Source organism: Streptomyces sp. NPDC001549 (assembly GCF_042894025.1).
Classification (GTDB): Bacteria; Actinomycetota; Actinomycetes; order Streptomycetales; family Streptomycetaceae; genus Streptomyces; species Streptomyces kutzneri.
In genome coordinates, this window is the sequence record NZ_JBIAVJ010000006.1 from 113588 (window position 1) to 169933 (window position 56346).

Annotated in this window: 50 protein-coding genes (2 of these 50 only partly in view); 24 read left to right on the plus strand and 26 right to left on the minus strand. The window is 72.9% G+C overall.

Translation table 11 applies throughout. From position 1 onward, the window contains the following. The 6 genes from ACFY04_RS12745 to ACFY04_RS12770 all read right to left on the minus strand — a co-directional run. Positions 1-746, minus strand: the 5' portion of a protein-coding gene (locus ACFY04_RS12745) for a PP2C family protein-serine/threonine phosphatase (protein WP_389116191.1). The gene continues 415 nt to the left of window position 1, outside the view; only the first 746 of its 1161 coding nucleotides appear in the window; its start codon is at positions 744-746; its stop codon lies beyond the left edge, outside the window. 110 nt (positions 747-856) lie between these two features. Further along, positions 857-1654 (minus strand): VOC family protein, encoded by a 798-nt coding sequence (locus ACFY04_RS12750; RefSeq protein WP_389116192.1) that lies wholly within the window; start codon positions 1652-1654, stop codon positions 857-859. A gap of 79 nt (positions 1655-1733) precedes the next feature. Then, positions 1734-2921 carry a D-alanyl-D-alanine carboxypeptidase family protein gene (locus ACFY04_RS12755; protein WP_389116193.1) on the minus strand — a complete coding sequence of 396 codons (1188 nt, stop codon included), beginning with the start codon at positions 2919-2921 and terminating at the stop codon, positions 1734-1736. 87 nt (positions 2922-3008) lie between these two features. Continuing rightward, complete coding sequence (locus ACFY04_RS12760; RefSeq protein WP_389116194.1) at positions 3009-3845, minus strand: alpha/beta fold hydrolase; 837 nt, start codon at positions 3843-3845, stop codon at positions 3009-3011. Beyond that, complete coding sequence (locus ACFY04_RS12765; protein ID WP_389116195.1) at positions 3842-4435, minus strand: TetR/AcrR family transcriptional regulator; 594 nt, start codon at positions 4433-4435, stop codon at positions 3842-3844. The genes ACFY04_RS12760 and ACFY04_RS12765 overlap by 4 nt, the downstream gene beginning before the upstream one ends. 415 nt (positions 4436-4850) lie before the next feature. Further along, entirely contained in the window at positions 4851-6467 is a 1617-nt protein-coding gene (locus ACFY04_RS12770) for an ADP-ribosyltransferase domain-containing protein (RefSeq protein ID WP_389116197.1), read from the minus strand. Positions 6468-6843: 376 nt separating this feature from the next. Between ACFY04_RS12770 and ACFY04_RS12775 the strand changes: the two genes are divergently transcribed. Next, complete coding sequence (locus ACFY04_RS12775) at positions 6844-7524, plus strand: macro domain-containing protein (RefSeq protein WP_389116200.1); 681 nt, start codon at positions 6844-6846, stop codon at positions 7522-7524. A gap of 47 nt (positions 7525-7571) precedes the next feature. On the opposite strand, the gene ACFY04_RS12780 is transcribed toward ACFY04_RS12775, so the two are convergent. Both ACFY04_RS12780 and ACFY04_RS12785 read right to left on the minus strand, forming a co-directional pair. Continuing rightward, complete coding sequence (locus ACFY04_RS12780) at positions 7572-8996, minus strand: amino acid permease (RefSeq protein WP_389116534.1); 1425 nt, start codon at positions 8994-8996, stop codon at positions 7572-7574. Between the two features lie 230 nt (positions 8997-9226). Continuing rightward, entirely contained in the window at positions 9227-10207 is a 981-nt protein-coding gene (locus tag ACFY04_RS12785; RefSeq protein ID WP_389116202.1) for a hypothetical protein, read from the minus strand. Positions 10208-10610: 403 nt separating this feature from the next. Between ACFY04_RS12785 and ACFY04_RS12790 the strand changes: the two genes are divergently transcribed. The 12 genes from ACFY04_RS12790 (at position 10611) to ACFY04_RS12845 (ending at position 25284) form a co-directional block, all read left to right on the plus strand. Next, complete coding sequence (locus ACFY04_RS12790) at positions 10611-12050, plus strand: FGGY family carbohydrate kinase (RefSeq protein ID WP_389116203.1); 1440 nt, start codon at positions 10611-10613, stop codon at positions 12048-12050. Further along, positions 12047-13480, plus strand: a complete 1434-nt coding sequence (locus ACFY04_RS12795; protein WP_389116204.1) for an FAD-dependent oxidoreductase — start codon at positions 12047-12049, stop codon at positions 13478-13480. The genes ACFY04_RS12790 and ACFY04_RS12795 overlap by 4 nt, the downstream gene beginning before the upstream one ends. After that, positions 13477-14673 (plus strand): NAD(P)/FAD-dependent oxidoreductase, encoded by a 1197-nt coding sequence (locus ACFY04_RS12800; RefSeq protein ID WP_389116205.1) that lies wholly within the window; start codon positions 13477-13479, stop codon positions 14671-14673. Before ACFY04_RS12795 ends, ACFY04_RS12800 begins: the two co-directional genes overlap by 4 nt. A 140-nt stretch (positions 14674-14813) precedes the next feature. Then, entirely contained in the window at positions 14814-16070 is a 1257-nt protein-coding gene (locus tag ACFY04_RS12805; protein WP_389116206.1) for a hypothetical protein, read from the plus strand. Further along, the gene (locus ACFY04_RS12810) at positions 16067-17296 is read left to right on the plus strand and encodes a Dyp-type peroxidase (protein WP_389116208.1); all 1230 of its coding nucleotides are present in this window, start codon (positions 16067-16069) and stop codon (positions 17294-17296) included. Before ACFY04_RS12805 ends, ACFY04_RS12810 begins: the two co-directional genes overlap by 4 nt. Before the next feature lie 83 nt (positions 17297-17379). Beyond that, positions 17380-18792: a hypothetical protein gene (locus ACFY04_RS12815; protein WP_389116210.1), complete on the plus strand. Its 1413-nt coding sequence runs from the start codon at positions 17380-17382 to the stop codon at positions 18790-18792. Next, entirely contained in the window at positions 18789-20249 is a 1461-nt protein-coding gene (locus ACFY04_RS12820) for a radical SAM protein (RefSeq protein ID WP_389116212.1), read from the plus strand. The genes ACFY04_RS12815 and ACFY04_RS12820 overlap by 4 nt, the downstream gene beginning before the upstream one ends. Positions 20250-20285: 36 nt before the next feature. Next, entirely contained in the window at positions 20286-22304 is a 2019-nt protein-coding gene (locus ACFY04_RS12825; protein WP_389116213.1) for a ferritin-like domain-containing protein, read from the plus strand. Continuing rightward, entirely contained in the window at positions 22301-23284 is a 984-nt protein-coding gene (locus tag ACFY04_RS12830) for a hypothetical protein (RefSeq protein ID WP_389116215.1), read from the plus strand. Before ACFY04_RS12825 ends, ACFY04_RS12830 begins: the two co-directional genes overlap by 4 nt. Before the next feature lie 289 nt (positions 23285-23573). Next, complete coding sequence (locus ACFY04_RS12835) at positions 23574-23726, plus strand: hypothetical protein (RefSeq protein ID WP_389116216.1); 153 nt, start codon at positions 23574-23576, stop codon at positions 23724-23726. Between the two features lie 141 nt (positions 23727-23867). Beyond that, positions 23868-24377, plus strand: a complete 510-nt coding sequence (locus tag ACFY04_RS12840; RefSeq protein WP_389116217.1) for a nucleoside deaminase — start codon at positions 23868-23870, stop codon at positions 24375-24377. A 160-nt stretch (positions 24378-24537) separates the two neighbouring features. After that, positions 24538-25284 (plus strand): CPBP family intramembrane glutamic endopeptidase, encoded by a 747-nt coding sequence (locus ACFY04_RS12845; RefSeq protein WP_389116219.1) that lies wholly within the window; start codon positions 24538-24540, stop codon positions 25282-25284. A gap of 17 nt (positions 25285-25301) precedes the next feature. On the opposite strand, the gene ACFY04_RS12850 is transcribed toward ACFY04_RS12845, so the two are convergent. The 6 genes from ACFY04_RS12850 to ACFY04_RS12875 all read right to left on the minus strand — a co-directional run bounded on the left by ACFY04_RS12850 (position 25302) and on the right by ACFY04_RS12875 (position 33672). Beyond that, positions 25302-26993 carry an alpha/beta hydrolase gene (locus ACFY04_RS12850; RefSeq protein ID WP_389116220.1) on the minus strand — a complete coding sequence of 564 codons (1692 nt, stop codon included), beginning with the start codon at positions 26991-26993 and terminating at the stop codon, positions 25302-25304. A 61-nt stretch (positions 26994-27054) separates the two neighbouring features. After that, on the minus strand, positions 27055-28830 hold the full coding sequence (locus ACFY04_RS12855; protein ID WP_389116221.1) for a SulP family inorganic anion transporter: 1776 nt from the start codon (positions 28828-28830) through the stop codon (positions 27055-27057). Between the two features lie 13 nt (positions 28831-28843). Then, complete coding sequence (locus tag ACFY04_RS12860) at positions 28844-31588, minus strand: cation-translocating P-type ATPase (protein ID WP_389116222.1); 2745 nt, start codon at positions 31586-31588, stop codon at positions 28844-28846. A gap of 63 nt (positions 31589-31651) precedes the next feature. Next, positions 31652-32623, minus strand: coding sequence for a polyphosphate kinase 2 family protein (locus tag ACFY04_RS12865; protein ID WP_389116223.1), 972 nt, complete (start codon positions 32621-32623; stop codon positions 31652-31654). Positions 32624-32654: 31 nt separating this feature from the next. Further along, positions 32655-32969, minus strand: a complete 315-nt coding sequence (locus tag ACFY04_RS12870) for a three-helix bundle dimerization domain-containing protein (RefSeq protein ID WP_389116225.1) — start codon at positions 32967-32969, stop codon at positions 32655-32657. 160 nt (positions 32970-33129) lie between these two features. Beyond that, positions 33130-33672 (minus strand): MarR family winged helix-turn-helix transcriptional regulator, encoded by a 543-nt coding sequence (locus ACFY04_RS12875; protein WP_389116226.1) that lies wholly within the window; start codon positions 33670-33672, stop codon positions 33130-33132. A gap of 155 nt (positions 33673-33827) precedes the next feature. On the opposite strand from ACFY04_RS12875, the gene ACFY04_RS12880 reads away from it, so the two are divergent. From ACFY04_RS12880 to ACFY04_RS12895, 4 genes are all read left to right on the plus strand, one after another. After that, a complete protein-coding gene (locus ACFY04_RS12880) occupies positions 33828-34892 on the plus strand; it encodes an alkene reductase (RefSeq protein ID WP_389116227.1) in 1065 nt (354 codons plus the stop codon). A 60-nt stretch (positions 34893-34952) separates the two neighbouring features. After that, on the plus strand, positions 34953-35390 hold the full coding sequence (locus ACFY04_RS12885; protein ID WP_389116229.1) for a DUF2809 domain-containing protein: 438 nt from the start codon (positions 34953-34955) through the stop codon (positions 35388-35390). Beyond that, the gene (locus tag ACFY04_RS12890) at positions 35390-36238 is read left to right on the plus strand and encodes an alpha/beta fold hydrolase (protein ID WP_389116230.1); all 849 of its coding nucleotides are present in this window, start codon (positions 35390-35392) and stop codon (positions 36236-36238) included. The genes ACFY04_RS12885 and ACFY04_RS12890 overlap by 1 nt, the downstream gene beginning before the upstream one ends. A 114-nt stretch (positions 36239-36352) precedes the next feature. Then, complete coding sequence (locus tag ACFY04_RS12895) at positions 36353-36571, plus strand: hypothetical protein (RefSeq protein ID WP_389116231.1); 219 nt, start codon at positions 36353-36355, stop codon at positions 36569-36571. Between the two features lie 51 nt (positions 36572-36622). Here the strand turns inward: ACFY04_RS12895 and ACFY04_RS12900 are convergent, their stop codons facing one another. Both ACFY04_RS12900 and ACFY04_RS12905 read right to left on the minus strand, forming a co-directional pair. Then, complete coding sequence (locus ACFY04_RS12900; protein ID WP_389116536.1) at positions 36623-37771, minus strand: RNA polymerase sigma factor; 1149 nt, start codon at positions 37769-37771, stop codon at positions 36623-36625. Between the two features lie 8 nt (positions 37772-37779). Then, positions 37780-38187 carry a YciI family protein gene (locus ACFY04_RS12905; protein ID WP_389116233.1) on the minus strand — a complete coding sequence of 136 codons (408 nt, stop codon included), beginning with the start codon at positions 38185-38187 and terminating at the stop codon, positions 37780-37782. A 378-nt stretch (positions 38188-38565) separates the two neighbouring features. Here ACFY04_RS12905 and ACFY04_RS12910 point away from each other — a divergent pair, with 378 nt between their 5' ends. Beyond that, complete coding sequence (locus tag ACFY04_RS12910; RefSeq protein WP_389116234.1) at positions 38566-39180, plus strand: response regulator transcription factor; 615 nt, start codon at positions 38566-38568, stop codon at positions 39178-39180. Positions 39181-39211: 31 nt separating this feature from the next. On the opposite strand, the gene ACFY04_RS12915 is transcribed toward ACFY04_RS12910, so the two are convergent. From ACFY04_RS12915 to ACFY04_RS12935, 5 genes are all read right to left on the minus strand, one after another. Then, entirely contained in the window at positions 39212-40996 is a 1785-nt protein-coding gene (locus ACFY04_RS12915) for an ATP-binding cassette domain-containing protein (protein WP_389116235.1), read from the minus strand. After that, positions 40993-42807, minus strand: a complete 1815-nt coding sequence (locus ACFY04_RS12920; protein WP_389116236.1) for an ATP-binding cassette domain-containing protein — start codon at positions 42805-42807, stop codon at positions 40993-40995. Before ACFY04_RS12920 ends, ACFY04_RS12915 begins: the two co-directional genes overlap by 4 nt. A gap of 73 nt (positions 42808-42880) precedes the next feature. Further along, on the minus strand, positions 42881-43018 hold the full coding sequence (locus ACFY04_RS12925) for a SapB/AmfS family lanthipeptide (protein ID WP_301364230.1): 138 nt from the start codon (positions 43016-43018) through the stop codon (positions 42881-42883). Continuing rightward, the gene (gene lanKC / locus ACFY04_RS12930) at positions 43015-45732 is read right to left on the minus strand and encodes a class III lanthionine synthetase LanKC (protein WP_389116238.1); all 2718 of its coding nucleotides are present in this window, start codon (positions 45730-45732) and stop codon (positions 43015-43017) included. The genes ACFY04_RS12925 and lanKC overlap by 4 nt, the downstream gene beginning before the upstream one ends. 126 nt (positions 45733-45858) lie before the next feature. Further along, positions 45859-47118: a TerD family protein gene (locus ACFY04_RS12935; RefSeq protein ID WP_389116240.1), complete on the minus strand. Its 1260-nt coding sequence runs from the start codon at positions 47116-47118 to the stop codon at positions 45859-45861. Between the two features lie 126 nt (positions 47119-47244). On the opposite strand from ACFY04_RS12935, the gene ACFY04_RS12940 reads away from it, so the two are divergent. Then, positions 47245-47559, plus strand: a complete 315-nt coding sequence (locus ACFY04_RS12940; RefSeq protein WP_314245039.1) for an NIPSNAP family protein — start codon at positions 47245-47247, stop codon at positions 47557-47559. A 67-nt stretch (positions 47560-47626) separates the two neighbouring features. On the opposite strand, the gene ACFY04_RS12945 is transcribed toward ACFY04_RS12940, so the two are convergent. Both ACFY04_RS12945 and ACFY04_RS12950 read right to left on the minus strand, forming a co-directional pair. Continuing rightward, positions 47627-47839 carry a hypothetical protein gene (locus ACFY04_RS12945; RefSeq protein WP_389116242.1) on the minus strand — a complete coding sequence of 71 codons (213 nt, stop codon included), beginning with the start codon at positions 47837-47839 and terminating at the stop codon, positions 47627-47629. A 391-nt stretch (positions 47840-48230) separates the two neighbouring features. Then, entirely contained in the window at positions 48231-48929 is a 699-nt protein-coding gene (locus ACFY04_RS12950) for a TetR/AcrR family transcriptional regulator C-terminal domain-containing protein (protein ID WP_389116243.1), read from the minus strand. 138 nt (positions 48930-49067) lie between these two features. On the opposite strand from ACFY04_RS12950, the gene ACFY04_RS12955 reads away from it, so the two are divergent. After that, entirely contained in the window at positions 49068-49772 is a 705-nt protein-coding gene (locus ACFY04_RS12955; RefSeq protein ID WP_389116244.1) for a DUF4386 domain-containing protein, read from the plus strand. A 76-nt stretch (positions 49773-49848) separates the two neighbouring features. Here the strand turns inward: ACFY04_RS12955 and ACFY04_RS12960 are convergent, their stop codons facing one another. Beyond that, positions 49849-50943, minus strand: a complete 1095-nt coding sequence (locus ACFY04_RS12960; protein WP_389116246.1) for a polyprenyl synthetase family protein — start codon at positions 50941-50943, stop codon at positions 49849-49851. A 73-nt stretch (positions 50944-51016) separates the two neighbouring features. Continuing rightward, positions 51017-51994, minus strand: coding sequence for a threonine/serine dehydratase (locus tag ACFY04_RS12965; protein WP_389116248.1), 978 nt, complete (start codon positions 51992-51994; stop codon positions 51017-51019). 74 nt (positions 51995-52068) lie between these two features. Here ACFY04_RS12965 and ACFY04_RS12970 point away from each other — a divergent pair, with 74 nt between their 5' ends. Continuing rightward, entirely contained in the window at positions 52069-52971 is a 903-nt protein-coding gene (locus tag ACFY04_RS12970) for a LysR family transcriptional regulator (protein ID WP_389116249.1), read from the plus strand. A 160-nt stretch (positions 52972-53131) separates the two neighbouring features. Continuing rightward, positions 53132-53551, plus strand: a complete 420-nt coding sequence (locus ACFY04_RS12975; protein ID WP_389116250.1) for a hypothetical protein — start codon at positions 53132-53134, stop codon at positions 53549-53551. A gap of 71 nt (positions 53552-53622) precedes the next feature. On the opposite strand, the gene ACFY04_RS12980 is transcribed toward ACFY04_RS12975, so the two are convergent. Beyond that, positions 53623-54660: a PP2C family protein-serine/threonine phosphatase gene (locus ACFY04_RS12980; protein WP_389116252.1), complete on the minus strand. Its 1038-nt coding sequence runs from the start codon at positions 54658-54660 to the stop codon at positions 53623-53625. A gap of 531 nt (positions 54661-55191) precedes the next feature. On the opposite strand from ACFY04_RS12980, the gene ACFY04_RS12985 reads away from it, so the two are divergent. Together ACFY04_RS12985 and ACFY04_RS12990 are read left to right on the plus strand one after the other, a co-directional pair. Then, positions 55192-56109 carry an SAM-dependent methyltransferase gene (locus ACFY04_RS12985; protein WP_389116254.1) on the plus strand — a complete coding sequence of 306 codons (918 nt, stop codon included), beginning with the start codon at positions 55192-55194 and terminating at the stop codon, positions 56107-56109. After that, on the plus strand, positions 56106-56346 hold the start of the coding sequence (locus ACFY04_RS12990) for a hypothetical protein (RefSeq protein WP_389116256.1). Its footprint extends 905 nt past the window's final position; only the first 241 of its 1146 coding nucleotides appear in the window; the start codon lies at positions 56106-56108; its stop codon lies off the right edge, out of view. Before ACFY04_RS12985 ends, ACFY04_RS12990 begins: the two co-directional genes overlap by 4 nt.

Consider the following 56346-nt stretch of genomic DNA (forward strand, 5'->3'; position numbering starts at 1 on the left):
GCCACGAGCGCCGTGACGAACCCCTCCGCGAGGGCGTCCTCGCCTTCGGCCGTGCCCGCGACGACCGCGTCCCGCCGCAGGGCCGCTCCGCAGTGGTTGACGACCTCCACCAGATCGTCCTCGTAGTGCGCGGACTCCCGGAACGCGCCCAGCACGACCGCGGCGGCCCGTACCGCGGGCAGGCCCTTGCCCCGGACATCGCCGACGATCATCCGGACGCCGTACCGGGTCTGCACCACGTCGTACAGATCGCCGCCGATCTGCGCGCCCGTCTCGGCCGCGAGGTACATGCTGGCCGCCCGTACGGGACCCAGCCGGGCCGGCACCGGCCGCAGCAGGACGTCCTGGGCGGCGGTGGCGATCCGCTGGACCTGGTCGAGCTCGCCCTCCTGGCGCGTTCGCGCGGAGCGGCTGGTCATGAAGCTCGCCGCCGTGACCAGGAACAGGGCGAGGAAGTTCGTGTAGACCTGCTGGCTGCCCCAGGCGCCGTTGTAGCTGGCGGTGGTCACGCTGACACCGACGGCCACCGCCGCCGCCGCGAGCGTGCCCTTGGGCCCCATCGTCACGGCCGCCAGAGCGGGTGTCGCGACCAGGAGGGGGCCGGTGTACAGGACGTGCAGGGGCGTGAACTCGACGAGGAGCACCAGGAGGGCGATCGCGAAGGGCACGCACTCCGCCAAGACGAAGAGGACCTGGTGGTGGCCGTCGGCTCGCGGTCCAGGAGGCGAGCGCAAGGGCGCTCTCATGAGTCCAGACTGCCTCGCCCGCACCCGTGGCCGCCACTCCGGTCGACCGCTCCCGTGGCCGTCGGGCCGCCGCCGCCTCCCATCGCGGAGCGCAACCGGGTCGCCCGGGCTCAGCCGCGGACCGGCGTGAGGACAACGAAGTCGGCGCTCGACGGGTCGAGGCAGACGGCGAGCCGGCCGACGCCTTCCGCGTCCTGCGGCCCCATCTGCACACTGCCGCCGTTCCCGGTGACCTCGGCGACCGTCGCATCGCAGTCGGCGACGGCGAAGACGGGGTGCCAGTACGGCCGCCCGTGCGTGAGGGACAGGTGCTCCGCGGGGAGCTCCATGAGGCCGCCGTGCATCCGCTCCTCGGGGAGCCCGGCGGGAGTGATGAGGGCGTACGTGCCCCCGCCGCCGGGCAGTGCCATGTCGCTGAACTGCCAGCCGAAGACCCCGCCGTAGAACTCCTTCGCGGCCGCGGCGTCACTCGTGTACAGCTCGGTCCAGCACAGTGAGCCCGGTGCGTCCACCAGCTCGGCGCCCGCGTTCCTTCCCGGCTGCCAGACGGCGAACTGTCCCCCCAGGGGGTCGCTGTACTGCGCCATCCGGCCCCACTCGCCGAGGTCCCTCGGGGCCACCCGGACCGTGCCGCCCAGGCGTTCCACCGCCTGGGTGGTGGCGTCCGCGTCGGTGACGCTGTGGTAGATCATCCAGGCCGGGCGCGCGCCCTCCTCGGTGAGCTTGCCGAGCCCGGCGACGACCTTCCCGTCCTTCCGGAACATCCCGCCTTCGCCCTCCTCCCCCTCGCCCATGGACTCGTAGTCCCATCCGAGGACGGTGCCGTAGAAGGCCGCGGCCGCGCGGACGTCGGGCACCCCGAGGTCGAGCCAACAGGGGGAGCCGGGTGCGAAGTCGGTGGTGATCATGAGGATTGCCTTTCGCGGGTCCTGTACGACCCCAGCCTGGCAGGGGACCCCGCGCCTCGCGCGCCGACCGCTCGCGCCGCTAAGGCAGGCTTCGGCGGCGTCGTACGACGGCTGCCCCGGCCAGGGTCGCCACCGCGGCGAGGAACGCGGCCGACAAGCCGTAGACCATCGGCGTACCCACGTGGAGCCGGTCCGGCGTGACGGTGCCGGCGGCGACGGTGCGCGGCGCCCCGGGCGTCTCCGGCGGCGCCGGGGGGTCGAGCGATCCGACCGGATCCACCCGTCCCGCCGCGGCGAATCCCCAGTCCAGCAGGGACCGCGCCTCCTCGTACACGGCGTTCGCGCCGCCCGACTGGGGGTTCATCACCGTCGCCAGCAGAGTGCGCCCGTCCCGGCGGGCGGCCGCGATCAGTGTGAAACCCGCCTGGGAAGTGTAGCCGTTCTTGACGCCGATGATCCCCGGGTACCGGCCCATCCCGTCCTGACCGGTCACCAGTCGGTTGGTGTTCTCGATCCCGAACGTCCAGGTGGGACTGCCGTCGGTGTGGGTACCGCCGGGGAAGCGGGCGTCGGCGGTCGCCGCGTACTCGGCGAAGGCGGGGTCGGCAAGGCCCGTACGGCCGAAGACGGCAAGATCGTAGGCCGAGGAAGCCTGGCCGTCCGCGTCGAAGCCGTCCGGGGAGACGACGGTGGTGTCCCGCGCGCCCAGGGCGCGCGCCTTGGCCTGCATCTGCGCCGACGTGACGTCCCAGCCGCCGTTCATCTCGGCCAGCACGTGCACCGCGTCGTTGCCCGAGCTGAGGAAGACACCCCGCCACAGGTCGGCCACCCGGTAGGTGTGATCCGCGGACAGGCCCACCGTGCTGCTCCCCTCCGGTACCTCGTCCAGCTCGGCCTCGGTGACCGTGTGCCGGCCCGAGCCGGGCAGGTGGGGCAGCGCGGTGAGGGCGAAGAGGGTCTTGAGGGTGCTGGCCGGAGGCAGCCGGCGGTGTGCGTCGTGGGCCGCGAGCACCGCCCCCGTCCCGGCATCCGCCACCAGCCATGACAGGGCGGACACGTCGTCCGGCAGCGCGGGAGCCCCCTGCCGCGCCCGTACATGGGTCCCGGACCGGTGCAACAGCGATGCGTCGACGGCGGAAGCGGGTCGCGGCGGCAGCGGCTCGGCCCGCGTGGCGCCGGCGGCCGTCGGCGCGAGGAGGACCGATGCGCCGATGGCGAGGGCTGCGGCGCCCGCGCCGGTTCTGCGCCCAGAGGATCTGATGCTCATTCATCCAGCGTAGAAATGCATCGGGCCGCGCGCAGCGACGTGTACGCCGACCGGCGGTAGGCCGGAGCCCGGTCCCAGAGACCCGTCCTACGCGCGGAAGGCCTTCCGGACGAGCTCGCCGAACCCGCCCGGGTGCGTCGTCAGGCCGGTGTGTCCGCCGGGGAAGTGCAGGAGTTCCGTGCCGAGGCGCCCGGCCAGGAAAGCCGCCGGACGGTACGGCAGTTCGCCGCGGGAGTCCTGGCCGCAGGCGAGCACGAGCTGGTCCGACAGCGTCTCCAGCCGCTCGATGTCCGGGAGGTAGGACATGAAGCCGGGCACGATGCGGCCGACGAAGTACGGCAGGTTGGCCATCGTCCGCTCGGCCCGCGCCGCCGCCTGGGGCGGAAGCCTGACCGCGGCCTCCGGCCCGGTGGTGTCGCCGTCCTTCCTCAGGCCGGCGGCGAACACGGCCATCGCCGGCATGAGCCCCCGGGTGCGCAGCGTCTCCTGCACACGTGCGAGGAGCAGCCGGTGATCGAGGGCGTCCGGCAGAACCTCCACCACCGGTGGCTCGTGCGCCACGACACGTACGAGGCGTTCGGGACGGGTGGTGAGCAGATGCAGGGCGGCGATCGCGCCCGAGCTGGTGCCGAACACCCGGGCGGGCTCACCGGGCGACAGCAGGTCCACGATCCGCAACGCGTCGTCGGCGTGCTCGGCCACGCGCTGCTCGGCGGCGGGGTCGTCCAGTGTGCTGCGGGACATGCCGCGCGGGTCGTAGGTCGCGACGGTGTACTCGGCGGCCAGGTCGTCGGCGATGCCGTCGAAGGAGGCCGCGCCGCCCGCCCCTCCGGGGACCAGCAGCAGGAGCGGGCCCCGGCCGCGCACCTCGTAGTGCAGGGTCGCGCCGTTCACGCGCAGGCTGCCGATGTCCGGGCCGGTCATGAGGAGTCTCCTTCTCGGGCAGGGGGCCAGTGCTCCAGGAGGGTGTGGAGGGCGTCGAGGGCGCGGATCCAGGAGTGCTGCGGTGAACGCTCGTGCGCGAACCCGCCCGCGGCCTCCAGGGCGACGAACCCGTGGAACGTGCTGCGCAGCAACCGGACCGCGTCGGTCAGGTCGGGCTCGGTCAGTTCGTAGCCGCGCAGCATGCCGTAGGCGAGCTCGACCGCGCGGCGCGGTCCGGGCGCCTGTGCGGCCAGCTCGGGGTCGATCCGGATCGGGGTCTGGGTCGCCGTGTAGCGGCCCGGATGCTCGTGGGCGTACTCCCGCCAGGCGTCGGCGAACGCGACCAGCGCGTCCTTGCCCGCCCGCCCGGCCGTGGCCTGCGCGATACGGAGGGTCTTCTCGTCCGCAGCCAGGAGCGCGATCCGTCCGCGCAGGTCCTCCAGATTGCGCACGTGCGCGTAGAGGCTCGCGTCCTTCACGCCGAGCCGCCGTGCCACCTGAGACATGGTCACCCGGTCGAGCCCGACCTCGTCCGCCAGCTCGGCGCCCGCGAGCGTCACCCGCTCCGCCGTCAGCCCTGCCCGTGCCATTGCGCCCTCCGTTCCTAGGGGTTCTAGTTTTAACCTAGGGCTCCTAGGAAGGCAAAGGGAATTCGGGTTCAAGCAGATGGCGCGGCCCCGCCGGTCCGCCGGGTCAGCGCCTCGGCGGCCGTCCCGAAGCGCGCCCTCCCGGTCGTGGTGCCGTCGCCGGCGGGAGGAGCGGTCCCGCCCGCAACGCCCTGCCCAAGCGGGCTCGTGTACGTCCGCATGCCCTCCGGCCGGGTCGTCTCCGGGGAGCCTTGCCGAACAGGCCGGGCTCGCGCCCGTAGCCCCCGACCCGGCAGCAGTTCGGACCGGGCGGAGGCTTCTGCCGGACGGCCGTCACGTCCATCGGCATCACGTTTCCCATGAGGCCGAGCGTAGATCCCGCCACTGACAGTCCGGCCCCGCCACCGCGGCCGCCCGTTCAGGACACGAGGGTCTGCTCCTCCAGCTCGGTCAGCCGCACCGTGCACAGGCCGCCGCGCTCGGTCTTCACGTCCGTCACCTCGAGCTGCGTACCCGGCGCGAGGATGAACTCCTCCTCGCCGGTGAACGCGGAGAAGCTGCGGATGCCGACCGCCCGGACCGGGGTCACCTCGAACAGCGTCCGCTTGCCCCGCCCACCGAGGAACGCCCGTGCCACGCCCACCTCCGACGTGCACGAGGACACGCCCCACCAGGTCACGGTCCGGCCGAGCGGGTACTGCGCGCGCAGGTCCAGTGCGACCCCGCGCCACAACGGCGCGGTACGGGCGGGCAGTTCCGCCACGGCGGAGAACAGCAGCCGCAGGTACGGGAGGTACGGGACGAGCCGGGCACGGTCCGGGGAGCGCAGGACGGCGTTGATCTCCCGGTAGAACGCGGACTCGCAGGTGTAGAGGTGGAGCGCGGCGATCGCGTCGGCGGACAGGCCGCCCGCCGCTCCGTCCGCCCGCCCCATGCCGAACTCGTGGGACAGCTTGACGTGCCGGTCCAGGCCGGACAGCACCTCGGCGACCGGGGTGACGGCGTCCTGGAAGCCCATCAGCGGGGTGTCGAACACCCCGCTGATCGCGGGGAGGACGAGCCCTTCGTCCTTGACGCTCGCGAGACGGTCGAGGTACAGCTGGTGCAGTTCCATCGTGGACGCGATGAAGGCGCCCATGCGCTCGGCGACGCCCCCGCCTTCGCCCCCGGCCTCCGGCCCCGCCGTGTTCCACCCCTTGCTCGGCAGCCAGTCGATCTCATCGGCGCCCAGCGACGCGAGGGCGTCGTTCACCATGCCGAAGTGGTCGCCGTCGCAGAAGATGTCGCCCTGCGCCGCGGGGTTGGGGTGGTCGATGTGCCGTACCTCGACCTCGGGGTACTTCTCCTGGAGCCGCAGGACGACCTTCTTCAGGGAGCGGGCGTGGGCCCCCCACCAGGCGAAGACGACGCCGCGGTCCTCCTCGTCGGCGTTCTGCTTGGCCTGGAGGATCTCCTCGACGATCCGCTCGGCGACCGGACGCCAGAACGCGGTGTGCCGGTCGATGGCCGTCGATCCGTCGCTGCCGGCGGTGAGTGCCGCGTTCAGCAGCAGCACTCCCTGCGTGAGCATCGCCTGGAACCATTCCGGCGGCTGGACGGTGTCCCGCTCCTTCAGCAGGGCCCGGACGTCGGCGATGGGGGTCTTCTTGGGAATCCCGTACTTCCACATCGCCGCCGCCTTGATGATGCAGCGGATGCTGACGACCCTGCCGAACTGGCTGTCCGTCCAGTCGTGGAAGGTGTTGTCGAACATGGCTATGCCGGTGGCGCTCTCCGGCCGCGGGTACGGGTTCTGACCGAAGACGACCACCTTCCACTTGTGCGGCGGGTTGGGCTTGAGCGCCTGGAAGGTCAGTTCGCGGACGGGGACGGTCTCCGGGCTGCGGCCCGCGCCGATGAACGCCGCCGCGTCCGGCTGCGCTTCGATGACGGGCCTCAGCAGCGGAAGCCACGGCTCGCCGCCGCCCTTGAACAGTTCGGCGAGGCCCAGCGGGTCGTCGGCGTGGGGCTGGCCAGGGGATGCTGCGTCGCTCATGGGAGGTGCTCCGAGTGGTCGGACCGTGCCGACGGGCACGATGAGGACACGGGCGGGATGCCCGTGCGGGAGTCGGATCTGGCGTCAGATCTCAGGTGCCAGATCTCAGCTGTCGGATGTCGGGTCTCAAGCCGGCGAAAGCGGCCGCAACGGCCCGCATGCGTACCGGGAGTACGCGCAGGCGGGCGGTCGGCGCTCGTCCGCGGCCTCGGTCTTCGAGGCGTGGCGGGCGGAAATCTGGCGGCAGGCTAACACCGGCCCGGGAGGCGCGCAATCGTGACACCACGTCATGGTCCGCGGACGGCAGCGGCGTTGTCAGTGGCCCGCGGTAGCGTCCCTGAGCAGTGCAGGAACCCTTTCCCGATCGGAGTAGATCATGAGTGTGGACCGTGTGCCGTCGCCGCTCCGGGTGGTGCTGACCGACGTCAACGCGGAGGTGGTCCAGGCGTGGGGGGCGGCGTTCGCCGACACTCCCGGGATCGAGATCCGCCAGGGATCGATCCTCGACGAGGCGGTCGACGCCTGGGTCACCCCGACCAACTCCCGGGGCCGGATGGACGGCGGGGTCGACGCGGTCATCAAGCGGCACCTGGGAGCGGGCATCCAGCTGCGCGTGCAGCGCGCGATCCGCGCGCAGTTCGCGGGCAGCCTCCCGGTGGGAAGCGCGGTGTGCGTCGCGTCGGGGGCTGCCCTGCCGAAGTTCCTGATATCGACGCCGACGATGGAGCAGTCCTCGCAGAACGTGCGCGAGACCTTGAACGTCGCCCTGGCGTGCGCTGCCGCGTTCCAGGCGGTCCACCTGCAGAACGCCGCAGCGCCGGACAGCATCCGGTCGGTGGCGCTGGTCGGCATGGGCGCCCGGACCGGCCGGGTGCCGGCCCGGGTGTGTGCCAACCTGATGTGGACCGGCTACACGCTGTTCAACGACTTCCGCTTCGAGGACTACGACGACCTGCGCAGCACGGTCGTCGCGCAGCTCGACGACATCGAGAGCGGGCCCGCCGAGAAGCGGGTGCGCATCGCGCCCCCGCAGCGGCGCACGGCCGGCCGCCGCTGACCGGCCGTACGCCGCGCACCGGTCGCCCGTAGGGCGGCCGGGCCGGGTCAGACGATGTCTTCGGCGATCTCCGCCTGCTCGCGGGCGTTGCCGTAGGCCGCCGGGGTGCCGTACGAGCGGCGGGCGACGTACCACCAGACGCTGGCCAGGACCAGGACCACCGCCAGGGCGATCACGGCGTAGTTCATCGAGTCGATGGTGACGGGGGACTTCTGGGGCAGGCAGAAGAGCACGGTGACGAGTGCCACCCAGACGACGGCGATCCAGCCGATCGGCTTGCTCCAGCGGCCCAGGTTCCAGGGTCCGGGCTCGAAGCGGTCGCCGGCGCGCAGGCGCAGGTAGATCGGGATGGCGTAGGCCGGGGTGATGCCGATGACGTTGATGGCGGTCACGGCCCCGTAGGCGGTGGCGGAGTACAGCGAGGGGAGGGCCAGTACGCCCGCGACGACGACGGCGAGCCAGACGGCGGGCACCGGCGTCTGGGTCCGGCCGCTGACCTTGCGCCACAGGGCGGAGCCGGGCAGCGCGTTGTCACGGCTGAAGGCGAAGACCATCCGGCTCGCGGCGGCGACCTCGGCGTTGCCGCAGAAGAGCTGCGCGACGATGACGACGAGGAGCAGGGCGGTGGCGCCGCCGGAGCCCAGCGCGTCGATGAAGATCTGGGCGGGCGGGACACCGGTGGCGCTGCCCTGGACGGCCGCGTAGTCCTGGATGGCGAAGGTGAGGCCGGCGAGCAGGGCGAAACCGGCGATCCAGGAGACCCAGATGGCCCGGACGATGCCCTTGGCGGCGGAGACGGAGGCGTCCCTGGTCTCCTCCGAGAGGTGCGCGGAGGCGTCGTAGCCGGAGAAGGTGTACTGGGCGAGCAGCAGGCCGACCGCCGCCACGTAGAACGGGTTGGCCCAGCCGGTGTCGTTGACGAACTCGGTGAAGACGAACGACGCCGACTGGTGGTTGTCGGGGATGAAGGCCAGGGCCCCGACGATCACGGCGACGCCGCCCAGGTGCCACCAGACGCTGATGGAGTTGAGCACGCTGACGAGGCGGACCCCGAAGAGGTTGAGCGCGGCGTGCAGCAGCAGGATGCACAGGAAGATCAGGAACGTGGAGCCGGGAGTGGGCACGAACCCGAAGCGGAGGTTGAGGAAGGCACCGGTGAACAGGGCCGCGCCGTAGTCGATGCCGGCGATGGCGCCGAGCAGGCCGAGCAGGTTCAGCCAGCCCGTGTACCAGCCCCAGCGGCGTCCGCCGAGCCGGTCGGCCATGTAGTAGAGCGCACCGGAGGTGGGGTAGGCGCTGGTGACCTCGGCCAGGGCGAGACCCACGCAGAGCACGAAGAGGCCTACGCCGACCCAGCCCCACAGCATCACGGCCGGGCCGCCGGAGCCCATGCCGAAGCCGTACAGCGTCATGCAGCCGGAGAGGACGGATATGACGGAGAAGCTGATGGCGAAGTTGCCGAAGCCGCCCATCCGGCGGGCGAGGACGGGCTGGTAGCCGAGTTCCCTGAGGCGCTGTTCCTCGTCCTGCTGGGGTGGAGCCTTGCGGTCCTGGCGGGCTGCCCAATCGGTTCTGGACACGGCGGTACCTCCGGGGGTCTGTGAAGCACGGGGACGGTGGAGCCTGAGGGTGCGGGTGCGGGTGCGGCCTGGGTGGTGCGGGTGGTGCGAGGGGGCGGCGCCGTGGGGGAGGGCGGCGCGGGTCAGTTCCGGCCGGCCAGGCTGCGGGACCTGGCCTGCAGGAACACCTCCTCGGCCAAGGCGCGGTCGGCCGGGTCGCGGGTCCGGTGGGCCCACGGCAGGGTGGTCCAGTACGGGCCGATCGTGTCGAAGACCCGGGCCGCCTCGTCGAACTGGAGGGCTCCCCACAGGGCATGGGCGAGCTGGTTCAGATCGAGCGGGGAGGCGTGCGGCAGATCGGCGTGGTGGAACCAGGTGTCCAGGGCGTGCAGGGCGTCGCGGACGGCGTCCTCGGCGACCCAGTGCAGGTCGAGGGCCTTCTCCTGGCCGCGTTCGCGGCGGTAGCGTTCGACCCGCACGTAGAGCGGCAGGACGTGCACGGCGGACCCGGGCGGGGCGGAACCGGCCGCCCAGTGGACGAAGTTGGCGGCCTCGGAGAGCGGCCCGGGCGCGCCCGCGTACACGAACTGGAGCATGCGGTGGTAGGCCTCGCGGTTGTGCGGGTCGCGCTTGTCGACCTCCGCGAGGATGCCCCAGGGGCCGGTGGGCAGCATCGGTCCGGGTGGCGCGACCCGGTGCTCGGCCATCTGGCGCTGCTCGTCGAGGAGGGCGAGGGCGAGCAGGCAGACCCAGGGAACGGGGTCGGCGGGGCTGATGCGGGCGGCCTCCCGGCAGGTCGCCCAGGCTTCCTGCCACAGCTCGCCGGTGCGGGGGTGTCCGGCGCGGTGGGCGCGGACGGCCCGTTCGACGCAGACGCGCGTGTGCATCACCAGCGCGGCGACGCTGTGCGGTTCCTCGGCCCGCCAGGCCTGGATCACGTCGGAGCCGGCGGAGACGGCGGCGAGGACCTGGGTGCGCTGGGTCCACAGCCCCCAGTTGTCGGTGCGTTCGAGTAAGCGCGCCATGGAGACCCAGCGGCCGGTGCGCAGGTCCTGGGCGGCGGAACGCAGCTCCTTGTCGTGGCCGGCCGGGTGGTAGACAGGCCGGAAATCGCTGCCCGCCATCACCTCGTCCCGGTCGACGGGCGGCGGCCCGGGTGGGCGCGTTCTGCGGTGGTCGTGATCATCAGTCCTCGGATCGCATGGAAGGTGGGTCCATCCGGCCGCCGGCTGCCGCGTCGCAGCCGTGCCCGGTGCCAGGGATGCGTGAACCATGCGAGAACTGTTCGTCGAACCCCCGCCGTTGACCCACGGTCGATGTCGCTGCCCGTTGATCGGCGATCACTATATGGCGATCAGGAGCATACGCATCCAGATCCTTGTTCGAACGTAAGTATCAAGCCACGATCGGCATATGAGGATGCGTCAGTGGTGCGCGGCAGCCCCGGACGGATCTTGACGGGCGACGTCGGCCGGTGCAGGCTTCCGACCGACGTTCGATCAAGGCGACACCAGGGACGGAGTGGTGATGACGGGCCCGGTGCTCGCTGTCGATCAAGGCACCTCGGGGACCAAGGCGCTGGTCGTCTGTCCGGTACGCGGGGTCATCGGCTCCGGATCCGCCCCCGTACGGCCCCGCTATCTGCCGGGCGGCCGGGTCGAGGTCGCTCCCGGCGAGCTGCTGGACTCGGTCGTCGACGCCGGACGCGCCGCGCTGGCGGCGGCGGGCGAGCCCGTGGTGGCGGTGGGCCTCGCCAACCAGGGCGAGACCGTTCTGGCCTGGGACCCGGCGACCGGGGAGCCACTGACCGACGCGATCGTCTGGCAGGACCGGCGCGCCGAACAGCTCTGCACCGAACTGGCCCCGCACGCTACCTCCTTGCGGGAGACGACCGGTCTGCCGCTCGACCCGTACTTCGCCGCCCCCAAGATGGCCTGGATACGCCGCCACCTGACCCGGCGCGGCGTCGTGACGACCAGCGACGTCTGGCTCGTGCACCGCCTCACCGGCGCGTTCGTCACCGACGCGGCGACCGCCGGCCGCACCCAGCTGCTCGACCTCGACACCACCCGCTGGTCGGACGCGGCACTCGACGCCTTCGGCCTCACGGGTGAGCGGCTGCCCGAGGTCGTCGACGCGGACACCCACGTCGGCACCACCACCGCGTTCGGTCCCGAACTGCCCCTGACCGGACTGCTCGTGGACCAGCAGGCCGCGCTGCTCGCCCAGAGCGTCACCGAGCCGGGCACCGCCAAGTGCACCTACGGAACGGGCGCGTTCCTCCTCGCGCAGACCGGCCCGCGCCCCCTGCGCAGCACCTCCGGACTGGTCGGCTGCGTGGCCTGGCGGCTCGCCGGCCGGACCAGCTACTGCCTGGACGGGCAGGTGTACACGGCCGCCTCCGCCGTGCGCTGGCTCACCGATCTCGGGGTGATCTCCGGCGCCGCCGACATCGACACCGTGGGCGGGCGCGTCCCGGACGCCGGCGGCGTCACCTTCGTCCCCGCGCTCGCCGGCCTCGCCGCTCCGTGGTGGCGGGGTGACCTGCGGGGCTCGGTCACCGGTCTGGGCCTCGACACCACCGCCGGGCATCTGGTGCGCGCCCTGTGCGACGGCGTCGCCGCCCAGGTGGCGGAGCTCGCGGACGCGGTCGCCGCCGACCTCGGCGCCCCGCTCGCCGCCCTGCGCGTCGACGGCGGGCTGACCCGGTCCGCGCTGCTCATGCAGGCCCAGGCCGACCTCCTCGGGATCCCCGTGGAGGTGTCGGCGCTGCCGGACGTCACCGCGCTCGGCGTCGGCGCCGTCGCCCGGCTCGGGCTCGATCCCTCGCTCACCGTCGCCGAGGCCGTCCCGCAGTGGAAGCCGTCCGCCGTCTACGAGCCGCGGGCCGACGCGGCGGAGGCGGCGGAGCGCCGCGCACGCTTCCGCGCGGCCGTCGCGGCCCTGCTCGGCGACGCACCGGCATGACCGTCACCACCAGCGGTGCCGTCACCACCAGCGGCGCCGTCACCACCGGCGGCGCCCTGCCCGGCGGGGAGTACGACGTGACCGTCGTCGGCGCCGGCGTGGTGGGCACGGCGATCGCCCGCGAACTGGCCCGGCTCCCGCTGCGGATCGCCCTGGTCGACGCGTCCGACGACGTAGGTGACGGCACCTCGAAGGCCAACACCGCCATCCTGCACACCGGTTTCGACGCGGTGCCCGGCTCCCTGGAGTCCCGGCTCGTCCGGGAGGGCCACCGGCTGCTCTCCGCGTACGCCGCCGAAACCGCCATCCCGGTGGAGCCGCTCGGCGCGCTCCTCGTCGCCTGGGACGAGGAACAGCGGGCCGCACTGCCGGGGCTGGCGGACAAGGCCGTACGCAACGGCCACCGCTCGGCCCGGATCGTTGCGGCCGAGGAGGTGCGGGCCCGCGAGCCGGAGCTCGGACCGGGGGTGCTGGGAGCGCTCGACGTGCCGGGGGAGTCCGTCATCTGTCCCTGGACGACCACGCTCGCGTACGCCACGCAGGCCGTCCGCGCGGGCGTCGACCTCCACCTCGACTGCCGCGTGCAGAACGTCACGTCGGGCGAAACGCACACCCTGGACACGAGCCGGGGCCCACTGCGCACCCGGCACCTGGTCAACGCGGCCGGCCTGTACGCCGACGAGATCGACCGGCTCCTCGGCCACGCGGACTTCGCCGTGACGCCCCGGCGCGGCCAGCTCATCGTCTTCGACGAGCTCGCCCGCGGCCTGGTACGGCACATCCTGCTGCCCGTACCGGGCGCCCTCGGGAAGGGGGTGCTGGTGTCGCCGACGGTGTACGGGAACGTGATGCTCGGGCCGACCGCCGAGGACCTGGACGACAAGACGGACACCGGATCGACCGCCGAAGGGCTCGCGCTGCTGCGGGAGAAGGGCCGGCGGATCCTGCCGGCCCTCCTGGAGGAAGAGGTCACCGCGGTGTACGCCGGCCTGCGGGCCGCCACCGGCGACGACGACTACGCGATCCGGGCCCACCCCGCGCAGCGGTACGTCACCGTGGGCGGGATCCGTTCGACGGGACTGACGGCCTCGATGGCGATCGCCGCCCACGTCGTGGAACTGCTCGCCGACGGCGGCCTGCCGGTGGCAGGGGCCCGGGAGCTGGAACCCGTGCGGATGCCGAACCTGGGCGAGGCGTTCCTCCGGCCCTACCGCGACGCCGAGCTGATCGCACGGGACCCGGAGTACGGCCGGATCGTCTGCCACTGCGAGCGGGTGACGCGGGGGGAGATCCGCGACGCGCTCGCCTCGGCCGTCCCGCCCGCATCGCCGGACGGCCTGCGGCGGCGCACCCGCGCACGGGCAGGCCGCTGCCAGGGCTTCCACTGCGGGGCCGCCGTCCGCGCGCTGTTCGAGGAGGCCCGCAGGTGAGCCGCGACCGCACGGTCGACGTCCTGGTCGTCGGCGCCGGTCCCGCCGGGCTGGCCCTGGCCGCCCGCCTCGCTCGCGCGGGCGCGGGCTACGTCGAGGTCCTGGAGCGCGAGCAGGACGCGGGCGGAGTGCCGCGCCACTGCCACCACGGCGGATTCGGGGGGCCCGTACTCCCCTGGCTCACCGGCCCGGCGTACGCACGGCGGGCCGTGCGGGAGGCGACGGCGGCCGGGGCGACCGTCCGTACCGGTGTCAGCGCCACCGGCTGGGGCGGCCCGCTGACCCTGGACACCACGAGCCCGGCGGGCCTGGAGCGGATCACGGCCCGGGCCGTCGTCCTCGCCACGGGCGCCCGCGAGCGCCCCCGCAGCGCCCGGCTGGTGCCGGGCTCCCGGCCGGCGGGCGTGCTGACGACCGGGGAACTGCAGCAGTCGGTCCACCTGTACGGCCAGCACATCGGCCGGCGGGCCGTCGTGGTGGGCGCCGAGCCGGTGGCCCGCCACGCCGTACGCACCCTGCGCCGGGCGGGAGCGGAGGTGGTGGCCGTGGTCACGGAGCGCTCCCGCGGCGCCGCCGTACCAGGAGTCCCGCTGCTCACGGCCACGACCGTGGGTGAACTGCGCGGCCGGGGCCGCCTGTCGGGCGTGGCCGTGCGCCACCAGGACGGCCGCCACGGAGTCCTCGCGTGCGACACGGTGGTCTTCACCGGCGACTGGATCCCCGACCACGAGCTGGCGCGCCGCGGCGGCATCGCCGTGGACCCGGGCACCCGCGGTCCGTCCGTGGACACGTCGTTCCGCACCTCGGTGCCGGGGGTCTTCGCGGTCGGCAACGCCCTTCACGGCGTGGAACGCGCCACCACCGCGGCCGCGGAGGGAGCCGCCGCGGCGGCCCCCGTCCTGGCCCGCCTCTCGGGTGCGCCGTGGCCGGAGCCCGGTCCACCGCTGGTCGTCCGCGCCCCGCTGCTGTGGGTGGCGCCGAACCGGCTCACGGACATCGGGGAGCGGCCGCTGCTGCTGCGGTCGGGGGAGCCGCTGACCGCCCCGGTGCTGACGGCCGCCCAGGACGGCCGGCTGCTGTGGCGACGGCGGTTCCCGGTCCGGATGGCGCCGTCGCGGTCGCTGAAGCTGCCGCCGGGGTGGACGAAGCGGGTCGACCGGTCGGGCGGCCCGGTCGTACTGGGCATCGGCTGACGGCGACGATCCCCGAGCCCGGCGAGCGGCGTCGGGCGCGCCCTTGACTACGTTCCGTGAATATTTCGGATACTCTGTGTCACGAATTCCGTCGCTCACAACGTCACCTACGGGGTCACACCCCGTCAGGAGGTACCGACGTGCCGTTTTCCGTGCCCGGACTGGCCGACGACCTGCCCCCCGATCTCCTCGACCGCTGGAACAAGGAGATCGACCGCCAGTTCAGGAGCCTGGAGCCTGATCTGGGGAGCAAGTACTTCACCCTGGAACCCGACGATCCGGCCGCCGAGCGGGTGGCCGTCACCTGGTTCGGCAATCCGGCCGAGCCCGAGTTCTGCTTCGACGCCGCCACGGCCCGCGCGTTGTCCGACTGGGGCGTACGCGGCCGACGCGCTCTGCACAACGAGTACTGCGAGTACGCGGTCATCAGCGCGGCCGACAGCGAGGGACGGATGCGCCCCAAGCGGGTGCAGGTCACCACCGAACTTCCCGAGTACTACCTGATGCTCGCCGAGCACGCCCCGGACCGCCTGCGGGAGATCCTCACCGCGACGCTCGGCACCGAACCCCGCTGGCAGGAACTCTACGGACCGGCCGTCGCGGACCCGGGCCCGCTCGCGCCGGCCCAGCGCCGCGTGGCCTTCGCCCGCCAACTGACCGGCCACGGACTGCACCGTGACCTGATCGACGCCGGTGTCCGGGCCGACCCGGCGGGCTCGCTCAACGCGGTCAACGCCCTGTTCATGGCCCATCCCATCAACGGGCTGGACGACCTGATCTACATCGTGATGTTCGGCGCGAAGCCCTACGCCCGCCGGAATTCCGCGGGCGGCTTCGAACCCGCCGGACGGGACCAGATCTTCCGCCAGCAGCCCGGGCTCGAAGCCCTGTCCTGCCGCCATGCCGACCCGGCCGCCGCGCTGGCCGCGGCGGATGCCGCCTTCCAGGGCCGGACCGTGTCCTTCGCCGATCCGCTGGGCATGTACATCCAGCAGTTCACCTCCGAGGTCTTCCTCTTCGAGGGCGGTCCCGTCCCGGACCCGTGGATCCGGCTGGGGCGCGGCGGACAGGGACTGCACCAGCGGCTCGAATTCGGCCCGCCGGACGACGATCCGCACTTCCTCGACGAGATCACCGTGGTGGAGGGCGACGCGGAGGAGCCCCTGACCGGCGGCTACCAGGTCGTACGCCAGGTACAGGTGGGCCCGGTGGTCGCCATCGGCGCACCGGCGCCCGTACCGCCCGGTGACTTCGTGGTCCTCGCGGACTCGCCCGGGCCCATCCGCTGCCGGGACGCGAGCGTGTGCACCGCCACGGTGGGGCCGCTGAAGGAGGCATTCGACGCCGAGGCCCTGCTGCCCGGACCCGTGGGTGTCGGCCCCCGGGGCGGGAGATGAGCGTCCTCCAGGACGGGATCTACCACGGGCCCGGCCGGCGCCCGCCCGGCCATCTGGCGCTCGTGTTCCTGCGGGCCGACCCGGAGGCCGGTGCCACGGCCGTCGACGGCGCGCTGCGCGAGGTGACCACGATGCTGCGCGGGCTCGCCGACGGCGTCGTGCCGGAACTGCCGGGCCACCCGGTGCCCAGCGCCGGCCTGGAGTTCCTGCTCGGCTTCGGCCCGAAGGCCTTCGACATCGCCGACGCGAAACTCCCGTGCCCGGCCGCCCTCGGCCCGCGCCTGCGGTTCCGCTCGCCCCGCCCCACCGGCGGGGGGCCGCTGCTGGTCGGCGGGGGCCTGTCCTACGCGGCGGACGTCACCCGCAACGACGCCACGGAGGAGTTCTGCCTGCAGCTCACCGCGGACACCCAGCTCGCGGTCTCGCGTGCCGTGGTGGAGCTGTGGAAGCTGCTGCGCGGCGCGCGCACCGGCGACACACGGACGGCCACGCTGGAGATCGCGGGCATCCACACCGGATTCCAGCGCGACGACCGGCGCAGCTGGATCGGCTTCCACGACGGCGTGTCCAACCTGGAAAGCGCCGACCGGGAAAGGGTCATCAGCATCGGAGCGGCCGACGCGGGCCCGGACCCCTGGACGATCGGCGGTACCTGTCTGGTCTTCGCCCGCCTCGCCGTCGACCTCGACCAGTGGCACCTCCTGCCCCGCGCGCAGCAGGAGCTCCTCGTCGGCCGGGACAAGCTCACCGGAGCCCCGCTCACCGGCCTTGATGCCGACGGGCGGCCCGTACCGGCCGCGGGCTGTCCGGTGGCCGGGACCACCGAGGTGACGCAGCCGGGCAACCAGGACTTCCTGGAGCCGCGGCCCACCGCCGATCCGGTGCTGCTCGCCAGCCATGTGCGGCGGGCCAATCTGACCGGCACCGCCGACCCCGACCAGAGCGGCTCGCTGCGGGTGTATCGGCAGGGGTACGAGTTCTTCGAACCGGTCGCGGCCGCCCCCGGCTTCCGGGCCGGGCTGAACTTCGTCGGCTTCCAGGACAGCCCCGAACGGGTGCTGCGCATCCTCACCCAGCGCGGCTGGCTGGGTGGCGTCAACTTCGGCGGGCAGCCCGGTCCGGACGGACCGGCCGGGCGGCTGCTGACGGTACGGGCGGCAGGCACGTATCTGGTTCCGCCCGTACGGGACGGGGCCCCCTACCCGGGGGCCGAGGTATTCGGCTGAACAGCCGCCCCCGCTGCCCGGATTCCCCGGATTCCCCGGACTCCTCGGATCCCCGGACTCCTGGAAGGAAACGGAGACTCGCAGTGATCGAACAGATCTGGCTCCATCCCCCGCTCGCCTTCGCCCGGCTGGGCCCGTCCCCCGTGCCCTGTGACAACTACCGGTGGGGAATGAGCGACCTGTCGCCGGGCGGCACCGGCAAGACCGTCGTCGAGCCCCGGCCCTCCCTCGACGTCGCCGAGGACGGGACCCTGTCGGAACGGGAGCCCGAGGGGGACCGCGTCCGGTTCAAGGACGCCGACGGCTTCCGTCCGCTCTGCCCCTTCTTCGAGGTGCACGGCAGGTGGACGGTCGACGGGCAGCGGCACACCGGCCCGCTCACCACCGATGTGCTGGCCGCCGCCGGCACGGAACTCGCCGACGTGCGCTGGGAGGTGGAGGTCGCCAATCTGAAAGCGCACCACTGCACCCTCTCGCCGGGCGACCGGATCGAGGCCGGCGTGGAGCTGGCCGGTGACGACCACCGGCGCAAGCCACTGGAGGGGCGGTCGCCGCAGGGGGCCGACCGGCCGCTGGTCCCGGCCGGGCGGCACGTACCGCTCGGGTCCGTCCAGGTACCCAGGCCCGACCACCGGTTCCCCGAGCTCCGGCTGCGTTTCACACCCGCCACCGGAGCGGTGTACGGCCCCGCGAACCTTCCGGAGCGCTCCCGGAGGTTCGTCCTGCCGGCCGAGCACCTGTTCCTCGCCCCGGACGCGCGATGGTGCGAGTTCACCGGCGAGGACGATCCGCGGACGGTTCCCGGAGGGCTGTTCGCCGGCTCGCGGGAGGAGGACGGGGAGACGAGCCTCGGACTGGTCGACGACGTGTGCGACGGGCTGGTCACCGTCACCCTGCCGGGCGGTCTGTCGGCCCGCGCGCGGATCGTCGTCACCCCGCCCGATTTCGCGCCCGACCGCAGACCCTTCACCTCCCTGGCCGACGGCCTGGCGGACCGGGTCAAGCGCGGGGAGGTCCGCGATCCCGCCTACATCGCCGAGCACCCGCAACTGACCGCGCTGGAGGTGCGCGACCTGTTCGAACGGGTGCTGGAGGCCATGGACGCCGTCAACGTCGACGCGCAGAACGAGCGGGCGACGCTGGAGAACGAGAGCACGGCCGAAGACCTCGGCCTCCCCGCCGGCCCGGCCCGGGCCCGCACCTTCGGCCCGCCGGAACCCCTGCTCGGGGTGATCCTCGCGCTCACCGAACGCGGCCGCCGACGGCACCGCCGCTTCGTCGCGCTGGAGGCCCTGGAGGACATGTTCCGCGAACAGCCCGGACTCATCGAACGGGCCATCAGGGAGCCGGGGTCCGAAGACGTCTGGTACGACCGCCGGATGCCGGTCGCGGTGCGGGGATCCGACGCCTTCCCCATGCACCTGACGCGCCGCCAGTACGACCTTCTGGTGGCCTGGGCCGGATCGCTGCGCGATCGGGTCGAGGAGGGGACATGAGCGTACTGCTGCAGATCGGCCGGCGGCCCCCGGAACGGGAACCGCAGGCGGAAGCGGAACCGGCAACCGGCGCCGGGGGCGGGCCGCTCGGCCTCGCCGCCGAGACCAGGGTGTTCCGCAGCGCCCACGGAGCCCACCTGTTCGTCGCCGACGGCAGCCGGATCTACGACCTCCCGGAGGCGGCCGCGGACCGCCTGGAGCGGTGGACGGCCACCGCCCACGACCCGGCCCAGGACGCCGCCCTCGCCGCCGGACTGGGCCTGCCGCTCTGGGGCGGGGCGGGCATGCCGGCCCCGCGGATCGACGGCACCCCGGCTGCCGTACCACCCCTGTCCTCCCTGTCGCTCAACGTGATGCAGGCCTGCAACCTCAGCTGCGGCCACTGCTACGCCGACGAGGGCCGGTTCGGCGGCTCCGCCCGGGCCATGCCCCGCGAGACCGCGTTCGCCGCCGTGGACCGGCTCCTTGCGGAGGCCGCGCCGGGGGCGGCGGTGGTGGTCGGGTTCATGGGCGGTGAACCACTGCTCGCCCGCGACCTCGTGCACGAGGTCGTCACGTACGCGACCCGGGGCGGAGCCGCCACAGGGCACGCCGTCCGCTTCGCGCTCACCACCAACCTCACCACGGTCCGGCCCGCGGACGCGGAACTGTTCGCCGCCCACCCGTTCACCGTGGCCGTCAGCCTGGACGGCGACCGGGCCGGCCACGACGCACTGCGCCGGGCCCCGGGCGGGGGCAGCGCGTACGACCGGCTGCGGGCCGGGCTGGAGGTGCTGGAGCGGCACGGAAGGCCGCGCCACCTCTCGGCCCGGGTGAGCGTGACTCCCTACACCGGGCGGCTGCTCGACATCCTGGAGCACGGCATCGGCCTCGGCTTCGACGAGGTCGGCTTCGCCGCGGTGGTGAGCGCCCCGGACGCCGCGTACGAGATCGGCACCGCCGCCTTCACGGGATTCCTGGCACAGATGGTCGAGTGCGGGGAGGCGGCGCTGCGCGAGCTGACGGCGGGCCGCCCGTACCCCTTCGGCAACTTCCAGACGGCGATGTACGAACTGCACACGGGCGGCCATCGCCCGTACCCCTGCGGCGCTGGCGCCGGATACCTCAGTGCCTCCGCCGAGGGCGGTCTCTACGCCTGCCACCGGCTGGTCGACGACCCGGCCTTCGCCATGGGCTCGCTGACCCAGGGACCCGACCAGGGCGCCAGAGCGGCCCATCTGGCGGCCCGCCACGTGGACCGGGCCGAGCCCTGCCGGTCCTGCTGGGCCCGCTACCTGTGCGGCGGCGGCTGCTACCACGAGGTCACCCGGCGGGGCCGGACCGGCTGCGACTACATCCGCGGCTGGCTGGCCTTCTGCCTGCGCGCCTACGTCGAACTCTCGCAGGCCGCACCGGAGTTCTTCCGGAATCCGGCCGCATCCGACCTCCCGGGCGATCCGGCTGCCCTGGCCCGCTGACCCGCGCCCCCGCCCCATCCGGCCGAAGGAGCCGCCATGAACGCCCCCACTCCCGGAAGCGTCGACCTCCCCGTACCCGAGGGGAAGATCTTCCCCCGCAATCTCACGGCTCGGGCCGACCACGTGGTCCGAGGCAACCCGTCCGGCTCCCGCCCGGAGAGCGGTGTCGACAACTGCTTCCCAGGCCTGGAATTCGACCAGCGCAACCTGGAGAAGGCGTTCTTCCCCGGCCTGACGGTCGACTTCCACCACGCGAGCGGACCACGGGTGCTGGCCGTCACCGGCGGAGTCGCCGCCGACCAGGGCATCACCGCCGCCGACCTGGACACGGGAACGCCGCAGGACCCGCGGCCGCTCTACCTGTGGGCCGTCTGCGGGCGCACCACCGTGGACCAGGAGGAGCAGGACGCGCCCGTGTTCCACGCGACCGAGCGGACCGGCCTGGAACTGTGGCGGCGGGTGCACGACCTGCTTCCCGGCCGGGTGGCCATCGTCCTCGGCCGCACCCCGGGCAGCACCTCCCCGGGGGCGTTCTGGGTACCGGACGGCGGCCTCAACCGCTGGCGGACGGACAACCGGAGCGAGGTGCAGTTCGACGCGGACGGAGTACTGGAATGGGCGATCCTGGTTGCCGACCGGGCCCGCTACGTCGACCCGGACGGGGTCATCGACCCCGACGTGTACCAGGCCGGCGACCTCACCCGGAGTCTCTGCGCGCCCTGGCAGTACGACTTCCGCGAATGCGGCTGCTACTACTGGGCCGCCTCCAAGCCGGACATCTCCACCAGCTCCGACGGCGTGCACCGCAACCTCAACTTCCAGCGCCGCGACCGCACCACCAACCCGCCCGAGCCCGACATCCCCACGATCCGGGGCCGGGCCGCCAAGGAGCTCGACCACCCGGCCCTGATCGCGAACTGGAACGTGCTTCCCGTCGTCCTCAACGGCCGCGAGGACGACAGCATGGAACTGCCGGACTGGTCCGGCCTCCAGCCGATGACGCGCGCGAAGGTGATCCGGGAGCTGGAACGCCTCGCCGGCGTCGAGCACGCGCTCTGCCTCGAATACCTCTACGCCCACTACTCCCTGAACGCCCCGCCCGTCTTCGACCCGGCCGTGCACGACCCGGCCACGCCCGAGGGGGCGCGCACCCGGAAGATCTACGCGGCCGCCGCGGAGGTGTTCTCCGTCGCGGTGGACGAGATGCGCCACCTGAGATGGGTCAACGAGATGCTCGGCACACTCGGCCGGCCGCTGCGGCTCGAACCGCCCCGGCCCGACACCGTGATCCAGCTCCAGACGGGCCGGCGCTTCGAGCTGAAGCCGCTCACGCCCGAACAGCTGGACTGGTTCATCGCCGTGGAGCGCCCCAGCGCGGTGACCGCCGACCCGCAGGGCATCGACGGGATGTACGTCAAACTGCACGAGACCATCGTCCGGTGCCCGGAACTCTTCCCGGAGGCGGACCGGCTGGCGCACCTCATCAAGCTCGTCATCGACGAGGGCAACGACCACTACCGCCGCTTCACCGCCGTCAAGGCGCATCTGGCGGAGCTTTCCCCCGACGACTACCTCCGGCCGCTGAGCACCGATCCGGGCACTCCGCTCGACGTCCAGCTGGTCGAACTGTCGGCGCTGAACTACACCATGCTGCTGGGCGCCCTGGAGGCCACACTGAAACGGGGCGACACCGCGGGCGGGGTGCTGATCGAACAGGCCCGCCGGACGATGTCCAACCTCCACGAGCTCAACCACCTCCTCGCGTCACGCGGCGTCGCACCCCGCTTCACCAAGCTCCCCGCGGCGCCCGTACCCGTCGGCGAGGAGGCGATCGCGTCCACGCCCGCATCCGCCTCGGCTCCGGCTTCCGAGTCGGTGCCCGCACGGGCGCCCGGCCCGGAACTCGCCGACGGCCAGGCCGCCCTGGCCGCCGCACGGGCCTCCGGCACGGTACGGCAGAGCATCAACGCCCTCGCCGCCGGCGGGGTGCGCGCCATGATGACCCGTCATCAGGCCGACACCGACGCGCTGATCGCCGCCTTCAGCTTGCGATGAGCCGGGCCGACGTCGAGATCGCCGGTTCCGGGCTGGCCGAGGTCACCTGCGGCTGGCTCCTCGCCGGGCGGGGCCACCGGGTCCGGCTCCGGCCGCGCCCGGACGGGGGCCGGCGCCCGCTCCTGCTGGGCGAATCCACCCTGGCCCTGCTCCACTCCCTGTGGGGCATCGGCAGCCCGGCCGAGCTGGGCCTTTTCACGCATGAACTGACCCACCGGCGGGCCTGCTGGGGTGCCGGTCCGGCCGCCCCCCGCATCGGAGCGCCGGCCGTGGTGCTGGACGGGGCCCGGCTCGCCGCCCGGCTGCTCGACCGCCTCGCCGCACACCATCCGGACGCCGTCGCCGAGGAACCCGGGGGAGGCGGCGTACCGCAGTGGACGGTCACGGCCGCCTCCCACCCCGACGACCGGTGGACGGCCGGCCGCCGTCGGCTGCTGGCCGGCGAAGCGGCCCTCGCACCCGGCCAGGACGACACCACCGCCCGCCTCGCCTGCACCGAACTCGCCTGGCTCCACCTCACTCCACTGGGCGACGGGAGCGCCCTGCTCCAGGCCGTGATCCCGGGTCCCGCCGCCCACCCCGAGCACCTGCTGGGCCGCCTGCTCGCCGCTTCCGCCCTGGCCCCCCGGCTCCTGCGGGCACCGGCCGCCGCCGTCTCGCTGCCGGCCGCCCCCCGCCTCCACCGCACCCCGGCGACCGCCCCGACCGCGCACACCCCCGGGCGGCTCCTGGTCGGCGCGGGCGCCATCCGCTACGACCCGCTCAGCGGCACCGGCACGGCCCAGGCCCTCCGGACGGCCGTCCTGGCCACGGCGGTCATCCACGCAGCGGCCACCGGAACGTCCCCGCAGGCCCTGTGCGCCCACTACGCGGGCCGCCTGCGCACGGCCTTCCGAGCCCATCTGGCCACGTGCGCCCGGCTCTATCCGCAGGCCTTCCCGTCCCCCGCATGGCATCACGAGATCGACGCCTGCCGCTGAGCGGCGCGGGGCGCGCGGGCGTTCCGCTTTGCCCGCACCGGCCGGTACGGCCGCGATCCCGCTGTCAACTATCGCGCCCACCGGGAAGGTTCGCTTCCGGGGTGGTGCGCTGGACTATTGACCAGAGGTCATGGCACGCCCTGGGAACGGGCTTTGTAGATCTGCACGAAGAGTAGGTTTCAGCCAGCGTACGTTTTCATGTCTTCCGTCCCTGCCTGACTGCGCCCGGTTACCTGTGTACTCCTTCACACACGATGCAACGATGCAACGAAGCGGGGGAGAGGGAGCCTTGAGCGAGACGTTGTCCGTCCGGCTGCTCGCCATGGCCTGGCTCCATCCAGGCGTCACCGTCACCGCGGAACTCGCCGTCCGCAGCGCGCCGGGGGCGGACCTGTCCCGCGCGCCGGTCGCACCGGAGCACATCGCCGGCGTCCGGCCGTAGCGAACTCCCGCGGGTACCGCCGACCGCGCCGATCCCCGGACACCGGCCCCGAAGCGGCCCCCGCGAGATCCACCTGTCGCCCCTGGTGCCTGTCCCGCACGGGCAGAACACCAGGGAAAATCCCCCACCGTCTCCCAAGGAGTGACCGTGACCGCGCACACCCAAGAAGCGAACATCCAGGACCTCAAGCGCACCTGGCTGGACGAGGCGATCAGACTGGCCACGAACAGCGTGGCGAACGGCGGCGGGCCGTTCGGCGCCCTGGTCGCCAAGGGCGGCGAGATCGTGGCGATCGGGAACAACCAGGTCACCTCCACCCTGGACCCGACCGCCCACGCCGAGGTGAGCGCGATCCGTGCCGCCTGCAAGGAGCTGGACACCTTCTCACTCGAAGGCTGCGTCCTGGTGACCTCGTGCGAACCGTGTCCGATGTGCCTTTCCTCGGCGCTGTGGGCGCGCGTCGACCGGATCGTCTTCGCCGCCGACCGGGACGACGCCGCGGTGGCCGGTTTCGACGACCGCAAGTTCTACGACCTGTTCGAAAAGCAGCCCGCGTCGAAGTGGCCGTTGGTGATCGAGCGCCTGGACCTGCCCCACCGTACGGCGCCGTTCGACGCGTGGGTGGCCAAGACCGACCGCATCGACTACTGAGGCCGACACTCCGCGAGCCGGGCGCCGGATCGACAGCGTCGTCCGCCGCCCGGTCCACCGTGCGTCGGCGAGCCGGGGTTGCGGCCGTCGAGTTCCGCGGTGACGGTGCAAGATGAGGCCGACCGACCTGTCGTCATGACCGGGACCGAGGTGGGTTCTCATGCCCCGCAGCACCGCCGATGACGCCGGGCGGCGACACCCCCGGCTCCCGCGACGCATCGGTACCTGGGCGGCCGTGGGAGTCACGGTGGCCGTCCTCGCCGCCGCCAACCTGGCCCTGCACCGCCGGACGGGCCTGTGGGGCCTGGTCACGGCGGTCGTGGTCAGCTGCCTGCTGCTCGGTGTGCTCCGCTGGGCCGGCGGCACCCTCGCGGACGCGGGTCTGGCCCGGGGCACGCTGGCCCGCGGTGCCCGCTGGGCGCTGGTCCTGATCGGGCTGGTCGGCGTCGTCTACCTGGCCGGGGCCCTGCTGCCGGTCACCAGGGGGCTGTTCGAGGACCGGCGGTACGACGCGATGGACGGGGGCGACGTGATGCTCCGCGTGTTCGTGCTGGTGCCCGTCGGCACGGTCCTGGTGGAGGAGATCGCCTTCCGTGGCGTGCTCTACGGCCTCGTGGACCGGGTCCGCGGGCCGGTCTGGGCGACCGCCGTGTCGAGTCTGCTGTTCGGGCTGTGGCACGTGCTGCCGTCGCTGCACCTGGCGACCGCGAAACCGGCCGTGAACTCGGTCGTCGGCGACTCCGGGCTCGGGGCCGTGCTGGCGGTGCTGGGGGCCGTGCTGTTCACGGCGTCGGCCGGCGTCCTCTTCTGCGAACTGCGCCGCCGCAGCGGCAGCCTGCTGGCTCCCATGGGCCTGCACTGGGCGGTCAACGCCCTCGGCTACCTCTTCGGGTACCTGCTGCGCTGACCGGCGGCGGGGTGGGCTCAGTTCTGCGGCGAGACGATGTCCTTCAGCCCGTTCAGGTCCTGCGCGGTGAATCCGCCGGGCCGCATGATGCCGTTCCAGGCGTCGACGTACGCGGCCTTGTACGTGTGGCCGTGGCCGTCCGGTACGCCGGTCGAGAACGGCAGGTCGGCGGTGACCTGCCAGAAGGTCACGAACGGAATCCAGACCATGGATTCGAGCACGTCGGAGCCGGGCCGCTCTCCGATCCAGTCGGGCTCGGTGAGCGCCAGACTCGGGCTCCACCAGACGATCGGGTCGGACGGGTGCATGAGGTAGAGCACCCGCGGGCCGTCCCACGGCCGGTCCGCCGGAGGGGTCCCGGTGGCCGGGTCGTCGGTGAACCGGACGGTCCGCCCCTCCCGGTAGACGGGTTCGATCTCGGGACTGCCCGCGTCGCGGTGGTCGCTGAACTCGCGGAACAGCGTGTTGAAGTTGGGCGGGCCGGCGAACACGGTGCCGGCGGTGCGGTTGCGCAGGTCCGCCTCCCCGCTGAAGGCCGTCTCACCGCCGAACGACCCCAGGCTCTCACCCGCCACGAACAGGCGCGGGCGCTGGTCCTGGGGCAGCTTGGACCATTTGTCGTAGACCGCGTCGAAGAGATCGCGGCCGGCCTCGCGCGCCTTGGACTGGTCCACCAGGTACGACATCCACGACGGCAGGTACGAGTACTGGATCGCCACGCTGGCCGTGTCGCCGTTGCCCAGGTACTCGTACGAGTCCACAGCGGCGGGATCGACCCAGCCGCTGCCCGTGGTCGTCATCACGAGCAGGTTCTCGCGGGTGAAGCCGCCCGCCCGTTCGAGGTCCGCGACCGCCCGGGCCGCCCGGGTCTCCGTGTCGTCGGAGGTCTCCAGCCCGGCGTAGGCGCGGATGGGCTCCTGCGCCGTACGGTGGGTGAACGCGCCGATCTCCTGGGCCGACGGTCCTCCGTCGGCGAACGCCCGGCCCTCCCGGCCCAGCGAGTCCCACGGCACCAGCGAGCCGGGCCCGCCCGAGCGCAGCGCCGACGTGGGCTGGTGCACGCCTTCGGGGGTCTCCGTGTCACGCAGCGAGAAGGCCTCGTTGGACGCGTTCACGAAGCCGTTCAGCAGCAGCCCGGAGAACGCGGCCCACGCCAGGCCCGCCACCAGGAGCCAGCCGACCACCCGCGCCGCGCGCCTGCCGATCCAGCGCCCGAGCAGGTCGGCGGCCCGGTGGTACAGGGCCCGGAGCCCCCGCCCGGCCAGGAGCAGGAGCAGGAAGACGAGCGCGGCGACGAAGGGGCAGGCGACGGTGGCGAGGGCGTTGTAGTCGGTGACCGCCATGAGCCGGCGGATCCCGTGCTGCCAGTACTGGCCGAGCCCGAAGGAGACGCCGAAGAGCACGACCGCACCGACGATCAGGACGAGCCACGACCGGCGGGAGGGGCTGCGCGCGTCCCGGTCGGCGAAGGCGCGCCACACGTACGCCGCGATCAGGCCCAGCCCGTAGCCGATGGCCGCGCTGATGCCGCAGATCAGTCCCTGGAGTACGCCGCCACGGGGGAGCAGTGACGGGGTGAAGGACAGGCAGGCCAGGAGGAGCGCGCCCCAGCAGCCGGGCAGCGTCAGGCGGGGCCAACGGCGTTCGTGCGCCGGTCTGTCCTGTGCGGGAGGTTCGGGCGCGGGAGGTACTGGCGGGTCATGGCTCATGGCGTCCTCCACGGTCATGGTCCCCTGGCCCCGTCGGTCGTGCCATCCGGGGCGCGGGCCGTCATTTCGGGCCGGTGGGCGGGAGACCGGCGGTCCCGTCGGGGCCCGGTGAGGTCCACTGCGCTCCGGTGCGCAGCCGGTAGGCGGCGACGGCGGCCTCCACGGTGGGGAAGAAGTGCCGGGGGTCGATGGTCCGGGTGAGCTCGTACCGCTCGATCTTCCGCCGCACCGGGTCCTTGAGCTCGGCGAACACGAGGTGCACACCGTCCGCGTTGAGCGCCTCGTCGAGCTCCTCCAGGATGTCGGCGGCGGTGGTGTCCACGTCCGTCATCGGCTCCGCCGCGACGACGATCCAGCTCGGCCGCGGGTCCGCCCCGGCCAGCCGCCTGATCTCGTCCCGGAACGTCTTGGCGTTGGCGAAGATGAGCGGGGCGTCGAACCGGTAGATCACCAGGCCCGGCAGGTGCTCGGCGTGCGGGTACGAGCGGGTGTCGTGGTAGCCCTCCAGGCCCCGGACCCGCCCCAGCACGGTGTCGTACGGCCACCAGGCGCGCCGGAAGACGTTGAGTACGGACAGGGCCACGGCGATGGCGATGCCGGGCAGCACGCCGAGCAGGGCCACGCCGGCGAAGGCCGCGAAGCAGAGCAGGAACTCCGCCCGGCGCTGCTGCCAGAGCCGGACGGCCCCCGGGATGTCGGCAAGGGACAGCGACGCGGTGATGACCACGGCCGCGAGGGCCGGCTGGGGGAGGTTGCGGAACAGACCCGGAGCCACCACGAGCATGAGGACGATGAGCGCCGCCCCGACGACCCCGGTGAGCTGGCTCCGGGCTCCCGCCCGCTCCGCCACCGCCGTCCGGGAGCCGCTGCTGCTGACGGGGAAGCCCTGGAAGAGGGCGGCCGCGAGGTTGGCCGCACCGACGCCCGCCATCTCCTGGTTGCCGCGGACCTCCTGGCCGGTGCGGGCCGCGAAGGCGGACGCGTTGGAGATCGTGTCGGCCAGCGACACCAGGGCGATGCCCAGCGCACCGCCGAGCAGCGGCGCGAGGTCGGCGAGCTGCACCTCGGGGATGGTGAACGGCGGGAAGCCCTCGGGCAGTACCCCGACCAGGCCCACGCCGTGCTCGTCCAGGTGGAAGACGGCGGCCGCGGCGATCGCCATGACCACCATCACGAGCACCGCGGGCACCTTCGGCAGGAAGCGCTGCAGGACCAGGATCAGGGCGATTCCGCCGAGGCCCACGGCGGCGGCGGCCGGTACCACCGCTCCGTCGGCGATCATCCGCACGAGGCCGGCGCACTCGCCGATCAGGTTGTCCGCCTCGACCTTGAAGCCGAGCAGCTTGGGGAGCTGGCCGATGAGAATGGTCAGGGCCAGGCCGTTCATGTAGCCGATCATCGTCGGTTTGGAGATCAGGTCGGCGATGAAGCCGAGCTTCGCCACCGAGGCCAGGATCATGATGGCCGCCACCATGACCGCGAGCATCGACGCGAGTGCGACGGCCCGGTCGGGATCCCCGTCGGCCGCCACCAGGGGCAGCACGGTGGCGGCGATCATCGGACCCAGCGAGGAGTCCGGGCCCAGTACCAGGATCCGGGACGGCCCGAACACCGCGTACCCGAGCATGCAGAGGATCGTCGTGTACAGGCCGGTGATGGCCGGCAGGCCCGCCAGCTCGGCGTAGGCCATGCCCTGCGGCACCAGCAGCGTGGTCAGGACGACTCCCGCGACCAGGTCCTTGGGCAGCCACTCGCGCCGGTAGGACGACACCGCGCGGATCCCGGGAACCGTCCGGAAGCGGGAGAGCACCCCGTGGCCGTCGTGCCGGGTGGTCACGGAACGGCCTTCCTCACGCGGTCCTCGAAGCGGCCCTCGGGGCGGTCCTCGACCGGCGGGCCACGAGCTTGCCGAGTTCCCATACGAGCAGGAGTGCGACGGCGGCCAGCAGTGCCCAGCCGAACTGCCGCGCGTCGATCTCGGTCGTCCCGAGGACACGCTGGAAGCCGTCCATCTGGGTCACCAGCACGGCGAGCACGAACTGTGCCAGGGCGACCCAGTTCATCTGCCTGCTGTCGAACGTGGACGTCGTCAGCACGGAATCCGTCTCGCTGCGGCATTCGAACGCCGCCACGATCAGGCAGAGGGAGAAGGCCGTGAACGCGATCGACCGGCCGATCTCGACGTCGTCGAAGTGCCTTTCGCCGAGCGTGATCAGTCCGAGCAGGAGGATGGTGATCGCCAGCCCGCCGAGCCCGACCGTGACCAGCACGGGACGGGTGAGCACCGATTCTCCGCGCGGGCGCGGCCGGCGCCGCATGAGTCCGGCGCTCTCCCGGTCGAAGCCGAGCGCGAAGCCGAACGAGGCGTTGACGACGAAGTGGATCCACAGCACCTGCGGCGGGGTGAACGGCTCACCGGCGGCGATGTTGAAGACGGTGGCCCCGAGGAACGTCAGCACGAACGTGACCAGCAGGAGCAGGACGAACCGGATGTACTTGGTGAGGTTGTCGTAGATCGTCCGGCCCTGCTCGACGGCGTAGACGATGGTGGCGAAGTTGTCGTCGGAGAGGATCATGCGTCCGGCGTTCTTGGCCACGTCTGTGCCGCTGCCCATGGCGATACCGATGTCGGCGGCCTTGATGGCGGGAGCGTCGTTGACGCCGTCCCCGGTCATCGCCACGACCTCGCCCTTCTTCTTCAGCGTGTTCGCGAGCAGCACCTTGTGCTCCGGGGCGACCCGCCCCACCACACCGATCCCCTCGATGCGGGCGAGCTGCTCCTCCTCGCTCATGGCGGCGAAATCGGAGCCGAGAACGGCCTCGCCGGGGATCCCGATCTGCCGGGCGATCGCCGCCCCGGTGGTGACGTCGTCCCCGGTGACCAGGCGGACCCGGATGTGCGCCGCCTGCGCGTCGGCCACCGCGGCCTTGGCCTCCTCACGGGGCGGATCGGCCATGCCGACGAGACTGGTCATCCGCAGCCCGGTGACGTAGGCGAGCAGATCGCCCTCCGGATCGAAGCCGTCCGGGTCCAGGTCGCGCATGGCCGCGGCCATCACCCGCCGCCCCTCGCCGCCCATCCGCTCGCTCTGCTCCTCGGCCCGGCGGAGCAGATCGGCGTCCCACGGGACGGTCTCGCCCGCCGCGAGCGCGGTGGCGGCACGCGCCATCACCGCGGGGGCCGCTCCTTTGACGAAGCAGCGCACGACCTGCCGCCCGGAGGCGTCGACCGCCGAGTGGAAGGTGGCCATCAGTTTGTACTCGGGGTCGAACGGCAGGGTGGCGAGCCGGGGGAGGGCGTCCCTGGTGGCGTCGGTGTCCAGGCCGGCCTTGTGCGCGAGCACCAGCAGCGCCCCCTCGGTCGGATCGCCCACCACCTCGCCGCCCACCAGCTTGGCGTCGCTGGCCACCACGTACGGCAGGATCGCGTCCTCGATCCCCGCGGCGGACCCGGCGGCGTGGTGGACCTTTCCCGCGAGTCCGTAGCCCGTGCCCGACACGGTGTACCGGTCGGTGGGGCTCAGCACTTCGACGGCGGTCATCTGGTTCATCGTCAGGGTGCCGGTCTTGTCCGAGTTGATCGCCGAGGTGAACGCCAGCGTCTCCACCGACGGCAGTTCCTTGACGATGGCGTTCCGCTTCGCCAGGTTCAGGCTCCCGACGGACAGGATCGCCTGGGTCACGGTCGGCAGGGCCTCGGGGATGGCCGCGATGGCGAGTGAGACGGCGCTGACGAAGAGGACGTCCCAGGCCTGGTCCCGCTGGCGCCCCAGGGCGAACATCACGATCATGGTGAGGCCCGCCGCCCCCGTGATCCACAGGGTCAGCCGGTCGAGCTCCTTGGTGAGCGGCGGCACTTCCCTCTCGGTGGCCGACAGCATTCCGGAGATCTTGCCGAGCTCGGTGTCCGCGCCCGTCGCGGTGACGATCATGACGCCGCTGCCGTGGGTGACCGGGGTGTTCATGAACGCCGTGTTGGTCTGGTCGCCGGGCGACAGCCGGCTGCCCTGCAGCGGGCCGGTCTCCTTCGCGGCGGGAACGCTCTCACCGGTCAGCGCCGACTCGTCGATCTGCAGGGCGCTGGCCTCGATGAGACGTCCGTCCGCCGGCACCTGGTCCCCGGCGGAGATGAGCACGACATCACCGTCGACCAGCTGTTCGGCGGGGATCTCGGCCTCCCTGCAGTCCCTGCGCACCCGGGCTGTCGCCTTCATCATCGACTTCAGCGCGTTCATGGCGCTCTCGGCCTTGCCCTCCTGGCGCAGGCCCACGACCGCGTTCAGCAGCGTCAGAACGATCAGCAGGATCGCGGTGGTCCACTCCTGGATGACCAGGGAGACGATCGCCGCGGCCACCAGGACGATCTGCATGTAACTGCGGTACTGGACGAGGAAGCGGTGCCAGGCCGGCGTCCGCTGCTCCTCGGGCAGGGCGTTGGGGCCGTGCGCGGCCAGGAGTTCCGCGGCCCGCGCCGCGGACAGGCCGGCCGCGGGATCGACACCGAACGCCGCCACGACCTCCTCGGGGGAGCGCGCGTACCAGCCGTCCCCGGCAGCCCCGGGCTGTTCCGCAGCGGAATCCGACCGCACCGTCATGGTTGTGCCTCCGATCCGGGGCCGCGGACGCGTCCGGGCCGGCCGCGCGCCGTCCGAGGGCCGCTAGCCACGCTTCTTCTTCGGCTTGCTCCTCGGCTTGCCGTGCCGGGCGGCGTACGGATCGGCCGGGGCGCCGGCCGGGGCCTCCCGCTCCAGGCTCCGCTTCGTGACGAGGAGATCCTTGCGGGCCTCCTCGCCCACATCGGGGTACTGCGGATCGATGTCCATCAGGGTGTGCGCGAGGACGGCCGCCGCGCAGATCCGTGCGAACCACTTCCGGTCCGCCGGCACGACGTACCACGGCGCCCACTTCGTGCTCGTGGCCGACAGCATCTCGGAGAACGCGTGCTGGTACTCGTCCCACCGGCGCCGCTCGCGGACGTCGGCGGCGGAGAACTTCCAGTTCTTCTCCGGCAGGTCGATCCGCTTCAGGAAGCGGGTGCGCTGCTCCTCCTGGGACAGGTTCAGGAAGATCTTCACCACCTTGAACCCGTTGTCCGTGAGGTAGTGCTCCCAGCGGTTGATCTCCCGGTAGCGCCGGTCCCAGATGTCCGGCCCGAGTACGTCCTCCGGCAGCTTCTGCCGCAGGAGGACCTCGGGGTGGACCCGTACGACGAGGACCTCCTCGTAGTGCGAGCGGTTGAAGATGGCGATCTCGCCGCGTGCGGGCAGCCGCCGGGCGTAGCGCCACAGGTAGTCGTGGTCGAGTTCCTCGGAGGAGGGCACCTTGAAGCTGCTGACCCGTACGCCCTGGGGGTTGACGCCGCTCATCACATGGCGGATCGTCCCGTCCTTGCCCCCCGCGTCGAGCGCCTGGAGGGCGAGCACCACGCCGTACGTGTTCTGGGCGGCCAGCCGCTCCTGGTACTCGGCGAGCAGCGACACCCCGGTCCGCAGCAGTTCGGTCCCCTCCCGCTTCTTCATGCCGGCCTTGTAGCGGGGATCGAAGTCCCGTTCCAGACGCACCTTCGACCCCGGTCGCACCCGTAGCGGCTCGATGAAGTCCGCGATGCGTTCGGCTCTCTCGTCGGACATCAGCGCTCGTCCCTTCCCCGGCCCACGGCGGTCACGGCCCGTCCCCCACCGCGTCCGGGGTGCTCCCGGCGGCGGCGAGCGCCTTGCGGGACCGGCGTTCGGCGAGGATCGGGACGTACTTCCTGACCCTGGCCTGGCGGAACGAGTCGTACGCGGCCTCGACCGTCGCCTCGACGGTGTCCGCGTCGACCGAGGGGTAGGCCGCCCGTAGCCGGGCCACGGTGGTCCGGACGGAGGCGAGTTCCTCCGGGGTGGGTGCCCACTCTTCCGTTGTCCGCGCCCCGGGATCTTCCATGGCGGGGGAGGTCCCGGTCCGTTCCGCGCCCTGGAGCGTTGCAGCTGCCATATCCCACGACCTTCGGACCGCCGGTCCGCGCATGCCGACATCGGGTGAGGGTGTGCTTCAAGGCGATTCTCTGCCAAACGGGACAAGATCGCCCACTGGGTGCGCGGATGCGAGAAGGCGGCTGGTACGGCTGGGCTCGGCAAGGCCCGAAGGAGACGGCCTAGCAGCCGCCCGGGCTCTTGTAGGCGGCCTCGCACTCCGCACCGGCGCCGCGGGCGACCTCCGTGCACAAGGTGGCTTCGACCTTGCCCAGGAGGCGGGCCAGTTCGGCGCGTTCGGCGGCGTCGAGGCCGTCCAGGGTCTGGCGTTCCAGTTCGCCCCATGCCCTGCGGACCTCGACCAGGAGTCCGCAGCTGGCGTCCGTCGCCTCGACCAGGGAGGCCCGCCGGTCCGAGGGGTCCGGGCGGCGCCGCACGTGGCCGGAGAGCTCCAGGCGCTGCAGCATCTTGGTGACCGTCGAGGGGTCGAGGCCGACCGCCTTGATCAGCTCGGACTGGCGCACGGCCCCGCTGTCCCAGAGGTGCATCATCAGGAACTCCTGCCCCGGGTGCAGCCCCAGGTCCCGCAGGACCCGGCCCGCCGCGATCCGGTGGAGCCGGGAGACCCGGCTGATCGCATGACTCACCGGCCCGTCCAGCACCGCACTCGGCACCGCCGCGCACTGCGCGGCGGAGCGCGGCTCCTGTACGGATTCCGCGGTCATGGAAGCGCTCCTCCTGGTCGGTCCGGCAGATCTCCGGCAGATCCCCCAGGTGGATTCTACCGTCCGCCCCCATTTTATCTTGGTCGGCCAAGTAATGAGGTACGCTGCATCTCGCAGCCAATCATTGGCCGACCAACTATCTTTGTGGGGCAGAAATGACCAGCGCCTTCGAACCGGTCCACGTGGCCGGCGCCACCCTCTCCAACCGGATCGCCCTCGCCCCGATGACCCGCAGCCGCGCAGGTCAGGGCGGCATCGCGACCAGCCTCGTCGCCGAGTACTACACCCAGCGCGCATCCGCCGGTCTGATCATCACCGAGGGGATCCAGCCCTCCGTCGTCGGACAGGGCTACCCCTTCACCCCCGGCCTGCACAGCGCCGAGCAGGTCGCGGCCTGGCGCGAGGTCACCGACTCCGTGCACGCGGCGGGCGGTCGGATCTTCGCCCAGCTGATGCACTCCGGCCGCATCGGCCATCCGACGCTGCTGCCCGACGGCCTCGTCCCCGTGGCCCCGTCGGCGGTGGCCGCCCAGGGCCAGCTGTTCGCCGGCGACGGCATGAAGGACTTCGTCACCCCGCACGAGCTGACCGGGGCCGAAGTACGGCAGACCATCGCCGACTACGCGCAGGCCGCCCGCAACGCGGTCGAGGCCGGCTTCGACGGGGTGGAGCTGCACGGGGCCAACGGATACCTGATCCACCAGTTCCTGGCCCCCGGCTCGAACCTGCGCACCGACGAGTGGGGCGGCTCCACGGAGAACCGGATCCGCTTCGCGGTGGAGGTGGTCAAGGCGGTGGCCGCCGCCATCGGCGCCGAGCGCACGGCACTGCGCGTCTCGCCCGGCAACACGTACAACGACATCTCCGAGCCCGACCCGCAGCCCGTCTACGAGGCCCTGGTCAAGGAGATCGACGGACTCGGCCTGGCCTACCTCCACGTCCTGGAGCACGCCCCCGAGGCGCGGGAGGCCACCCTCGCCCTGCGCAAGCAGTTCTCCGGACCGTTCGTGCTGAACCCGGCGACCGACGGTCCCACCGACCACCGCGCCCTCACGCTGATCGAGGACGGCGTCGCCGACCTCCTCGCCTTCGGAGCCCTCTTCCTGGCCAACCCGGACCTGCCGGAGCGCCTGCGCACCGAAGGCCCGTACAACACCCCTGACCCCGCCACCTTCTTCGGGGGCGACGCACGCGGCTACACGGACTACCCGACCCGCTAGCGGGGCCCGCCCGCCCGGGCGGGCGTCGGTCCGCCCGGAGGGCTCCGGCAGTATGGCCCCGTGAATCCCATACCCCGATGCCGTGACAGCGCCGCCGCCCCCGGCCTCAGGCGGACCCGGCTGGTGGCGGCCGGGGCCGCGGTGGTGACCGTGGGCGCGGGGCTGGGACTGCGGGCCGTCGCGGCGGGGAGCACGGCGAAGTACGGGGGAGACGCTCTGTACACCGTCCTGCTGCTGACCCTCGTCGTCCTGGTCGCGCCCCGGCTGACGCCCCTGCGGGCGGCCGGGACCGCGCTGGCCGCCAGCTGGGCCGTCGAGTTCCTCCAGCTGACCGCCGTACCCGCGGAGCTCTCCCGGCACAGCGCCGTGGCCCGCCTGGTCCTCGGTTCCACCTTCAACCCACCCGACCTGTTCTGGTACGTGGCCGGCGCGGCAGCGGGGTGGCTCCTCCACACCGCGCTCGGGCCGTCCGGGACGGCCGATCGGAGGCCGTCCTGATGGCGTCGGACTCGATCTATCGCAGCGCGGCGGGCCGGGAACTCATCCGGCGCTGGTGCGGCGAACAGCTCGACGGATGGGACGTACCGCACGAACGGACCGTGGTGGGCGCCAACGGAGCGCAGACCCATGTCGTGTCCGCCGGTACCGGTGGCACCACGGTCGTGTTCGTCCCGGGGACCAACTTCAACGCGGCCGCCTCGCTGCCCCTGGCCACGGCTCTCGTCGCCGTCGGACACCGTGTGTCGCTGCCGGACGTCCCGGGACAGCCGGGCCTCAGCTCCGGTGACCGGAACCTCGCCGGGGGCCGGTTGTCCTGGTACGGCACATGGCTGGACGAGGTGATCGACAAGACCTCGCCCGGCCCGGTGGTGGTGCTGGGCCACTCCTTCGGCGCCGCCATCGCCCTGTCGAGCGCGTCCAGGCACATCGAACGCCTCGTTCTCGTCTCTCCCGGTGGCCTGACCGGGCTGCGCCTGCCTCCTGGCCTGCTGGCCGCTTCCGCCGCATGGTTCCTGCGGCCTGCCCCCAGGAGCAGCGCCAGGCTCCTGCGGGCCATGCTCGCCCCCGGCCACGAGCCCAGGGAACGGCTGGTGGAGTGGATGACGCTGGTGGGCCGGCACTCCCGCTCCAGCGGGGCGCCCGGCACGGCGGACCTGCCGGCGGAGCCGGTGCTCCGCACGGTCTTCACCGGGGAGCGCGACGTGTTTCTCCCGCCGAGGCGGCTCGGCCGGGCGGTGACCCGCACGCTGGGCGTCGAACTGCGGGTACTGCCAGGGGCCGGACACCTCGTGGTGGAGGAGGCCCCCGACCGGCTGGCCGCCCTGGTCGACGGCCGGACGTGGTGACCCCGGCTCCGGCCCGCCGCCCGCACCCGGTCAACAGGGCAGAATCGAGGAGCAGTTCCACCACCGGCGCCGCCGACTCGCCGTGGCCGGCGGGCCCGACCAGGGAGGTCGGACGTGCCCCACGACGATGAACCGGTCTTCAAGCGGAGCACGTGGGGGACGAACCGGTACTACTGCAACCCCGACAACCCCGTCGGGCTGTCCCTGATCGTCATCAGCCTGGTCTTCGCCGCGACGATGCTGATCCTGATGAGCAACCGGGCCGGGCCGTTCGCGCCGGAACCCACGCCCACGAGAGGGAACACGCCGGCCGTCGCCCCCACGGCGCCCTGAACCGCCGGGCGGTGCGGTGGCACTCCGTACGGCTCGGGCGAGCGGCGCCTGTCAGCGGGACCGGCGAGCGCTGTTGAGCCGGGCGGCCCGGCGCGTCAGGTGATCGCGCTCGGCGAGGTTGGGCGCCTTCCGGGCCGCCTCGGCGTACAGCCGCGCCGCCGTCACCACGTCGCCGTCGCGCTCGTGGAGGTACGCCGCCACCGCGGTGTGGCGGGGCAGCGCGTCGTCCAGCGCCGCGAGCGCCGCCAGTCCGGCGCGCGGCCCGTCGGCCTCGCCGACGGCCACCGCGCGGTTGAGCCGCACGACCGGGCTGTCGGTCAGGAGCACGAGCTCGTCGTACCACTCGACGATCTGCACCCAGTCGGTCTGCTCGGCGGTGGGCGCGTCGGCGTGGAGCGCCGCGATGGCCGCCTGGGCCTGGAACTCGCCCAGCCGGTCGCGGGCGAGGGCCGCCTGCAGGATCCGTACGCCCTCGGCGATCGACCCGGTGTCCCACCGGCCGCGGTCCTGCTCGGCGAGCGGCACCAGACTGCCGTCGGGCGCGGTCCGGGCGGCGCGCCGGGCGTGGTGGATCAGCATGAGGGCGAGCAGCCCGGCCACCTCGGGGTGGTCGACCCGGGCCGCGAGCTGCCGGGTGAGCCGGATGGCCTCGGCGGCGAGGTCGACGTCGCCGGAGTAGCCCTCGTTGAAAACCAGGTAGAGGACGCGCAGCACCGTGGCGACATCGCCGGGACGGCCGAACCGTACGCCGGAGACGGTGCGCTTGGCCCGGCTGATGCGCTGCGCCATGGTCGCCTCGGGCACGAGGTAGGCCTGGGCGATCTGGCGGGTGGTGAGCCCGCCGACGGCGCGCAGCGTGAGCGCCACCGCGGACGACGGCGTCAGCGACGGGTGGGCGCACAGGAAGTACAGCTGGAGCGTGTCGTCCACCGCGGGCGCCGGCCCGGGCGGCGGCTCCTCGTCCACCAGGTCCTCACGCCGGCGCCGGGCGGTGTCCGCCCGGGTCGCGTCGAGGAACCGGCGCCAGGCCACGGTGACCAGCCAGCCCTTCGGGTCCCGCGGAGGGTCGGCGGGCCAGGTGCGGACCGCCTCGATCAGCGCTTCCTGGACGGCGTCCTCGGCCGCCGCGAAGTCGGCTCCGCGGCGGACGAGGATCCCGAGAACGCTCGGCGTGAGGCTCCTGAGCAGGGCCTCGTTCATCGGTGAGGTCATTCCGTGATGGTGGGCGGCGCGGTCAGGAACGGGCGCAGCTCGAGCCACTCGTGGATCGGCTTCCCGCCCGCCCCGGGGGCGGCCGACAGCTCTCCGGCCAGTTCGACCGCGCGCTCGTAGCTGTCGACGTCGATCACCATCCAGCCGGCGATCAGGTCCTTGGTCTCCGGGAACGGGCCGTCGGTGACCGGCGGGCGCCGCTCCCCGTCGTACCGGACGAAGGTCCCCTCGGGGGCGAGCGCCTGACCGTCGACGAATTCACCGGTCCCTTCGAGCCGGGCCGCGAAGTCGTACATGTACTGGATGTGCGCCGAGATCTCCTCGGGCGTCCACCGGTCCATCGGCACGTCGTTGACCGCTGCCGGGGCGCCGCGGTAGTGCTTGAGCAGCAGGTACTTGGCCATGATGCTTCTCCTCGGTCCTGGTACGACCCATTGTGGTCGCGTTCACCCCTGGGACGGAGCCGGCCACGGGTTCTCGACATCCCCTCCGAAGTTCTTTCGACACGTATGGACGAGCCCGTGTGAGCGGACCCGGGCCGGGGCTGATCCCGCCGAATGCACGCGGAATCAGCCCGTCCGGATCTCCGGCTCCCGAGGGGTTCCGCGGCGCTTTCCGGACGCCCGCCGAGGTGGGAGGGCCACCGGTCGCGCGGGGGTGGAACGCGCGGAGCGCCCGGCTCAGGCCACGCGCCCCCGCACGCCTCCCGCCGTGACGTTCCCTCACGGCGGTAGCTGGGCAGCCGCTTGATGCTGATCGATCGTCTCGTGAGGGGAACCCCGATGACCAAGGTCCTGGTGCTGCACGGCGTATGCCTCGTGAGGTCCGCCCTGGCTGCGCTGCTGAGATCCGAAGGCGACTTCGACGTCACCTCGGCCGGCTGGCGCGCCGCCGCGCGCCAGGCCGAATACTTACGACCCGACGTGGTGGTCGTGGACCTCGACTGTCCGGGGGTCTCGGCCGCCCTCCTCGCGGACGCGGGAGCCGCGCGCCTGCTGCCCCACTCGCCCACACCCACACCCCTGCTCGTGCTCGCCCGGGCCGACCTGCCCGGCTCGCTGCAGCGCGCGTTCCGGACCCAGGCGCTGGGCTACGTGGACAAGGACGGCTCGCCCGCCCGGCTGGTCCGGGCCATCGGGAAGGTCGCGGCAGGAGAACGCTTCATCGACGCCACGCTCGCCTCGGCCTTCATGGAAGCCGACCCCATGCCGCTCAGCCCGCGCGAGCTGAGTGTGCTGGCCCGCGCCGCCGAGGGCGACTCGATCGCGGAGATAGCCCGCGCCCTGCACCTCGCCAGCGGAACCGTACGCAACTACATGGCCGCCGTGACCCGCAAGACCGGCGCCCGCAACCTGATCGATGCCATCCGGATATCCCGGCGGGCCGGCTGGGTCTGAGCCGCCGGCCCGGGTTCCCCCGGTCCCTCCCTCACCCTTGCGCGTTCCACAAACCCACCAGCTCCCGGTACAGGGGTGACCTGTCCGGGAGCTCCGCATGCGTGCCGCACACCGCCCGGGTCCCGTCGAGTACGAGGACCCGGTCGGCCCTGACGGCGGAGGAGATGCGGTGGGCGACCACCACCAGCGTGCCGGGGCGTTCCGCGAGCGCCCGCTCGGCGCGCTCCTCGGTCCGGGGGTCGAGATGGCAGGTGGCCTCGTCCAGCAGCAGCAGGGGGGCGGGGGAGAGGTAGGCGGCGGCGAGGGCGAGGTGCTGCCGCTCGCCCGGGGTGAGCCGGCCCGGATCGACGGCCGCGTCCAGTCCGCCGAGCCGGGCCACGAGTGCGTCCGCGCCGAGGGCGGCCGTGGCCCGCTCCACCTCGCCCCGAGGCACCGGGCCCGGGCACAGGTGGGTGAGGTTCTCGCGGACCGTACCCGTGAAGACGTACGCCTGCTGGGGCAGCAGTGTCCGGCGGACGTCGGGGCCGGGCCCCGGGCCGCCGTGCCCCGGGGCACGGCGCGCGGGGGCGCCCGCCACCCGTACGGTTCCCCGGCCGGGCGGCAGCAGACCGGCGATCAGCGCGGTGAGGGTGGACTTGCCGATGCCGCTCGGCCCCACCACGGCCAGGTGTTCGCCCGGCCCGACCACCAGGTCGAGGCCGTCGATCACCGGGTGCGCGCGGGGACCGTAGGCGAAGCGGACCCGACGCAGTTCGACGGCGGGCGCGGGTGGCGCGGGTGGCGCCGACGGTGCGGGCGGCGCCGACGGTGCGGGTGGCGCCGACGGTGCGGGTACCGGCCGCGGGGCCGCCGGTTCCGGATCGCAGAACCGGTCCAGCACCACCAGCAGCCGGGTGCCCGCCGCGCCCACCGCCGTCATCAGCGCGTCCAGGGCGGGCAGCAGCGACTGCACGAGGTAGGTGAGGGCCCCGGCCACCGACCCCGCGCTCACCCCGCGCCCGAGCAGCCAAGGCGTTCCGGCCAGCAGCACGACGACCGGCAGCCGGCCCGCGACGCCCAGGGCCAGCGTGCGCAGGGCGGTCCACCGCGCGAGCCGCCCGGTCAGCCGCTCCTGCCCGGCGATCAGCGCCTCCACCCCGGCTCCGGCGCTCGCCCCGCCCCCGCACGCGACGACGTCGCGCAGCCCCGCCGCCAGCTCGCCCGCGCGCGCGGACAACGCCTCGTCGGCGTCGAGCGCCGCGCGCTGCACACGTGCCATCGGGTGCAGCGTGGCGAGGAAGGCGACCGTACCCAGGAGCAGCGCGGGCAGGACGAGGACCAGCAGGACGGGGGCCAGCGCGACCAGCCCGAGCAGCGCGCCCAGGGCGGTGAAGACGAACGACCGGGCGATCAGGACCAGTCCGGCGAAGGAGTCCCGGGCCATCTCGGTCTGCTGCGTGAGCCGGGAGACCGCACCCGAGTCACCGGCCCGCCCGGGATCGGCGACGGCGCGCCCGATCGCCTGGCGCACGGAGCGCCGTACCAGGCCGTCGCGCAGCGGCTCGACCAGGTCCGCGAGCCCGCCGAACACCCCGCGCAGGGCGAGGGCGCCGAGCAGAGCGCCCCCACCGGCCACGGCCAGCCAGCCGATGCCGGTACCGGTACGGCCGACGAGGAAGCCGTCGTCGAGGGCGCGGGCCACCGCGTAACCGCCGAGGAAGGTGTGCGCGGACTCCAGCAGGGACCAGAGTGCGAGCCGGCACAGCGTCCGGCTCCGGCCGCGCAGGAAGCGGCGGCCCTCGCGGGACACCCGGCGCCAGGTGCCGTACTCGCTCATCGGACCGCCTCCCGGCCGGGCGGCTCAGCGGCCGTTTCCGGGTCCGCCCCCGCCCCCGCCCCGAACACCGCCCGGTAGCCGGGGTCCCGCCACAGTTCCGCGTGCGTACCGGTGGCCCGGACCCGTCCCGCGTCGAGCCAGACGACGAGGTCGGCGCGGGCGGCCGAGGAGACGCGGTGGGCGACGACGAGGCGGGTCCCCGGCCGGACCTCGCTCGCCAGGGACCGCTCCACCTCGCGGGCGGTGAGGGTGTCCAGGCTCGACGTCGCGTCGTCCAGGACGAGCAGCCGCCCCGCACGGCAGAACGCCCGTGCCAGGCCGAGGCGTTGCAGCTCCCCGCCGGACAGCGGCGCGTCCGCCGGCGCGGTGTCGTACCCCTCGGGCAGGCGGCGGACGAAGGAGTCGGCCCCGGCCGCCCGCGCGGCGGCGCGCACGGCCTCCAGGTCCAGGTCCGGGTCCGGGTCCGGGTCCGGGTTCGCGTGGGGATCCGGCCCGCCGCCGAAGGCGACGGCGGCCGTGACGCTCCCCCCGAAGAGGGCCGGCCGCTCGAAGGCGTGGCCGACCTCGCGGCGCAGCTCCTCGGCCGACAGCTCGTCGAGCGGCACGCCGTCGAGCAGGACCCGGCCCTCGTCGCACGCCGTGAGCCGTCCCGCCACGGCGGCCAGCGTCGTCTTGCCGGAGCCCGAGCGGCCGACCACGACGGCGGTCGCCCCACCGGGGATCCGCAGGTCGACGTCGTGCAGCAGCACGGTGCCCGCGCGTACCACCCGTACCCCGCGCAGCTCCAGGGTGCCCGGCCCTGCCGCGGGCAACCGGCGTTCACCCTGCGGAAGTTCGGGGAGTACGAAGAGGGCCGCGGTGCGGCGGGCCGCGGCCCGGCCGCGCACCACGGCCGCCAGCCGCCCCGTCACGGCGCCCACCCCGGCCGCGAGGCCCGCGTAGCGGACGGCGGCGAGGAGCCCGCCGACGCCGAGGGCCCCCTCCGCGAGGCGGACCCCGCCCACGCCGAGGACCACGTACAGCAGCAGGGGCATGAGGGCACTGGTACGCGCCACCGTCGCGCCGTAGATCCGCCACGTCCGCCGCCCCTCGGCGCCGAGCTCCGGCAACCGGGCCAGTACGCGGGCCTGTTCGCGCTCGGCGGTACCGGCGGCGGCGATGGTACGGGCACCCCCGAGGGCCTCCACGAGGCGGCCGGCCAGGTCGAGCTGCACCTCCTGGTAGCGGCTGACGCTGGCACCCGAGTCGCGGGCGAACGTCCTCAGCAGCAGGGCGAGCAGCGGGAGTCCGGCGAGGAGGACCAGTGCGGTCCACACGTCGATCAGGACCAGCGCCACGAGTCCGCCGAGCGGAGGGAGCAGGGCCACGGACGCGGTCACGACGGCCGCCGGTACGGCGCCGGCGGTGGTGGCCTGTGCGGTCAGCCGGGCGGAGAGCTCACCGGGGGAGTGGCGGGCGGCATGGTGCGGCGCGGTGCGCAGCAGCCGGCCGAGCCCGAGCCGGCGCAGCCGGGCGGTGGAGCGGGCGTCGACACCGCCGGTGAGCCGGGCCGTCGCCGCGTCGAGCAGCACCTCGGCGGCGATCACCGCCGCGCACCACACGGTCCACCGGACGCCGGCGGGGTCCTGGCGCAGCAGCAGATCGAGGGTGTGGCCGAGGACCGCCGGCTCGGCCAGGGCCGCGCCTGCGGCGGCCACCGAGCAGCCGGCCGCGGCGGCGAGGCGGCCTGCGCTGTGTCGCGCGGCCGCCCGCAGAGCCCGGTCGGCCGCGCGAGCGGCCGGCGCCTCGCCGGGGGGATCGGGCACAGTCATGGGCGCGGGCTCCAGGGGTGTGGTGCGGGCCCGGGCGGCGAACCGCCCGGGCCCAGGAGGACCTGATCCCTGATCAGTTACAGGTCGTGATGCTCAGGCTGCTGTCGCCGCAGAGGAGCAGACTGGCGCGGCTGCCGCCACCGGTGAGGTGCGCGGCCTCGGTGGCCTCTTCCTTGGGGGTTTCCATCGACTGCAGGTCGAGAAGCGTCATGTCCGTTTCCTCTTCACTGTGGTGTTCCGATGGGTCACGGCCCCCGCGAGGGGGACCGGCTCTGGGGCCGCCGCGGTGGACCGCAGCGGCGGGAGGAACGGCAGGTGCGCGCGCCCGCCGGGCGCGGCGCCGCCGAGGGCGAGGAGCGCGCCGGCCGTGCCCGTGGACAGATCCATGGACAGGCGCATCATCTGCTCGCCGGGGAAGGCCAGGAAGCCCTGGTACGGGACCGCGTGCCGGGCCAGGGCCTCCACCTGCCGGGCGATGTCCGCGGGGGCGGAGCCCGGACCCGGCGTCGTGGTCCGGGCCAGGTGGAGGATCATGCCGGCCGCGCCGCGGAACAGGCCGGGCTGGGCGTAGAAGGTCGCCTGGGCGGCGCGGACGATCTCCGGCCGGGCCCGTTCGAAACGGTCGTCCCGCGCGTGCTCCAGCCAGTCGTCGAGCACCATGCCGATCCCTGCGCTGCCGCCGCCGAGGTAGGGCATCGTGCGCCAGCCCTCGTCGACCTGCAGGGTGCCGAACGCGCTGGTCACGCAGCGGTCGAGATCGCGGTGCAGGGCCCGGCCGGCCCGGATCAGCGACTCCTGGTCGCCGGTGCGCTCGTAGAGCCGCAGATGGAGCAGTGCGGGGCCGCTGTGACCGTGGAGCAGACCGGCCCGTTTCGGCCCGGACGCGGACGCGGACGCGGACGCGGACGTAGACGCGGACTCGGCGAGGAGCTCGGCGCAGCGCAGGGCCGCGGCGTGCAGTTCGCCCTCGCCGGTGGCCGAGCCCAGGGAGTCCAGGGCCAGGCCGATGCCGGCGAGTCCGCCGTGCAGGTCGGGTCCGGCCGACTGCCAGGGCTGGCCCAGCAGTTGTTCGGCGAGGGTGAGCGCCCGGTCGCGGTGGCCGAGCCGTTCCAGGGTCCAGGCGAGACCGGCGAGGCCGTCGTAGAAGCCCAGCGGCATCCCGGAGGCCGGTTCCTTCGTACGGGCCAACAGCCATTCCTCGGCCTCGGGCCACGGGTCGGCGCCGGTCTCGGCGAGCGCGTACAGCACACCGGCCGCTCCGTAGCCGAATCCGGTTCCGCCGCCGGCGGTCGCGAACTGGGCCGGGTCCCCCGGGAAGAGGCGGTCCTCGCGGTCGAAGGTGGCGCTCGCCCGGATCGCCGCCGTCATCGAGGCACATGCGGCCGCCCGGTCGCCCGGTTCGACCGGCAGGTAGGGGCGGGCACGGGGTACGGCCACGCGACCGCCGGAACCACCGCCGGCAACAAGACCGGAATCAAGACCGGAAACAAGACCGGCACCAGGGCCGGGGTCCGCGAGGATCTCCCGTACCGCCTCGTCGAGGAACTCCCGGGGAACCGGGAACTGCTCGGCGGCGATGTCGGCCAGGTGCGCCGCCTTGGCCCGGTCCAGCACCAGCAGGCTGGTCAGCGGCAGGAACAGGGCCAGCCGCAGACAGGCCAGGGCGTAGCGGTCGACGGCGAAACCGCGCCGGCCGGCCGGGGCGACGAACGCCGGGTTGGCGACGGTCTGGCGGAGCCCGTCGTCCACGTGGGCGGCGGCCTCGAAGTCGAGCAGCGCGACCGACATCCCCCCGGTCCCCTCGTCCTCCGCGACCATGATGTTGAACAGGTGGAGGTCGTTGAAGACGATGCCGCGGGCGTGCACCGCCGCCAGGGCCTGCGTCACCCGCCGGTGGACCTCCAGCGCCCACCGGGTGTACTCCGCGAGCTCCGCGGGATCGGGGTCCGCCTCGATCAGCGGATGCCGGCGGGCGAAGTAGGTGTTGAGGGGTTTGCCTTCCAGGTACTGCATCACCAGGAAGTGGTGGTCCCCGACGGTGAAGGTGCCGTGGACCGCGGGCACGCAGTCCAGCCCGGCCAGTTGTTCCAGGGCCCTGCGTTCACGGTGCAGCCGGGTCACGGCGTCCGCCCCGTCGGCCGCGAGCCCCGCGAAGGGGCGCGCTTCCTTGAGGACGACCGGTTCGCCGGTGCGCACGTCACGGCCGGCGTAGACACCGCCGCCGTTGGAGAAGTGCAGGGCGCGTTCGACCGTGTACGGAAGGCCTTCGAGGGTGACGGCGGCACGCCGGGCCAGATGGGGCGCGAGGAACGCGGGCAGCTCGACGCACTCGGGCGGCTGGAACACCGGACCCCGCGGGTCCGGTACGAGCCGGCCGTCCGGGGTCTCGATCGCCGGGACGAGCTCGCCGCGGTCGTCGTAGCAGTGCCGCAGGGTGAAACTCCCGTAACGCAGGTGCACGGGCCCGTCGTTCCAGCGCAGGTCGCTCAGGATGTACGGGCCGGGCTCCCCGGCCAGCAGCGCGTCGAGCTCCTCGGCGACGCGCCGGCACTGCTCCTCGTCCGCCGGGTACACGGTGAGGAACTTGCCGCTCGCCGCGCGGTCGGCGTACTTCGCGTTGCGCAGGTGCAGCAGGTACCGGCTCGGCACGAACTTGAAAGCGATCCGGCGCTCCACGCAGTACGTGCGGACCCGTTCGAGGACGGACTCGGCGTTGTCCAGGCATGCCGAGACGTGGATCTTCCAGCCCTGGGCGGGCAGCCGGGAGTCGACGGGCCGCAGCGCCAGCCAGTCCCCGCTGCGGTGTGTCTGCCACCCCGCCGGTACGGGGGCGAGCGCGGCCGGGTAGTTCTCCTCGGCCCGCCGGTACGGCGCGTCGTAGAACCAGCGGTCGGCGTCGCAGAAGGCGGCGTACCCCTTGTTCACTCCTGCTCCCTCGGTCGGTGACGTGCCCACGCTGTCACGCGGTCCGAAGGCCGCGACAGTCGCGGCTGTCACCGATGGGGTGTGCAGTACGCACGAGTCACCAAGAACCGGAAGGGGGACGGCGGGTCAGTCCTTGCTCGCCGACTGCCAGCTCATGCCCCAGCCGTACTCGATGTCCGCCGCCTGCTGCTTGAAGACGCCGGGCGCCGGCAGGAGGTACTTCGCCTCCCGCCGGACGATCAGCTCCCCGCCCACGTTCTCGATCAGTGCGATCGCGGCCACCGGCGACGGGACGGTGCATTCGTCCAGGTGCATCTCGATCGGCGGACCGACGGGCGGATGGAGCGTGGCGACCCCTTGAAGTCCCGCGAAGCTGGTGGCCCCGGCGTAGATGACCACGAACACCAGGAGGCGCTCGATCTCGGCCGCGTGGTCGAGGTTGATCATGAGGTTCTCGCCGGCCTCGCTCGCACCGGTCCGGTCGTCGTGGTCCAGCTGGATGTACGGCGGCTGGTGGAACGAGCCGAACTGGTTGTCGATGGGGTGGACGATCCCCTTCGTTCCGTTCCGCAGCTCCCACAGGCAGGAGAGGTCGAGATCGACGTCCTCCAGCCTGACCGCGTCCTTCCCCTTCCGCATCCAGCCGCGCGGCGGCGCGGCGGCGCTCCACGTGAGATTGACCCGCATGCCCCCTGAGGTGGCCCCCTGCTTGGTCAGCGACACCGCGGGGGCCGCCTTCGTCAGGGTGATCTTCGACAGCTGTACCGGACGGGCGGGCGCGGGCGGATTCACCGCCTGCTGCACCGGCACCGGCACCGGCACGGGCACGGGCGGAGGCAGCGCCGGGGCCGGAGCCGGGGCGGGATCGTCGACCGTGATCCCGAAGTCGGTGGCGAGCCCGGCCAGACCGGAGGCGTACCCCTGGCCCACCGCCCGGAACTTCCACGCGCCGGCCCGCCGGTACAGCTCCCCGAGCACGAACGCGGTCTCCGACGTGGCGTCCGTGGCGTCGAACCGCGCCGTCTCGGCGCCGCTCTGCGCGTCCAGCACGCGTACGAAGAGGCCGGACACCTGACCGAACGTGCCGTCGGTGGACGCCGCGACCACCACGGTCCCGATCTCCTCCTCCACCCCGGACAGGGTCACCCCGATCGTTTCGAGCACGCCCGTGCCGTCCTGGCGCCGTCCCTCGTGGCGCACGGCGCCACTGGGGTGCACGGGCTGGTTGTAGAACACGAAGTCCTCGTCCGACCGCACCTTGCCGGCCGCCGTCAGCAGCAGGGCCGACACGTCCACATCAGGCGCTGCGGGACCTCCTTGCCAGCCCAGCTCCACCCGGACCGTGGCACTGGGCACCGGTACGTTGGCACCCTTCCGCATGGACATGCGCTCCCCCTTCCGCTGCGTGTCTCCCACTCCCGCAGCGTACGAGGATTTGGCCCGCTCCCCTCCCCGAAGGCGGCGATTGCTCCGGTACCGGGGGAAGTTGTGGGGTCACGGCATGATGGGGCGGTGATCACCATTCATCTGAAGTACGAGATCGACGTCGACAAGCTCGCGGACTTCGAGGAGTACGGGCGCCGTTGGGTCCGGCTGGTCAACCGGTTCGGAGGCACCCACCACGGCTACTTCCTGCCCAGCGAGGGCGACAGCGACATCGCCTACGCCCTCTTCTCCTTCCCCGGCTTCGCCGCCTACGAGCAGTACCGCACGGACAGCATGTCCGATCCGGAGTGCCAGGCCGCCTTCGACCTGGCGCGCGAAACCCGCTGCATCAAGCGGTACGAGCGCCGCTTCCTGCGGCCGCTCGACACCCCCGGCCTCTGACAGGTCCGGTCCGGCGCTCGCGTGTGGCGACAGGTGGGCGCCGGACCGGACGGCCCGCGAGGTCAGGTCACCGTTCGCGGTCCATGACGCGGCGGGCCGCCTCGGCCTCCGCCGCGGGCGGAGACAGTTCGTCGAGCGTGTCGAGTTCGTCGTCCGAGGCCAGCTCCCGCTCCCAGGCCGCCGCGAGCCGCTCCTGCTCCTCCGGCGGTCTGCTGGTGACGGCCTCCTGCTGCTGCGGTCCCAGAGCCGCGAGGAAACGCCCGACCGCGTCCGTCGGCATGCCGTACTCCTTCTCGCCGTAGGGGAGGGCAGCGGCGGTCGCGCTGCCGTGCCTGGCCCAGGATGGCGAACCGGGCCGGGACGGACGGCCCGACACGGCGGGCCGCCACCCGAATGCCGCGCCCGCGCATGCCACCGACCGCGGGACGCACCCGTTGCGCCTCACGGAGCCCGGGCACACGCGCTGCTTCGGGCACACGCGCTACGAGGACGCGCTCCCGGCCGTCCGGCGGCGCGAGGCCGAACTGGAGGCGGACTGACGGAGGAGCAGTGCGAGGCGGCGTTCGCCTGGATGCCGGCTATGTCGGCCGCCCGCCAGGAGGCGGGGAGGAACCGACCCGGCCCCGGGCCCCCGGTGTCGACCCGCGGGCCGGCGGGGGCCGTCGGCCGGCTCAGGGCGTGGACTTCCAGCCCTGCCCGTGGAGTCGTTCGAATCCGTCCAGGAGGAGGTCGAGCGCGAACTCGAACTCGAACTGGTCGTCGCACCCCTGGCCGACGACCGACCGCCGGTCGTGCGCCACCGCCCGGGCCAGTTCGGTGACGTGGGGATACCGCCGGGCCATCGCCTCGTACGCGGCCGCCTGCGCCCGCTCGTCCTGCGGTGCGGTGCCCGCCGGATCGTCGAACAGTTCCTCCGTGAAGCCCAGTACCCGGCTGCCGAGGGCGTGCATCACGTGGTGGGTGAGGTCGGTCGAGAAGCCGCCGGCCCGGAACGTTCCGATCACCGAGTCGAGGTACGCGAGCACCGCCGGCGTCGGGCTGGTGCGCGACCGGATCACCTGAGCCGCCCAGGTGTGCGCGAGGAGGGCGCCGCGCGCCCCGAGGATCCGCCCGCGGACCGCGCTCTTCCAGTCGGATCCGGGGACCTGGCCGTCGATGCCCGCGACGACGACTTCCACCATGCCGTCCAGGAGCTCCTCCTTGTTGGCCACGTGCTTGTAGAGCGCCATCGGTACGACCCCCAGCTCCTGGGCGAGTCTGCGCATGCTCAGCGCCTCGATCCCGGCGCCGTCGGCGAAGGCCACGGCGGCGCGCAGCACCCGGTCCCGGCTCAGAGGGCTCCGGCGTGGTTCCTGCGGCTGCTCGGGCATGTGGGCTTCTCCCTCGATCCGTTCCCTGGGTGGTGCGGGTGGCGTCCGTCCCGCCTTGACGAGTGTACGCCGTACACCTAGGGTGAGCGCCAACCGTCGGGTGTACGCCGTACACCCATAAGGGAGGGGCTGTTCCGCATGGGCTCAACCAGGAGAACCGCGATCGTCGTGGGTGTGCTGTTCCTCGTCACCGAGGTCGCCGCGATCGGCGGGCTCGCGCTCTACCGTCCCGTTCTGCACGACACCGGCTACGTCCTCGGATCAGGCGCCGACACCCAGGTGTTCCTGGGGGCGCTGTGCGAGTTCGTGCTCGCGCTGGCGGTCACGGGCACGGGGGCCGCGCTGTACCCGGTCCTGCGGAGGCGGAACGAGGGGGCCGCCATCGGCTACGTCTGCGGGCGCCTGCTGGAGGCCGCCGTGATCGTCGTCGGCATCATCAGTGTGCTGTCGGTGGTGACGCTGAGGAGGCAGGCGGAGGGCGGGGCGGGCGCCGCGGGCGCCGACGGGACCTCCCTGGTCACGGCCGGCCAGGCCCTGGTGGCGTTCCACGACTGGACGTTCCTGTTCGGGCCGAACTTCGTCCTCGGGGCCAACACCCTGGTGCTGGCCGGCCTGATGTACACCTCGCGGCTCGTACCGCGCTGGATCGCCGTCCTGGGGCTGATCGGCGGGACGATGATCTGCGCCTCGGCGACCGCCGTGCTGTTCGGGATCTACGAGCAGGTCTCGGTGGCGGGGTCGCTCGCGGCGCTTCCCGTGTTCGCCTGGGAGGTGACGCTGGCCGTCCGGCTGCTCGCCAAGGGCTTCGGCGCGGGGGCGGGCGGCAGGGCCGCCGCCGTGTGACGGCCCTGATCGGCCCGCGTCGGCCCGCGTCGGCCCGCGTCGGCCCGCGTCGGCCCGCGCCGGCTCTCGTCCTCTCTCAGGACATCCGGTCCACGTTCCACATCGGCAGGCCCCGGAAGAACTCCACCGCCTCCGCGCGCCAGTACGGTTCCCAGGACGCGGCCTCGGCGGCGGCGGCCTCCGCGTGCCGCCGGATCTCCGCCTTGAGCCGCCGGTCCGCGCCGGCGGCACGGGCGATCTCCCTGATCCGGCCCAGGGTCTCGTCCGGGCAGCCGGGATCACCGATCGCGGCTTCGACGAGGGCCGCGTCCGCCCCGGTCGCGGCGGCCAGGACCGCGCGGACGGCGTAGGTGCGGCGGCCCGAGCGGATGTCGGCCCCGGTGGACTTCGCCTCGGCCGCCGGGTCGTCGCCGGCCGGGCCGAAGAGGTCGAGGAAGTCGTCACGCATCTGCTCGGAGATGCCCACCAGCCGCGAGTAGCGGTGCAGTCGGGCGCGGTGCGGCGCCGGATCCTCGCCCGCGGCCAGCAGACCCATCGTCAGCGGCGCGAGGACCGAGTACCGCGCGCTCTTGAAGTCGGTGACGGTGTGCAGGAACTCCTCGTCGGGCAGGGCGTGGGAGTCCCGCTCCAGGTCGGCCAGCTGCCCGGCCACGGTCTCCGCCGCGGTGCGCGTGTGCACCCCGAGCAGGGCCTGGCGGAGCTCGGCGGGAACCTCGGCCTCCAGCAGCACCTGGGTGGACAGGAACGCGGCGAGGTCCCCGGCGAGTATCGCGAGCCCGAGGGCGGTGGCGTCCTGGCCGGGGAACTCCCGGCGGTAGGCGTAGTACGTCGAGGGGCCGCCGCGGCGCAGGGGCGCGTCGTCGATGATGTCGTCGTGGACGAGCCCGTGCGTCTGGAGCAGTTCGATGCTCAGCGCGGCCTCGGCGAGCCCCGGTACCTCGTCGGTGGTGACCAGCCGGGCCGCCTCGTACAGCAGGACGACCCGCAGCCGCTTGCCGCCGCGCATCGAGAACTCCCGCAGGAGCTCCAGGCGGCGGGCGGCGTACCGGCTGGGCACCGGGACGTCGAAACGCTCGCCGAGGTTGTCGAAGTACTGCTCGAACCGGGCGTCGAAGCGGATCCGGTGACCGGCGACGCGTTCCAGGGTGGGGGCGGTGACGTTGACATGCATGAAGATCAGTATCGATCACGGCCCCGCCCGCCTGGATCCGCCTGGATCCGCTCCAGCGCTTCGGTGAATCCGTTCAGCCGCCCGAGGGCGCGGCGGCGAGACAGGCCCGCAGTTCGGCTTCGCCGGCGTTTCCGCCCGTGCACATGAGCGCCACCCGCTGCCCCGCGAGGCCGTCACGTGCTGCGAGGAGCGCGGCCAGCGGTGCGGCGGCGGCCGCCTCGGCCACCGTTCGGGCATCACGCATGAGCAACCACTGAGCCCACCGGATCTCGTCGTCACCGACCAGCCGGAAGTCCGCGAGGTGTTCGCGGAACAGACGCTGCGTCAGCTCGAATCCCGACCCGGTGGCCAGTCCCTCCGCGGTCGTGGTGTTCGGACGCTCGACACAGCGGCCCGAGCGCCAGGAGTCGTGCGCGGCCGGCGAGTGGCGGGACTGCACCGCGATGACGCGGCAGCGCGGGCTGATCGCCGCCGCCACCAGACAGGCGGCGGCGGCGCCGCTGCCCCCGCCGACCGGTACGACGATCGCGTCGAGGTCCGGTTCCTGCTCGAACACCTCCAGGAACGCGGTGGCCACGCCCGCGATCAGGGCCGGCTCGTTCGCCGCGCTGACCAGGCGCATCCCCCGCCGAGGCGCGAGCTGCTCGGCGTGGCGGCGGGCCTCGTCGAAGTCCGCGCCGTATTCGACCAGTTCGGCGCCGAGCCGCCGCACGGCCTCGGCCTTCAGCGGATTCGGGTGCTCCGGCATGACGATGGTGCAGGGGACGTGGAAGAGCGCCGCGGCATAGGCGAGGGACTGCGCGTGGTTGCCGGTGGAGTACGAGAGAACACCCCGGGCACGCTCGTCCGGGTCCATCGCGGCCAGCAGGGCGACGCCTCCCCGGACCTTGAGGGCGCCGGTCGGCTGCAGGTTCTCGTGTTTGACCAGCACACGGACCCCGGCGCCGACGGCGGCGTCGAGGGCGGGATAGGAGAGCAGCGGGGTCGGGGACAGGTGCGCGCTCTGCAGACGACGCGCGCGAAGGACGTCGGAGATCGTCGGACTGTGCATGCCCTCATGCTGCGCGGGGGGCAACCCATAGGACAAATGTCAGTTTCTGATGAATCCATCGATATCATCGATGAATGTTCGACGAGAACCGCCTCCGGGTGTTCGCCGCCATCGCCCGCGAGGGTTCGGTGACGGCTGCCGCCGCCGCGCTGCACTACGCGCAGCCGTCGGTCAGCCACCACCTCGCCAGGCTCGAAGCCGAAGCCGGTGTGCCGCTCGTCCAGCGGGCAGGCCGTGGCATCCGGCTGACCGAGGCCGGCCGGCTGCTCGCCGATCGCGCGGAGGAGATCCTCGGCCGGATCGATTCGGCCCGGACCGAACTCGCCGCCCACGCCGGGCTCAGCGCCGGCCGGGTGCGCCTCGCGGCGTTCCCCTCCGCGCTCGCCACGGTCGTACCCACGGTGGCCGCCGCCTTCAGCGCCGCACACCCGGACATCGAACTGGCACTGACCGAAGCGGAGCCGCCCGAAGCCCTGGCGGCCCTGCGGCGCGGCGAGGCCGATGTCGCCCTCACCTTCCGCCACGGCGACGCCCCACCCGGTGACCGCGAGGGCCACACCGTGACATCGGTCCTGCACGAGCCGGTCTACATCGTCAGCCGGGCCGGCGAATCCTGGCCCGGTCCGCGCACCGACCTCGGCACCTACCGCGGACAACGGTGGATCGCCGGCTGCGAGCGGTGCCGTACACACCTGCTGTCGGCGTGCGGGAAGCGCGGTTTCACTCCCGCGATCGCCTTCGAGACCGACGACTACGTGGCAGCCCAGGCACTCGTGGCCGCCGGCCTCGGCGTCAGTACGCTGCCCGGCCTCGCCCTGCGCGCTCATCTCCACCCCGGCGTGAGGATCGACCGCCTACCGGACGACCACCGCTTCGTCGACGCAGTCGTCTACGGCGCACCACCGCTCCCGGCCCCGGTCGAAGCCTTCCTGAAGGTCCTCGGGGAGACCGACGTGGATCCGGTGCAATGGCCCTGACGGGCCTAGTGCGGAGGTGCCCTGTCACGCGCCTGTGACAGTCGGCGGACAGCCTCATGAAGTTCCGCGGCCAGGCTCTTAACAGAAGGACAAAAGAGACATTTCACCTCTCGCCTTCTGGAATCTCCCCCCTTGCCGCCTCTTCATCGGAGACATTCTCATGGCCCGCACGTCCCGCAAGCAGCGTTTCGCGATGTTCGCCGTTACGGCCGCGCTCGTCACCGGAGGCGCTCTGGTGCCCACCAGCGCATTCGCCGCCCAGGCCGCGCCGCACGCGGCCGAGGCGCACGCGAAGAGTGGTCACGGGGACACGGCCGGCAAGCATGAGCGGGGCGGCAAGGACAGGTCCAAGGGGAAGAAGAACGGCAAGCCCCGGGACGTGGAGAACATGCCGGGCTGCAAGTTCTATCAGGGCAAGGTGTACTGCGAGCACAAGCCCGACACCCCGAAGCCCGCTCCGGCCCCCAACCCCGCTCCGGCTCCCGCTCCGGCCCCGGACCCGGATGTTGTGGGCAAGGAGAACCCGGACGGGGTCCCGGCTCCCGACGCGGGCGGGTTCGGCATCGAACTGAAGCCCTGACCTGCGGTTCGGAATGAGCTCGGTCGCGAGGTGGACTCGCGGCTGATGGCCGTTGGCCGGCAGCCAGAACCTCAGGGCTCGCACAGGCGTACGGCGAGGGCAGCGATGTCGTCGTCGAGACGTCCCTTGCTGTGGCTGAGGAGGTCGCGGTGCAGAGCCGTGAGCAGTTCGTCCGGCGGTGTTGGAGGCTGTTGACGCATCCAGGTGGTCAACGGGAAGAACTCGCCGCCGCGGGCGCGGGCCTCGGCGATCCCGTCGGTATACAGGAGCAGCAGGTCGTCGGGGGCGAAGTCGAAGGTGTCGACGCTGTAGTGGTCGCCGATCAGCTCCGCGAGGCTGATCAACGGCGAGGGGGTGGTGGACTCGAGGACACGGACTTTCCCGCGGTTCAGGAGCAGCGGCGGGGGGTGTCCGCAGTTGAGGATGTCGATACGTCTGCCCCCGTGCGGGATCTGGACGAGAAGGGCGGTGGCGAAGCGCTCCAATGGCCCCTCGGGGGGAAAGGCGCCGTTGTAACGGGTGCTGCTGGCGTCCATTCGGCGCGCGATGTCGACCATGTCGGCCTCCCCGTACGCGGCCTCCCGGAAGGCGTTCACGATCGCCGCGGCCGCCCCCACCGCAGGCAGGCCCTTGCCCCGCACGTCACCGATGAGCAGCCTGACCCCGAACGGCGTGTCGACCACCTCGTAGAAGTCCCCGCCGATGCGGGCCTCGGCCGCGGCCGCGAGGTACAGCGACTCGATCTCGATACCGCCGAAGCGGCGGGGCAGGGGGCTGAGCACCACTTGCTGCGCCGCGTCGGCGACGAGCCGTACCTGGAAGAGGGTGCGCTCCCGCTGGAGCCGGACATGGCTTCCGTACGCGGCGGCCACGGTGACCGCGATGATCCCCGCGGCCGTCCACCACGTCCCCAGGTCGGGGAAGACGAAGCTGAGGCCGATCATCAGGATGAGACAGACCGTCCCGAGCAGGACGGTGGGCAGCACCGGCCACATGGCGGCGGCAAGGGCCGGCGCCGCGGGCAGGAGACGGCTGAAGGCCATTTCCGGCGGAGTGTTGTACGCCAGGCTGGCGATGACGACGGTCAGGATGACCGGCGACAGCCGCACAAGTCTTCCCGGGCCAGGGCGCCTGCGTAGCCGCGGCCGTCCAGACTCGATCACACTTCACAGGATATCTACGTAATCGGTTCATAGCGCTCTGACGGTCGGGGTCAGCCGGCGGCCCCCGATCGTGCGGCCGCCTCCACGGGCTCTTCGGGATGGCATATGCCCGCCCGCCGTCGCGTCGGGCTCTGCAGGCCTGCTGACCAGGCAAAACCCGGGAGATCCGGCCGCACCGGACGCGTCCTGCGCTCGGCATCGCACTACGCACCGTGGTCGTCTCGCGTACACCGCGGGCTCTGCGAGGCTGCCGGTCCAGTTGCGGACAGTTGCTGTCCGCAAGAGCGAAGGGGCCGTTGCCGGTCAGCCCGCTCGCGGCGGGATTCGGACGCTGTTCCGTGTTGCTCCAGTGGGCTGACGTGGGGCATGTGAAGTGCCACGATGATCCGTGCTTCAACAGTGTGCCGGACGGGACGTATGAGTGTGGTGACAGCGTGTCCCGGAGGCAGCCCTACCCCACGAAAGGGCGGACACCCCATGTGCGTCACCCCCCTCGTATCGTCCTTACCCGGCGGCCGGGGCTCGGCCGCGGACGATCCCATACGGCTCTACTACAGCCGCAAGACGCAGGAGATCCTGCACAAGTACGGCCCGGGCCCCCGTGTCCACTTCCACGTGGGGCTGTACCCGGACGGCCCGCCGGACAGCACCGTCCCCCAGAACGTGCTGAAGCAGCGCATGCTCGACGCGCAGGAGCGGATCGTCGAGCACGCGGCCCGGTCGTGGGGCGCGTACGATGTGTCTCCGCGGCGGCTGCTGGACATCGGCTGCGGCCTGGGCGGGACGTCGCTGTACTGGGCGCAGGAGCACGGAGCATCGGTCACCGGCCTCACCGTCGCGGCGGAACACATACCGATCGTCCGGCACTTCGCCCGGCACGCCGGGGTCGGCGAGCGGGTGAAGCCCGTACTGGCGGATGTGCACGACCTGGACGAGACCTGCGCGTACGACGCCGTCTACGCCAACGAGAGCAGCGGGTACACGGACCGGACCCGACTCTTCGAGGTGGTCGCCAAGGCGCTGGAGCCCGGTGGCTGGTTCGGGATCCAGGAGCATTTCGTGGGCCGCTCCGCATGGCGCGAATTCATCGACGGCTACTACAGAACGCGACTGGGGCTGAGAGGGGAATACCTCGCCGCGGCCGAGGCGGCCGGGTTTGAACTCGTGCACGAGGAGGACGTGACGGACTCGGTGGCGGAGTTCTGGGTGCAGTCCATGGCGTGGAACACCGCCGAACTCGACCGGCTCCGCGCGGACCCCGACGCCCGGCCCGGCGCCTGGACCGGCGAACGGCTCGAACAGTCGACGCTCGCGCACAGCCGGTTCTTCCGGCTCTGGCGTGACCACGCGGTGCAGACGCGGCTGCTGCGCTTCCGGACCGGAGGCCGCCGATGACGGCGGCACCGGCACCGGCACCGGTGCCGTCACCGTCACCGGCACGGGCACCGGCACCGCGCCCCTCGCTCCTCGGTACGCTCCTGCCGTCCTTCTACTGCCCCCTGGAGCGCGACCTCGTCCATCCGGAGGCGAAGCAGGTGGAGGCCCTGGCGGTCGAGTGGCTGGACGCCTTCGGCATCTACCCCGATCCGGTCGAGCGCGCATGGGGTCTCGCCACCCACAGCGCCGACTTCT

What these genes read in the sequence shown, in the direction of transcription:
- ACFY04_RS12955 (WP_389116244.1), top strand. Translation starts at nt 49,068, where the DNA reads ATGGGCTCAACCAGGAGAACCGCGATCGTCGTGGGTGTGCTGTTCCTC.
- ACFY04_RS12790 (WP_389116203.1), top strand. Translation starts at nt 10,611, where the DNA reads ATGACGGGCCCGGTGCTCGCTGTCGATCAAGGCACCTCGGGGACCAAG.
- ACFY04_RS12905 (WP_389116233.1), bottom strand. Translation starts at nt 38,187, where the DNA reads ATGGCCAAGTACCTGCTGCTCAAGCACTACCGCGGCGCCCCGGCAGCG.
- ACFY04_RS12785 (WP_389116202.1), bottom strand. Translation starts at nt 10,207, where the DNA reads ATGGCGGGCAGCGATTTCCGGCCTGTCTACCACCCGGCCGGCCACGAC.
- ACFY04_RS12950 (WP_389116243.1), bottom strand. Translation starts at nt 48,929, where the DNA reads ATGCCCGAGCAGCCGCAGGAACCACGCCGGAGCCCTCTGAGCCGGGAC.
- ACFY04_RS12875 (WP_389116226.1), bottom strand. Translation starts at nt 33,672, where the DNA reads ATGACCGCGGAATCCGTACAGGAGCCGCGCTCCGCCGCGCAGTGCGCG.
- ACFY04_RS12970 (WP_389116249.1), top strand. Translation starts at nt 52,069, where the DNA reads ATGTTCGACGAGAACCGCCTCCGGGTGTTCGCCGCCATCGCCCGCGAG.
- ACFY04_RS12775 (WP_389116200.1), top strand. Translation starts at nt 6,844, where the DNA reads ATGAGTGTGGACCGTGTGCCGTCGCCGCTCCGGGTGGTGCTGACCGAC.
- ACFY04_RS12870 (WP_389116225.1), bottom strand. Translation starts at nt 32,969, where the DNA reads ATGGCAGCTGCAACGCTCCAGGGCGCGGAACGGACCGGGACCTCCCCC.
- ACFY04_RS12865 (WP_389116223.1), bottom strand. Translation starts at nt 32,623, where the DNA reads ATGTCCGACGAGAGAGCCGAACGCATCGCGGACTTCATCGAGCCGCTA.
- ACFY04_RS12830 (WP_389116215.1), top strand. Translation starts at nt 22,301, where the DNA reads ATGAGCCGGGCCGACGTCGAGATCGCCGGTTCCGGGCTGGCCGAGGTC.
- ACFY04_RS12860 (WP_389116222.1), bottom strand. Translation starts at nt 31,588, where the DNA reads ATGACGGTGCGGTCGGATTCCGCTGCGGAACAGCCCGGGGCTGCCGGG.
- ACFY04_RS12850 (WP_389116220.1), bottom strand. Translation starts at nt 26,993, where the DNA reads ATGAGCCATGACCCGCCAGTACCTCCCGCGCCCGAACCTCCCGCACAG.
- ACFY04_RS12960 (WP_389116246.1), bottom strand. Translation starts at nt 50,943, where the DNA reads ATGCATGTCAACGTCACCGCCCCCACCCTGGAACGCGTCGCCGGTCAC.
- ACFY04_RS12755 (WP_389116193.1), bottom strand. Translation starts at nt 2,921, where the DNA reads ATGAGCATCAGATCCTCTGGGCGCAGAACCGGCGCGGGCGCCGCAGCC.
- ACFY04_RS12820 (WP_389116212.1), top strand. Translation starts at nt 18,789, where the DNA reads ATGAGCGTACTGCTGCAGATCGGCCGGCGGCCCCCGGAACGGGAACCG.
- ACFY04_RS12975 (WP_389116250.1), top strand. Translation starts at nt 53,132, where the DNA reads ATGGCCCGCACGTCCCGCAAGCAGCGTTTCGCGATGTTCGCCGTTACG.
- ACFY04_RS12900 (WP_389116536.1), bottom strand. Translation starts at nt 37,771, where the DNA reads ATGAACGAGGCCCTGCTCAGGAGCCTCACGCCGAGCGTTCTCGGGATC.
- ACFY04_RS12985 (WP_389116254.1), top strand. Translation starts at nt 55,192, where the DNA reads ATGTGCGTCACCCCCCTCGTATCGTCCTTACCCGGCGGCCGGGGCTCG.
- ACFY04_RS12935 (WP_389116240.1), bottom strand. Translation starts at nt 47,118, where the DNA reads ATGTCCATGCGGAAGGGTGCCAACGTACCGGTGCCCAGTGCCACGGTC.
- ACFY04_RS12765 (WP_389116195.1), bottom strand. Translation starts at nt 4,435, where the DNA reads ATGGCACGGGCAGGGCTGACGGCGGAGCGGGTGACGCTCGCGGGCGCC.
- ACFY04_RS12910 (WP_389116234.1), top strand. Translation starts at nt 38,566, where the DNA reads ATGACCAAGGTCCTGGTGCTGCACGGCGTATGCCTCGTGAGGTCCGCC.
- ACFY04_RS12965 (WP_389116248.1), bottom strand. Translation starts at nt 51,994, where the DNA reads ATGCACAGTCCGACGATCTCCGACGTCCTTCGCGCGCGTCGTCTGCAG.
- ACFY04_RS12945 (WP_389116242.1), bottom strand. Translation starts at nt 47,839, where the DNA reads ATGCCGACGGACGCGGTCGGGCGTTTCCTCGCGGCTCTGGGACCGCAG.
- ACFY04_RS12770 (WP_389116197.1), bottom strand. Translation starts at nt 6,467, where the DNA reads ATGAGCGACGCAGCATCCCCTGGCCAGCCCCACGCCGACGACCCGCTG.
- ACFY04_RS12750 (WP_389116192.1), bottom strand. Translation starts at nt 1,654, where the DNA reads ATGATCACCACCGACTTCGCACCCGGCTCCCCCTGTTGGCTCGACCTC.
- ACFY04_RS12760 (WP_389116194.1), bottom strand. Translation starts at nt 3,845, where the DNA reads ATGACCGGCCCGGACATCGGCAGCCTGCGCGTGAACGGCGCGACCCTG.
- ACFY04_RS12880 (WP_389116227.1), top strand. Translation starts at nt 33,828, where the DNA reads ATGACCAGCGCCTTCGAACCGGTCCACGTGGCCGGCGCCACCCTCTCC.
- ACFY04_RS12825 (WP_389116213.1), top strand. Translation starts at nt 20,286, where the DNA reads ATGAACGCCCCCACTCCCGGAAGCGTCGACCTCCCCGTACCCGAGGGG.
- ACFY04_RS12795 (WP_389116204.1), top strand. Translation starts at nt 12,047, where the DNA reads ATGACCGTCACCACCAGCGGTGCCGTCACCACCAGCGGCGCCGTCACC.
- ACFY04_RS12810 (WP_389116208.1), top strand. Translation starts at nt 16,067, where the DNA reads ATGAGCGTCCTCCAGGACGGGATCTACCACGGGCCCGGCCGGCGCCCG.
- ACFY04_RS12925 (WP_301364230.1), bottom strand. Translation starts at nt 43,018, where the DNA reads ATGACGCTTCTCGACCTGCAGTCGATGGAAACCCCCAAGGAAGAGGCC.
- ACFY04_RS12920 (WP_389116236.1), bottom strand. Translation starts at nt 42,807, where the DNA reads ATGACTGTGCCCGATCCCCCCGGCGAGGCGCCGGCCGCTCGCGCGGCC.
- ACFY04_RS12915 (WP_389116235.1), bottom strand. Translation starts at nt 40,996, where the DNA reads ATGAGCGAGTACGGCACCTGGCGCCGGGTGTCCCGCGAGGGCCGCCGC.
- ACFY04_RS12780 (WP_389116534.1), bottom strand. Translation starts at nt 8,996, where the DNA reads ATGGGCGGCTTCGGCAACTTCGCCATCAGCTTCTCCGTCATATCCGTC.
- ACFY04_RS12845 (WP_389116219.1), top strand. Translation starts at nt 24,538, where the DNA reads ATGCCCCGCAGCACCGCCGATGACGCCGGGCGGCGACACCCCCGGCTC.
- ACFY04_RS12890 (WP_389116230.1), top strand. Translation starts at nt 35,390, where the DNA reads ATGGCGTCGGACTCGATCTATCGCAGCGCGGCGGGCCGGGAACTCATC.